Origin of the sequence: Mycobacterium sp. NPDC050041 (assembly GCF_049541695.1) — a bacterium.
Classification (GTDB): Bacteria; Actinomycetota; Actinomycetes; order Mycobacteriales; family Mycobacteriaceae; genus Mycobacterium.
Window position 1 is genome coordinate 1 of record NZ_JBMVDG010000011.1, and the last position, 57158, is coordinate 57158.

A 57158-nucleotide genomic window follows, 5' to 3' on the forward strand; every position below is an offset into this window, starting at 1 on the left:
CCACCGAAACACACACACCGGGCTCCGACGCGGCGCCCGCACCGAGGTTTGCGGCCGCCGCTTCATCCTGCCCACTTGACAAACTGATCCCCATATCAGCGATTTCGGCGTGACAACGCGCGCTCACCGCTCGAAATCACGCCGACATCACAGGACGGCGAGCGCCACCGCCGCGGCCGACGACGCGCACATCGCCGGACCGTGCGGCACCGTCGACCCTCGCCGCCGCAGCAGCGCGACCACCGCCCACACGGCGCTCAGCAGCGGGGCCGCCACGGCGGCCAGCAGCCAGACGTCAGGGCCGAAGGCACCGGTGAGTCCGCCGACGCCGAGCGCCAGCTTCACATCACCGGCGCCCATCGCGGCCGGTGAGATCAGGTGCACCGCGGCGTAGCCGGCGAACAGCGCGGCGGCGCCCAGCGCGGCGGCCCCACCGCGACCGGCGAGGGCGGCGGCCGTGAGCACCAGCACGGCGCCGGGCAGCGTCAGCGCGTTGGGCAGCCGGCGCTCCCGGATGTCGCAGACCGACAACGCCACCAGCCAGCAAGCCGCGACCGCCAGCACCCCCGCCCCCATCCGTCGAGGCTAAGGTCAGCGCAGCGCGGCCCTCATCACCTCTTTGGGCGCGGGCATCCCGGTGAACAACTCGACCTGCGCGAACGCCTGGTGCAGCAACATCTCCAGCCCGCTGACCACCCGCCCGCCTGCGGCCGCGACCGCCGATGCCAGCGGCGTCGGCCACGGGTCGTAGATGGCGTCCAGCAGCACCGGCGTGCCCGCCAGATCCACCGCGTACGGGCGGGCGGCCTCGGCCGGGATCGTGCTCACCAGCACGTCGGCGGGCGCGGCGGCGACCCGCTCGCCGATCAGCTGGCACCACTGCGCCGCCACGCCGCACCGGATGGCCAGTCGCACCAGCGGCGCGGCCCTGTCGTCGTTGCGCGCGGCCACGGTGATGCGCCGGACCCCGAGGCCGGCCAGTGCCACCACCGCGGCCGGGGCGGTGCCGCCGGATCCGAGCACCATGGCGTGGCCCGAGGCGCTGCCGAGTGCGCCGACGATCCCGTCGACGTCGGTGTTGTCGGCCCGCCAGCCGCGGCCGCTGCGGACCAGGGTGTTGGCGGAGCCGACCAGGTCGGCGCGCTCGGTGCGCTCGTCGGCGAACCGCAGCGCCGCGAACTTGTTCGGCATGGTCACCGAGAGGCCCACCCACTCGGGGCCGAGGCCACCCACCAGAGCGGGCAGTTGATCAGCGGTGCACTCGACCCTGTCGTAGGTCCAGCTGTGCAGCCCGAGCGCCCGGTAGGCGGCCAGGTGCACCTGCGGCGACCGCGAGTGCGCGATCGGCGAGCCCAGTACCGCGGCCCGGCGCACCTGGTCGGAGCTACCGTGCCGAGTCGAGCACACCGTTGCGCTGCGCCAGTTCGATGTTGGCCAGGTGCTGGTTGTAGTCGCGGGTGAACAGGGTGGTGCCCTGCATGTCGATCGTCACGAAGTACAGCCAGTCACCGGGGGCGGGTTGCTCGGCGGCCACCAGCGCAGGCCTGCTCGGTGAACAGATCGGCGTGGCGGGCAGCCCCGGCCGCACGTAGGTGTTCCACGGGTTGCCCTGTGCCCGGTCGCCGTCGGTGGTGGCCACCTCGATCCGGTCCAGCGGGTAGTTGACCGTCGAGTCGAACTCCAGCGTGCGGTTCTCGGCCAGCCGGTTGTAGATGACGCGGGCCACCTTCGCGAAATCCTCCGGCTTGGACTCGCGCTGCACCAGCGAGGCCACCGTCAGCACCTGGTAGGGCGACAGGTTCATCGCCGTCGCCGTCTCCTGGATGCCGGCCTGCGCATACTGCGTGGCGCTCGCACCGATCAGGGTCGACAGGATCTCGGTCGGTGTGGCCGACGGGTCGATGTTCCACGCCCCGGCCATGATCAGGCCCTCGATCCGGCGGTGGTCGGCACCCATCGCGGTGACCGGCTGGGCGGCCCACTCGGGCACGGCCAGCGCGGACAGCGGCGCCGAACCGGCGATCTGGCGCAGTTCGTCGGCGGCCACGCAGCGCTCGGCGCCGTCGAGGTCGACACAGGTGGCGCGGGAGATGAGGGTGAGGATGCCCTCGGTGACGGCGTTGGTCTTGACGTCGCGCACGTCGTCGAGCTGGCGACCTTCCGGGATGACCAGCTTGCCGACCCGGCTGCCGGGGTCGGCGAGGCGTTCGACAGCGCTGGCGCCCGAGATCTCGGTGCGCATCTTGTAGAAGCCGGGCTGGATCGCCGAGATGGCCGAATTGCCCGCCGCGGCGTTGACGAACGACTGCGCGGTGGCGACCACCTTGTTCTCGGCGAGCGTCTCGCCGATGGCCGTCGTCGAATCGCCGTCCTGAACCTGGATCACGATGTCGGCGACGCCGTCACCGGCGAAGTCCTCCCCGCCGCCGCCGAAGATGCCGTGCCACAGCTTGGAGCCGAGGAACACCGCGCCGACGATCACGACGACCAGCAGCGCCAGGGTCAGACCCCTCGTGAAGCGCCGCTTGCGCCGGATGCGGTCCGCGCGCATCCGGTCGGACCGGCTCATCCGGCGCCGCGGCGGTCCCACCGCCACCGGCTCCGCCCTGCCCCGGCCGTTCCAGTTCTCAGTCATCCACGCCCTCTCCGGGCGCCGCCAGGGCCGCGCGCCGCTGATCCAGCCAGCTCTGCAGAATTCCCACGGCGGCGGCCTGGTCGATGATGGCCCGCTGCCCCTTCGCCCGTACCCCGGCCTCACGCAGCGAGCGCTGCGCCGACACGGTGGTGAGTCGTTCGTCGGCCAGCCGCACCGGCACCGGCGCCACCCGCCGCGCCAGTTCTTCGGCGAGTGCGATGGCGTCCTGAGCGGCAGGACCCGTCCGGTCGGCGAGCGTACGCGGTAGGCCCACCACCACCTCGACCGCCGCCACCTCGCCGACCAGTTCGGTCAGCCGTCGCAGGTGGCGGTCCTTGCGCCGCCGGTCACGGGTCACCGTCTCGACGGGGGTGGCCAGGATCGCGTCGGGGTCACTGACGGCCACGCCGATCCGGACGCTCCCGACGTCGATGCCGATGCGTCGCCCGCGGCCCGGATCGGGGTCCCGGCCTGCTGCGCCGGGCCGATCCGGGAGCCGGTGATCGGTCTCGGCCACCAGGTCAGCTCCGGCCTATCTCGGCGCGCAACGCGGCCATCGCCGCGTCGATCCCCGCCGCCCCCTTACCGGAACCCTGCGCCAGATCGGCCTTGCCGCCCCCACGGCCGTTGACCGCCGCACCGAATGTCTTGACCAGGTCGTCGGCACGCAGGCCGAGATCCTGTGCGGCCGGGTTGACGGCCACCACGAACGGCACGGTGTCGTTGTCGCCCTCGGCGACCAGTGCGACGACGGCGGGCTCGGCGCCCAGCTTGCCGCGAATGTCGCCGACGAGGCTGCGCAGATCCGCCGCCGACATCCCGCCGGCCATCCGCTGCGCCACGACACGCACCTTACCGACAAGATCAGCGCCGGCGGCAGCGTTGGCCGCCGCGGCGCGCGCGTTGGCCAGCCGCATGCGGTCGAGTTCCTTCTCCGCGGCCCGCAGCCGCTCCACCAGCGTGGCGACCCTGGCGGGCACCTCCTCGGAGGGCACCTTCAGCGACGAGGCGAGGCCGGCCATCAGCGCCCGCTCCTTGGCGAGGTGACGGAACGAGTCGAGGCCGACGTACGCCTCGACGCGGCGCACCCCGGACCCGACGGACGATTCGCCGAGGATGGTGACCGGACCGATCTGCGCCGAATTCCGCACGTGGGTGCCGCCGCACAGCTCGATGGAGAACGGTCCGCCGATCTCGACGACGCGGACCTCCTCGGGGTAGTTCTCCCCGAACAGCGCCATCGCACCCATCGCCTTGGCCCGCTCGAGTTCGGTGGTGAAGCTGTGCACCTCGAAGTCGGCTTCGACCGCCTCGTTGGTGACCTCTTCGATCTCGCTGCGTTGTTCGTCGGTGAGCGCGCCCTGCCAGTTGAAGTCGAATCGCAGGTAGCCCGGCCGGTTGAGGGAACCGGCCTGCACGGCATTGGGTCCGAGCACCTGGCGCAGCGCGGCGTGCACCATGTGCGTGCCCGAGTGGCCCTGGGTGGCGCCGTGCCGCCAGCGCGGATCGACGGCGGCGACGACGGTGTCCCCCTCGACGAACTCGCCGGATTCGACGTTCACCCGGTGCGTCCACAACGTCTTGGCGATCTTCTGCACATCGGTGACCGCCGCCTTCGACGTCGCAGACGCGCCCGTCCCCGTCACGGATCCCTCGTCGGCGATCTGCCCACCCGACTCGGCGTAGAACGGGCTGCGGTCGAGCACCAGCTCGACGCGCCCCGGCGCGGCGTCGCCTCCGCCGTCGTGGGTGACCACCGGAACCCGGCGGCCGTCGACAAAGATCCCGAGAATCGTTGCCTCGGTCGACAACTCGTCGAAGCCGGTGAACTCGGTCGGCCCCGCGTCGACCAACTCCCGGTACGCCGACAGGTCGCTGTGCGCCTGCTTGCGCGCGGCGGCGTCGGCCTTGGCGCGCCGGCGCTGCTCGGCCATCAGTCCGCGGAAACCCTCCTCGTCGACGCTCAGGCCGGCCTCGGCGGCCATCTCGAGGGTCAGCTCGAGCGGGAACCCGTAGGTGTCGTGCAGGGCGAACGCGTCGGTGCCCGAGAGCACGGTGGCACCGGACGCCCTGGTGCTGCGGGCGGCCTCGTCGAACAGCCGCGAACCCGAGGCCAGCGTCCGGTTGAACGCGGTCTCCTCGGCGACGGCGATGCGCTGGATGCGGTCGAAGTCGGCGGCCAGTTCCGGGTAGGACGGGCCCATCGCGTCGCGCACCGTGGCCATCAGGTCGGCCATCACCGGCTGTTCGACGCCCAGCAGCTTCGCCGAGCGGATGATGCGGCGCAACAACCGCCGCAACACGTAGCCGCGGCCCTCGTTGCCGGGGCTGATGCCGTCGCCGATGATGATGGCCGCGGTGCGGCTGTGGTCGGCGATGATGCGGTACCGCACGTCGTCCTCGTGGCTGCCCGCCCCGTAGCCCCGCGGTGCGATGCCCGCGACGAGTTCGATCACCGGGCGCAGCAGGTCGGTCTCGTAGACGTTGTCGACGTCCTGCAGCAGGCACGCCACCCGCTCGACGCCCATGCCGGTGTCGATGTTCTTGCGCGGCAGCGGGCCGAGGATCTCGAAGTCGTCTTTCGACGTGCCCTCGCCGCGCTCGTTCTGCATGAACACGAGGTTCCAGATCTCGATGTAGCGGTCCTCGTTGGCCTCGGGGCCGCCCTCGACGCCGTACTGCGGTCCACGGTCGTAGTAGATCTCCGACGACGGCCCGCAGGGCCCGGGGATGCCCATCGACCAGTAGTTGTCCGCCATGCCGCGGCGCTGGATGCGCTCGATCGGCAGGCCTGCGACCTCCTGCCACAGCGCGATGGCCTCGTCGTCGTCGAGATAGACCGTGGCCCACAGTCTTTCAGGATCGAGACCGTAACCACCCCGATCCTGCGGGTTGGTCAGCAGCGTCCAGGCGAACTCGATGGCGCCCTTCTTGAAGTAGTCGCCGAACGAGAAGTTCCCGGCCATCTGGAAGAAGGTGTTGTGCCGGGTGGTGATGCCGACCTCGTCGATGTCGGGTGTGCGGATGCACTTCTGGATGCTCACCGCGCGGTCCCACGGCGCGGACCGCGCGCCGAGGAAGAACGGCACGAACTGCACCATGCCGGCGTTGACGAACAACAGGTTGGGGTCGTCGAGGATCACCGAGGCGCTGGGCACCTCGGTGTGACCTGCCTTCACGAAATGATCGAGGAAGCGCTTCCTGATCTCGTGTGTCTGCACGTTCCTGCTGTCCTTGCTGGTAGTGGTGGGCGCGAACAAATCGACCGCACCACAGTACCGGTCGACGGTGCCGGCCCACTTGCCCGCCGAACCGCGCGCCGACGCAGGTCGCCGGCCGGACCCGGGTCAGGCGCCGAGGAAGCTCAGCCGCACCGAGCGCTTCGGGTTGTCCCTGTTCAGGTCGACGAGCACCACGCTCTGCCAGGTGCCGAGCAGTGGCAGGCCGCCCTGCACCGGCACCGTGACCGACGGCGCCACCAGCGCAGGCAGCACATGGTCGGCACCGTGCCCGGGTGAGCCGTGGGCGTGGCGGTACCGGTCGTCGCGCGGCAGCAGCGCTTCCAGCGCGTCGATCAGGTCGTCGTCGGAGCCGGCGCCGGTCTCGATGATCGCCACGCCCGCGGTCGCGTGCGGCACGAAGACATTGCACAGGCCGTCACCGTGGTCGCGGCAGAACGCACGCACCTCGTCGGTCAGGTCGACGATGCGCCGGCGCGTGGTGTCGACGTCGAGTACATCGGTGTCCATGCCGTCGAGCCTACGAGGCGGCCGCCGCGGCCTCCACCAGCACCGCGCGGGGCCGTTTGACGCTCGCGTTTATTTTCGGCGGGCCAAGGGTAATTCAGCTCCAGCCACACGTCCCCTTGGAGGAGAAATGACACCCACCGGCATCATCACCGCAATCCTGATCGGCGTCGTGGTCGGCGTTCTCGGCCGCCTGGCGCTACCCGGCCGCCAGCCGATCGGATTCCTGATCACCGTGCTCGTCGGCATCGTGTCGGCGTTCATCGGCACCGCCATCGCTCGCGCGCTCGGCATCCCCACCGCAACGAATGGCATCGACTGGCTGGAACTCCTGGTCCAGGTCATCGTGGCCGCGCTCGGCGTGGCCCTGGTCGCCGCGCTGATGGGCCGCAGGCGCACCGGCGTCATGGGTGGCAGCCGGGGCGGCGCGCTTGGTGGCCGTCGCCGGACCATGTTCCGCTGACCTCTTCGCACTCGGTCCCGGCTGGCTACGGTCAGCCGGGACTTTTTTGTCGAGTGTGGGCCATCACGTCGACGTATCGCCTTTCGCTCGACGACACCCCGCACGGTCGCCCTCGTGCAGTCCGAGCCGGTCGTGCAACCGCACCAGCGGTGCGGGTGACCACCAGTTCCAGCGGCCGAGGACGCGCATGAAGGCGGGCACCAGGATCATCCGCACCAGCGTCGCGTCGGCCAGCACGGCCAGCGTGAGTCCGAGCCCGAACATCCGCATGAACGCCACGTTCGCCGCGATCAGCGCGGCGAACGAGATCGACATCACCGCAGCGGCCGCGGTGATGACGCGGCCGGTGTGCGCCAGACCGAGCGCGACGCTCTCGGTGACGTCGGCCGCCGTGCGCCCGGAGGCCAGCCAGAATTCGCGGATCCGCGACATCAGGAAGACCTCGTAGTCCATCGACAACCCGAACGCGATGCAGAACAGCAGTACGGGGATGTTGGCGACCAGGGTGCCCGTCGGGGTGGTGCCGAAGGCGCCGAGGTGGCCGTCCTGGAAGATCCACACCATCGCGCCGAACGCCGCGGTCAACGAGAGAATGTTCAGCGCAACGGCTTTCATCGGCAGCACCACGCTGCCGGTCAGCAGGAACAGCAGGCAGTAGGTGGACAGCGCGATCAGTCCGAGCACGATCGGCAATTGGGAGGTGATGGCGTCGACACTGTCGCGGTTCGACGCCGCGACCCCGGCGAGCTGGACCTGCCCGCCGGGAGCGGCGACCTCCTCGAGGCGGTCGAGCTGGTGTTCCGAGCGGTCGGAGAACAGCGGCGCATCGGTGGTCACGGTGAGGAACGCGCTGCCGTCGCGCTCACCGGCGGCCGCCCTGGGCGGGCCCGCCGGCCGGCCGTCGACGAAGGCGCCCACCGTCGCCGACACCGACGTGACGTCGTCGACGCGGGACAGTTCGGCGGCGTAGCGGCCCAATTCGTCGGGGGTGACGCCGCGGGTGTCCGGCAGCACGACGGTGACGTCGGTCGCAGAGTCGTTGGCGAAATCGTTGCGCAGCTGATCACCGACCTGATGCGCGGACGCGGTCGCGGGCAGCACGCGGTCGTCGGGCAGGCCCCACCGCACACCCAGGAACGGTGCGCCGAGCACCAGCAGCAGCGTGACGCCCGCCAGTCCGATCGGGACGGCGCGTCGCATCACGCCGTGCGTCGACCGATACCAGAACTGCCGCCGCACCGGACGCGGCGCCGGGTCGTCGCGGCGCAGGATGCGGCGCACAAGCCGGCGTACGTCCCACGCATCGATGCGGTCGCCGAGCAGCACGATCGCCGCGGGTGTCACGACCAGCGCCGCCACCGCCGCGAACACCACCGTGGCGACACCGGCGTAGCCGAACGACTTCAGGAAGTACATCGGGAACAACACCATCGTCGCCATCGGCAGCGCCACCGTCGTCGCCGAGAAGACGACGGTGCGGCCCGCGGTCGTCATCATGCGCAGCACGGCCTGGTCGCGGTCGGCGCCGTCCGCCAGTTCGTCGCGGTATCTGCTGATCATCAGCAGCGTGTAGTCGATGGCCAGGGCAAGACCCATCGCCATGCAGAGGTTCAGCGCGAAGATCGACACATCGGTGACGAACGTGATCGCGTGCAGCACCGCGAGTGCGCCGACGATCGCGATCACCCCGACGGCCACCGGGAGCGCAGCGACCAGCAGGCCGCCGAACACCCACACCAGCACCAGGAAGCTGAACGGGATCGCGATCGACTCCATCAGCAGCAGATCGCGTTGGGACTGCGCGGTCACCTGTTCGTTGACCATCGCGACACCACCGGCGCGCACGCTCACCCCGTCACGCTCGAAACTCTCCCCGCCGATCGCGTCGACGAGTGCCGAGGTGTTGCGGTCGGCCTGCTTCTCGCCACCGGTCACGCCCGCGATGACGAGCCCGGACCGGCCGTCCTCGCTGAACATCTGGGCCGCGGCGGGCCCCGCCGTCGTCCAGGCGGAGGTCACCGACGCGACGTCGGGTGAGCCGCGAAGTCGGGCCACGACGTCGTTGGCGACGGACGTCGCGGCAACGCTGCGGGCGCCGTCGGGCGAGGACACCGTGATGAGCAACTGCGCATCGCCCTGGTCGAACCGTTGGGTCAGCAGCGCCGCGGCCCTTGCGGATTCGGAACCGGGGTCCTGGAACCCCCCGGCCGCGAGCTTGCCCACGACGGGGACGCCGAAGATACCCGCGGCGACGAGGGTGAGCGCCGCGATCGCGAGGATTCGCCGCGGCGCAGCGATGGCCGCACGGGCCAGGCCCGCCACGACGCCCGGACGGCGGGCGTCCGAGGTCACACCGGCCCGGCGCCGGTCAGCGAAGCGATGCGCACCGGCACATCCTGCCCGTCGGCGGCACCGATCAGTGGGCTTTCCGCGGCCGCCTGCCGATTCGTCCGCGTCGTGGGGGTCATGCGTATCCGAGGGCGACGTTCTCGGCCCGAATCCGGACGGTCAGCACCAGCGCGTTGACGACCGTGAAGACGATCGCGGTCAGCCATGCCGAGTGCACGAGCGGCAGAGCCGCCACCTCAGCGGCGACCGCGGTGTAGTTCGGATGGTGCAGCCAGCGGTACGGGCCACGACGGACCAGCGGGGCGCCCGGGATGACGATGAGCCGTGGATTCCAGTGCCTGCCGAGCGTGGCCACACACCACCACCGGACGATGGTGCTCGCCACCACGACGGCCACCATCGGCCAGCCCAGCCAGGCGATGAACGGGCGGTGCCCGCCGTACACCTCGACGAGGCAGGACACCAGCAGAAGTGCGTGGCTCGCGACGATCACCGGGTAGTGCCCGCGGCCGAACTCTTTGCCGCCGTTGTCGATCGACCATCGGGCGTGCCGGCGGGCGACGACGAGCTCGACCAGCCGCTCGGCCGCGATCACGAGGATGAACACCAGATACGCCATGGCTCACCAGCTCAGCAGCAGCAGTTCGAAGCCGAAGCCGGGGCCCATGGCGAGCATCAGACCGAGGGATCCGTCGGGCGGTCGCGCCGCGATCGTGCGGCCCAGGACGTCGAGCACCGAGGCCGACGAGATGTTGCCGTTGTCCCGCATGGACTCCCAGCTGTGCCGCAGCGCCTCCGCCGGCACCCCGACGGCGTCCTGGATCGCCTCGAGCACCTTGGGGCCGCCCGGATGACAGACCCAGGTGGAGATGTCGGAGACGGCCAATCCGTGGTCGGCGAGGAACCGGGTCACCTCGTCGCCCAGATGGTCGGCGGCCATTCTCGGCACGTCGCGTGACATCACGAGCTGGAATCCGCTGGCGCTGACATTCCAGCCCATCACGTCGGTCGTGTCGGGGAACAGCCTGCTGCGGGTGTCGAGCACGCGGGGTCCGCGGTGGCCGGGGGCGCCCGTGCGGCCGGCGCCGGTGGCCACCACCGCGGCCGCTCCGTCGCCGAACAGACACACCCCGATCAGCGCCGGGATCGACACGTCGTCGCGTTGCAGCGTCAGCGAGCACAGCTCCACCGACAGCAGGACGGCGACGTGCGTCGGGTACCCGCGCAGGTAGTCGTGCACCCGCGCCATGCCTGCCGCACCGGCGACGCAACCGAGCCCGAACAGCGGGACGCGCTTGACGTCAGGCCGGAATCCGATGCGGGAACTGATCGTTGCGTCGATGGTCGGCACGGCCACGCCAGTGCTCGACACGCACACGATCAGATCGACCTCGTCGGGCCGGATCCCGGCGGTGTGGAGTGCCGACCGGACGGCCCGTGCACCGAGTTCGGTCGCCACCTCGACGTAGGCGGTGTTGGCCTCGGTGAACCCGGTCAGCTGCGGGTATCGCTCGATCGGCAGCGCGAGATTGCGGTGTTCGACGCCGCTGGTGCGCGCGAAGCGGGCGAAGCCGGTGTCGGTGAAGTCGGTGAGCTCGCGGGCCACCTCGTCCTGTGTGTAGCGGTACGGCGTGAAGGCCATCGCCGTGCCGGCGACATACGGTGCACCGAGGAGAGCGGTGGCGTTCACTGTTTCGGAAATTGCGGTATCGGTCATGCAACGTGTAACGCCGGAATTTCGCCGTTAGTCCATTTCCCGCAGCCGTCGTGAATTATCCGACAAATGATTCACAAGACCTTTTACGGGGGTATAAGCCCAGATGAGAGCGCTGTAGCTGGAAAAACCGCATCTGACTCACAGGCGATATCCGACAACTCACAGGAATGGCGCGCATTCTGCGCACGCCATTACCGTCCGGTGGTGAATTGCTGTGAGCACCCCGGGTCGGCGTGCGCCTCAGAGCGTGGGCAGCAGCGAGTCCAGCCGTTCGTAGCCCTCGGTCATGCCGCCTTCCATGCCCGAGGACAGCAGCGCGTCGCGCGCGTCGACGGACGGGCAGATCGACCGGCCACGCAGCCGGCTGCGGTTTCCGCCGAGATCCTCGAACCACAGGAATTCGATGTTGACGCTGTCGGGGAAGCCTTCGAACTCGAAGGTCTGGATGATCAGCTCGCCGTCACGCACTTTGTGGAAGACGCCGTTGAACCGGTACTCGCCGTCACCGTCGCTGTGCAGATACCGGTAGCCACCACCGGTGCGGAAGTCCCAGTGGTCGATGGTCATCTCCACTCCGTGCGGGCCGAGCCACTGCCGGACCAGGTCAGGCTCGGCGTGTGCGCGGAACAGCGCCTGAACCGGGGCGTCGAAGTCCCGGGTGAACTCCATGGCCAGCGTGTCGACCGGGGCGTTGAGTTCGAGTGCCTTCGTCATGATGTCTTCCCCTTCTTGGTGTGAGTGTTCTTCTCGGACAATGCCGCCAGCACGTTGTCCAACCGGCGGTAGCTGCGTTCGGCGTTGAGCCGGTAGGTGTCGATCCAGGCCGTCAGCTGCTCGAGTGCGCCGGCGTCCAGATGGACGGGGCGACGCTGAGCGTCGCGGGTCCGGGTGACCAGGCCCGCCAGCTCGAGCACCTGAATGTGCTTCGAGACAGCCTGTTTGGTGATGTCGAACGGTTCGGCCAGTTCGTTGACCGTGGCAGGTCCCCGGGAGAGGCGGGCCACGATCGCCCGCCGGACCGGATCGGCCAGCGCCATGAACGCCCGGTCCAGCCGGTCGTCGTCGGCACTCACCATAATCAACCTTGCACTTGATCAATGAATTGGTTGATTACAACGGTAGGCGTGCCGCCGACCGGTGTCAAGGGTGGGTTGCGCTCCAGGTGGGCGTGCGCTCAGCGCTTCTTGCGGATGATGGCGCGCAGCCGCTCCAGCCGTCCGGCGATCTCGCGTTCGGCCCCGCGCGCGGTCGGCCGGTAGTAGTCGGTGCCGACCAGTTCGTCCGGCGGATACTGCTGTGGCACAACACCGTCCGGGTGGTCGTGGGCGTAGCGATAGCCCACGGCGTTGCCGAGTTTCTGCGCGCCCGAGTAGTGGCCGTCGCGCAGATGCGGGGGCACCATCCCCGCCTTGCCTGCGCGGATGTCGCCCATCGCCGCACCCAGCGCGGTCGTCACCGCGTTCGACTTGGGCGCGGTCGCCAGGTGGACCGTGGCGTGGGCGAGTGTCAGCTGAGCCTCGGGCATGCCGATCAACTGCACAGTCTGCGCGGCGGCGACGGCCGTCAGCAGGGCCGTCGGGTCGGCCATCCCGATGTCCTCACTGGCCAGGATCATCAACCTGCGCGCCACGAACCGCGGGTCCTCCCCCGCCACCAGCATCCGGGACAGGTAGTGCAGCGCGGCGTCGACGTCGGACCCGCGCACCGACTTGATGAAGGCGCTGACGACGTCGTAGTGCTGATCGCCGTCGCGGTCGTAACGCACCGCCGCCTTGTCCAGCGACTGCTCGATGGTCTCGACGGTGACCCGCTCACCCGCCTCGGCCGCCACCTCGAGCGCGGTGAGCGCCCGGCGGGCATCGCCTGCCGACAACTGCACCAGCAGGTCGACGGCGTCGTCGGTGACCTCGACCGCGCCGCCGAGACCCCGCGGATCCTCGACGGCGCGGCGCACCACCATGCGGATGTCGTCGGGCGTCAGCGGTTGCAGCTGCAGGATCAGCGACCGGGACAGCAGCGGTGCCACCACCGAGAACGACGGATTCTCCGTGGTCGCCGCGACGAGCAGCACCACCCGGTTCTCGACCGCCGACAGCAGCGCGTCCTGCTGGGTCTTGGAGAACCGGTGCACCTCGTCGATGAAGAGCACGGTCTGGTCGCCGTGCGCGGCGGCGCGGCGCGCGACGTCGATGACGGCGCGCACCTCCTTGACGCCCGCCGACAGCGCCGACAGCGCCTCGAAGCGCCGGCCGGTGGACTGCGAGATCAGCGACGCGAGTGTGGTCTTGCCGGTGCCCGGCGGGCCGTAGAGGATGACCGACGCGGCGCCGGAGCCCTCGACGAGGCGGCGCATCGGCGAGCCGTGCTGCAGGAGATGCTGCTGGCCGACGACCTCGTCGAGGCTCGCCGGCCGCATCCGCACGGCCAGCGGCGACGCCGGCGCGGGCCTGCCGGATGGCCGGTCGACGGGCGCACCGCCGTCGGACACGTCGAACAGGCCGTCGGACACGCTTCAGGCATACCACGCTCCCCGGACACGGGAACCCGCGCCGCTAGCCTGCGGGCTGGGTGACGAAGTCGATCAGTTCCTCGACACGGCCGATCAGCGCCGGTTCGAGGTCGGTCCAGTCCCGCACCCGCCCGCGGATGCGGCGCCACGCCCCGGCGATGTCGGCCTGCGAGGCGTGCGGCCAGCCCAGTGCCTCGCACACGCCGTGTTTCCAGTCCACTCCGCGGGGCACGTCGGGCCACGCCGCCACTCCGAGGCGGGCCGGCTTCACCGCCTGCCAGATGTCGATGTAGGGATGGCCGACGACGAGGGTGTGCGCCCCGCCCGGGCCGCGCCGCACCGCGTCGGCGATGCGGGACTCCTTGGACCCCGCGACCAGGTGGTCGACCAGCACACCGAGGCGACGGCCGGGGCCGGGTGCGAAGTCGGCCACGATCGCGGCCAGATCGTCGACGCCGCCGAGGTGCTCGACGACCACGCCCTCGACGCGCAGGTCATGCCCCCACACCTGTTCGACGAGTTCGGCGTCGTGGCGGCCCTCCACGTAGATGCGGCTGGCCAGCGCGGTGCGCGCGCGGGCCTTCGGGACGGCCACCGAACCCGATGCGGTGCGGGCGGGCAGGGCCGCCGGGCCGCGTGGGGCGGTGAGGATGACCGGCTTGCCCTCCAGCAGGAAGCCTGGCCCGAACGGAAAGGACCGGACGCGGCCGTTGCGGTCCTCGAGATCCACCCGCCCCCTCTCGATCCGCACGACGGCGCCCACGAAGCCGCTCTGCGCGTCCTCGACCACCATGTCCCGCTCGACGGGACGTTCGGTGGATCGGACGCGTTCGGGGGTGTGCGGGTCACGGGCGAGGACGTCGGGGCCGTAGCGATCGTTCACCCGGCTGATCCTAGGAACGCAACGCCCCGATCTCCGGTTGCGACATACGATCACCGGCGTGCTGATCAACCAGGCCACCGCGCGCGGCATCGCCGACGGCACGGTCACGCTGGTGCTCCGGCGCTGGGATGCGCCGCGGGCGAAGGTGGGCGGCACCCAGCGCACACCGGCGGGCACCATCCGCATCGACGACGTCGTCGAACGCCCGGCCCGGTACCGGGTCACCGCGGCGCAGGCGCGGGCCGCCGGCTTCCCCGATGCGAGGAGCGCCCAGGCCGAGCTGGACCGCAGGCCGGCCGAGCACACCTACCTGATCTCGGTGTCCTACCTCGCGCCCGACGAACGGCCCGACCTGGCCGCCGACGACCGGCTGACCCCCGACGACGCGGCGGCGATCAGCGCGCGGCTGGCGCGCTGGGATGCGTCGGGCACACCGTGGACGCGACAGTATCTGGAGATGATCGGCGCCAACGAGGCTGTGCGCGCACCGGATCTCGCCGAGCGGGTCGGTCTGGACGTGCCGCGCTTCAAGCGGCGGGTGCGCCGGCTCAAGGGCCTCGGGCTGACGATCAGCCTCGACGTCGGTTATCGCCTGTCGCCGCGCGGGCGCGCCTTTCTCCGGCTCACCACCTGAAGGGCCCGCCGACCCGCCTCAGCCCTGGGTCTGCTGCTGGGTGGCGCTGACCGACTCGAGTTTGACGGGGTCACTGGTGATCTCGTCGATGACGGCGTGCACGAACCGCATCTTCTCCAGCACCGGCGGCGGCAGCACGAACGGGTACAGGTCCTCGCGGCCCATCGAGCGGTTCACCATGTTGAGCGACCAGGCCAACGGCAGCCACAGGTCGATGATCGTGTCGAACCCGCTGGGCCCCAACACCTTGCGTTCGAATGTCGCGCCTGCGGGCGCGAACCCGAATGCCGCCGCGGTGTCGAGGGTGTCGCGGATGTGCAGATAGTGCGCGAAGGTCTCTGCCCAGTCCTCGGCGGGGTGCATGGTGGCGTAGGAGGAGACGTAGTCCGCCTCCCAGCCCTTCGGCGCACCGTCGTTGTAGTGGCGGTCCAGTGCGGCCTGGTAGTCCAGGTCGGGGTCGCCGAACAAATCGTTGAACCGCGCCAGGTAGTCGGGCGACGGGCTGACCAGGCGGTAGAAGTAGTAGTGCCCGATCTCGTGGCGGAAGTGGCCGAGCAGTGTCCGGTACGGCTCGTCCATCGCGACCCGCAGCTGTTCGCGGTGCACGTCGTCGCCCTCGGCGAGGTCGAGGGTGATGACGCCGTCGGCGTGGCCGGTGAAGACCTTCTCGTACTCGCTCGACAGCAGGTCGAACGCCAGGCCGTAATCGGGATCGGCGTCGCGGCCGATGATCGGCAGCTTCAGCTCGTGCAGTTCGACGATCATCCGGCGCTTGGCCTTCTCGGCGGCAGCGAAGGCGGGGAGCGCCTTGGTGTCGGCATCGTTGGGCCGGGTGCGGGTCAACGCGCACGACGTGCAGAGCCGGCGCACCGGTGCCTTCTCCACCAGCCAGTTGCACTTGGCCAGATTGAGATTCGCGCACAACTGGTAGCGGCTCTCGTCCACCGCACCGGCGTGCTCGCTCTCCTCCTCCGGCGCGATCACCAGCAGTGCCATGTCCTCCAGCGAGAAGCCAAGCGCACTGCCACAGTTCAGGCACAGCGAGTTCTCGAACGCCAGGCGCTGACCGCAGTTGGGGCAGTTGAAGTCACGCATTCCCGGCACCTCCGGCCACCGGCGCGACGTCGACCGCCACCTCGATGACGCTGCTCTCGCTGTCGGTGTAGATGATGCCGCGCAGGGGCGGGACATCGGCGTAGTCGCGCCCGAAACCCACCACCACGTACCGTTCGTCGACCATCTGGTCGTTGGTCGGGTCCAGGCTCAGCCACTGGTCCTGCGGAGTCCACACCGATGCCCAGGCATGGGTCGCGTCAACGCCTATCATGCGTTCCTTTCCCGGAGGGGGGTCGGTCGCCAGGTATCCCGAGACGTAGCTGGCTGCCAGACCTTGTGTGCGCAGACAGGCAATCGCCAGGCGCGCGAAGTCCTGGCATACCCCTTCTCGCGCAACCAAAACTTCGTCGACCCTGGTCGAGACGGTCGTCGAACCCGAACGGTAGGTGAAGTCGGCATGGATCCGCGACGACAGTTCGTGCAGCACCTCGATCAGTGGCCGGCCGGGCGCGAAGCTGGGTGCGGCGTACTCGCGTACCGCCGCGGTGATCTCCGGTGGCCGCAGGTCGAGGGCGAACTCGGTGGCGAGCGCCGCGTCGTGGCCCACCGGACGGGAGAGTTCCCACGGCGCCCGTGCCGAGCCGCCGGTGTACAGCTCCGCGGGCGGTGGGTCGACCTCCACCAGCGAGGTGCTGGTCACGCTCAGTGTGTCGTGGTGCTCGGTGACGTGGAAGTACGAACTCAGGTTCCCGTACCCGTCGCGGCTGGTCGATCTGTCGGCGGGGCTCGGGTCGACGACGAGTTCGTGGGTCAGGCACCGCTGGCCCGCCAGATCGCGCGGGGTGAGGAATCCCCTGCCGTAGGAACTGGTCACCACGTCCGAATACCGGTACACCGTGCGGTGTTCGATGCGGTAGGCGCGGGTCGACGGTCCGGCGCTCACGGCAGCACCCGGCGCTCGCTGGGCCCCCACAGCGGCTGCATGTCACCGGGCAGCGACAGATGCGTCGCGGTGATCACCGCGGACAACTCGCGCAACCCCGAGTGCAGATCGGTCAGCAGCGCGACGAGTGCGGGGCGCATGCCGTCGGCGTCGACGTCCTCCAGGTCGGCTGGATCGAGCCGGCGCAACCGGATCGTCAGCTCCTCGGCCAGCCGCTCCGGCCGCGACGACCCGGACGACCCGGGCAGCACCCGCAGCCCGGACCGGAGCCGGTCGAACTGGTAGACCAGCGAGCGCGGATTCTCCGAGTCGAAGAGCAACAGGTCCGCCACGGCCGACACGCTCACCGCGCCGAGTGTGCGGCGCCGGTAGCTGATCGACGACTCGCACGCCACCAAGGCCGATTCGGTGATGGTCTGTTCGGCCGCCGCGTGACGCGCGGTGGTGAGCGTGGCACGCAGCAGCGCGGTCAGGCCGAGGCCGCGCTCGATGCGTTTGCCGACGTCCATCATCGTCCATCCGACGTCCTGGACCATCGACTCGGCGGCCACTCCTGCCAGCGCCAGCATTCCCGAGAGTGTCTGACGGTGTGCGGCAACCAGATACGCCTCGCCCTCGGTCTGCGACTCCGGTGGCGGTCCCGGCGGTCGCAGCACCGCGCGTTCGACGGTGGCCAGCACCATCCAGGTGTCGTTGCTCAGCTGGTCGCGCACCGAGCGCGCGGCCAGGCCGAGCCGTTCCACCGACTGGGCGAGCGAGCCCGGGCGGTGCCGGTCGGCCGTGACCGACCACAGCGTGGTCGGCGCGATGGCGATCATCTCGTGGTCGTCGCCGTCGGCGCCGGTGTCGGTCCCGGTGATGCGTCCGATCGCGGTGAGCAGCACCGGCACACACTCGCCGCCTGCGAGGTCGGGCCGGTACCGGAACTCGTGATAGCGCTCACGGGTCACCGCCAGCAGTCGCGCCGTGTGCTCGGCGCGTTCGGCGTAGCGGCCCAGCCAGAACAGGTCCGACAGCATGCGCGGCGAGCTCACCGCGCGGGACGGGCTCGGCGTCATCGCCGGCAGTCCGGCCGGCAGCCGCTCGGCTCGCACCCGGGTCGACGTCCGCACCCAGACGTCCTTGGCCGCAACGGTGTTCATCTCGTAGGCGGCCGCCCCAGGCGCAAGCAGGTACCCGAGCCCGCCGACCATCGGGGCGTACCCGCTGCGCTGGGCGACGGTGAACAGCCGCATCCCCACGGCGGCCGCCGACAGCCCGCCGCGGAGGTGGTTGGTGGGCGCCGAGGAGAACTGGGGCAGCTCCTGGCCCACCCACTGCCACGGCGCGGCCTCGATCCGCGCCGCCAGCTCTTCGCGGCCGCGTATCGACAGTCGCGGCCCGACGACGACCTCGTCGCCGGTCACCGACTTGATCAGCAGCGACGACAGCTTGGTCAGCAGGTGGGAGCGCTCGAGGTCGATGCCGCCCCAGTACAGCGGTGCGGTCTCCAGCAGCGGCGTCTCGTCGAGGAGCAGCCGGGCCAGCTCGGGCAGGAACCGTGACAGCCCAGGACTTTCCAGGATGCCGCTGCCCAGGGTGTTGACGACGGTGACGGCGCCGCGCCGCAGCACCTCGACCAGTCCGACCACGCCGAGGCGGGAGTCGGCGCGCAGGTCGAGCGGGTCGGCGTATTCGGCGTCGACGCGGCGCAGCACGACGTCGACCCGCTTGAGCGTGCCCAGCGAGCGCATCCACAGCTTGCCGTCACGGACCACCAGGTCGGCACTCTCCACCAGCGGGAAGCCCAGCACGCTGGCGAGGTAGGCCTGGTCGAACGCCGTCTCGGAGTGGCTGCCGGGGCTGAGAACGACCACGACGGGTTCCTCGGCGGACTCGGGCGCGGCGTCGATCAGCGCCAGGCGCAGTGCCTGAGCCCACGGCGACGCGGGCCGTGGCGCGATGCGCTCGTAGAGGTCGGGAATGGCGTGGGCGACGACGCGCCGGTCCGCCAGCGCATACCCGGCACCGGACGGCGCCTGGGTCCAGTCGGCGTTCACCACGAAGCGTCCGGCCGCGTTGCGGCTGACATCGCACCCGTGCAGGAACAGCTGGTGCCGGCCGGGCACCACGATTCCGTGCGCCGCACGGACGTATCCCGGATGGGCGAACACCAGCGGGCCGGGCAGCACGCCGCTGGTGATCGCGCGCCGGTCGCCGTAGAGGTCGGTCAGCACCGCGTCGAGCAGCCGGGAGCGTTGCACCAGACCGGCTTCGAGTTCGTCCCACTCGGCGGCCGCCACGATCAGCGGCAGCGCGTCGAGGTGCCACGGCCCGGGGGCCGACGCGCCGTCCGGCTGGTCCTGCTGGTCGTGCTGGACGTAGCTGATGCCGTCGTAGTCGACGAGTCCGCGGACGGTCGTCCGCAGCCCGTCCAGGCCGTCGCGGCCCCGCTCGCCGATGCCCTCGGCGAGTTCCCGCCAGGCCGGTCGGATGTCGCCGGTGTCGTCGACGAATTCGTCGTAGCGCGCTCCGGCGCCGCCTGCCACGTCGAACAGCGCCTGCTGCGCCCTGGCAGCGCGGTACCCCGCCAGCACGTCGTCGACGTCGTCGGCGGTGGGCACCGGGTCCGACGAACCGTTCGCGTGCAGCACCATCAACGCAGAACGGTACGCACCCGGCGCAGGTCGAGGATGCCCGGTGCGCCCACGTCGGTGGACTGGCGGGCCTGCTTCTCCCTGATGTCGGACATGTCGATGCGACCGGCGGTGAAGCCGGTCGCCTCGAACCGGCGGCCCCGGCGGGATTCCGCCTCGACGGCATTGACCGGCGGGGTGTCGTAGGAACGTCCGCCGGGGTGGGAGACGTGGTAGGTGCAGCCGCCGCGGGAGGTGCCGCTGGCGGTGTCGAGGAGCTCGAACCGCAGCGGACCGTCGACGGTGATCGTGGGGTGCAGCGCGCTGGGCGGCTGCCATGCCCGGTACCGCACTCCCCCGACCTGGATGTCGGGGTTGTCGGTGGCCAGCAGCGGGACGGGCTGCCCGTTGACAGTGACGATGTAGCGGTGCCGGTCGGCGCCGATCAGCCGCACCTGGATGCGCTCGACCGACGAGTCCACGTAGCGCGCGGTGCCGGTGGCGGTGGCCTCCTCGCCGAGGACGTTCCACGGTTCGATGGCTCCGCGCAGTTCGAGCTCGACACCGTCGAACACCGCGGTACCGATCCGCGGGAAGCGGAATTCGGTGAACGGATCGAGCCAGCTGGTGTCGAAGTCGACGCCGTGCGCGCGCAGATCGGCCGCGACGTCGGCGATGTCGTGGATCAGGAAGTGCGGCAGCAGGTAGCGGCCGTGCAGATTCGCGCCGTGGCGGATCAGCGGGGCACGCAGCGGCTCGTCCCAGAACCAGCACACCAGCGAGCGCACCAGCAGGGACTGCACCATCGCCATCTGGTGATGGGGCGGCATCTCGAATCCGCGCAGTTCGAGCAGGCCGAGCCGGCCGCGGGCGCCGTCGGGGCTGTAGAGCTTGTCGATGCAGAATTCGGCGCGGTGGGTGTTGCCGGTGATGTCGGTCAGCAGATGACGCAGTGCGCGGTCGGTGATCCACGGTTTGGCCACCCCGGGCGTTCCGCCGGAAGACGGTGCCAGACGGGCGATCTCGGCGAACGCGATCTCGAGTTCGTAGAGCGCTTCGGCGCGGCCCTCGTCGACCCGCGGGGCCTGTGAGGTGGTGCCGACGAACCTGCCGGCGAACAAGTACGACAGCGCCGGGTGGCGTTGCCAGTAGGTCAGCATCGACACCAGCAGGTCGGGGCGGCGCAGCAGCGGCGAGTCGGCCGGTGTACGGCCGCCGAGCGTGATGTGGTTGCCGCCACCGGTGCCGCCGTGGGTGCCGTCGACGGCGAACGACTCGGTGGACAGCCGGGCGAGCCGGGCCTGTTCGTAGAGCGTGTGCAGTTGCTCGCGCTGTTCGGCGAACGTCGCGGTGGGGGCCACGTTGACCTCGATCACCCCGGGGTCGGGGGTGACGGACATCGAGGTGATGCGGGGGTCCTGCGGCGGGCCGTAGCCCTCGATCACCACCGGCGTCTGGATCGCGGAGGCGGCCGCCTCGATCCGGGCGATCAGATCGACGAAGTGGTCGAGTTCGGAGGTGGGCGGCAGATAGATGTACAGCAGGCCGGACCGGATCTCGGCGACCAGCGCGGTGGTCGGGGCGGCATCGGCATCCTCGACGACGGCAGTCGCCTTGCTGTCGGAGCCGGTCCGCAGCTTGCCCCGTGGCTTCAGCGGATCGGCGTCGTGCGCCGCGGGCGGCGGCTGCCAACTGATCGCGTCGAGCGGCAGCCGCAGCCCGGCGGGCGAATTACCGTCGAGCAGCACGATCCGGCCGCGGCGCAGCCGCCAGTCGGCGCTGGCCCAGCCGGATTCGTCGTCGAGCCGGTGCAGCGGCAGCACATGGGCCGCGGGGGCGGCCACCGACTCGTCGAGCCGGGCCAGCAGGGCCGTCCTGGCGCCGGGCGAGTCCGCGGCGAGGTCGTCGTCGGCCGCCACGGGGTCGCCGTCGGGCTGCCGGACCGCACGGGCGAGGCGGCTCAGCGGGTCCTCGTAGGCCGCGCGGACCTGGGTGGCGGGCAGGCCGAGGCCGGCCGCGACGGCGCCGAGCAGCCGCTCACCGGCATCGGAGGCGACCTCGACATGGTCGGGCTCTTCGGGCCACGGGTCGGCCAGCAGCGCGTCGTCGTGCCACAGCGGTTCGCCGTCGGTGCGCCAGTGCAGCCCGATCTGCCAGCGCGGCAACGGTTCTGAGGGATACCACTTGCCCTGGCTGCGCTGTACCAGCCCCTGCGGCGCCCACACCTTCTTCAGCCGCGCCGCGAGCACCGAGGCCCGCAGGCGCTTGTCCGGTCCGTCCGCGGCGATGGTCCACTCCGGATCGACCTGGTTGTCGATCGAGACGAACGTGGGCTCGCCGCCGACGGTGAGGCGGACATCCCGCTCGGCGAGCCGCTCGTCGACCCGGGCGCCCAGCGCACTGATCGCGGCCCACGCCCCGTCGTCGTAGGGCTTCGTGACCCGCGGGTCCTCGTGCACGCGGGTGACGATGTTGGAGAAGTCGAGCGTGGTCTCACACGGCTCGGTGGCGCCGGTGATCGGCGCCGCGGACGCCGGGTGCGGCGTCGCCGACAGCGGGATGTGGCCTTCGCCGGCGAACAGACCGGAGGTGGGATCCAGTCCGATCCACCCCGCCCCGGGGATGTACACCTCGGTCCAGGCGTGCAGATCGGTGAAATCGGCCGCGGGCCCCGACGGTCCGTCGAGCGCCTTGACGTCGGACGTCAGCTGCACCAGGTAGCCGGACACGAAGCGGGCGGCGAGGCCCAGCTGCCGCAGCACCGACACCAGCAGCCACGCCGAGTCGCGGCACGAGCCGATCCCGTTGCGCAGCGTGTGATCCGGGGTGTGCACACCCGGTTCCAGGCGCACGCTGTAGCCGACGTCGGCATTCACCGCCCGGTTGATGGCCACGAGGAAGTTGATGATCGCCGTACCCGGCGCGACCGAGAAGTTCTGCGCCCAGTCGCGGGCCACCTCGCCGGGCCCCGTCCCCTCACCGTTCTCGTCGACCGGGCGCAGATACGGCTCGAGATCGTCGGCCAGTGTCCGGGGATAGCTGAAACCCTCTGCACCAGGCCATTTTTCGGCGTAGCTCTCGACGAAGAAGTCGAACGGGTTGATCACCTTGAGGTCGGCGATGAGTCCCACGGTGATGCTCAGCTCCCGGCTGCGGGTCGGGAAGACAAGGCGCGCAACGTAGTTGCCGAACGCATCCTGCTGCCAGTTCACGAAGTGGTCGTCGGGCTGCACCGTCAGCGAGTACGCCTCGATCGGCGTACGGGAGTGCGGCGCCGGGCGCAACCGCACCACGTGGGGGAACACCTCCACCAGTCGGTCGAACGTGTAGCTGGTGCGATGCTCCAGCGCCACCTTGATGCCCATCCGATGATCCCATCACACGCGGTCGCCCGGCGCATGGTGCGCACCTGGTGGAAGACGTCAGGTTGCGGTCGTGGCCCGGTCGTCGCCGGCCCGCCGGGCACGCCACGCGGCCAGCCGGCCGGCTACCGCCTCGGACGGCCACCAGTTCTTCTCACCGATGAGCACGGTGAGCGCGGGGACGGTGATGGTGCGCACCAGGAAGGTGTCCAGGAGCAGCCCGACACCGATGATGAAACCCGCCTGCACCATGGTGGCGATACCGCCGAAGAGCAGGCCGAACATCGACGCGGCGAAGATCACGCCTGCCGAGGTGATCACACCGCCGGTGGATCCCACGGTGCGGATGACGCCCGACCGGATGCCGTGCGGCGACTCGTCGCGGATGCGCGAGATCAGCAGCAGGTTGTAGTCGGCGCCGACCGCCACCAGCACGATGAAGGCCATCCCCGGCACACTCCAGGACAGTTCCTGTCCCAGCAGCACCTGGAAGAACAGCACACCGATGCCCAGTGCCGACAGGAACGAGACGATGACCGACCCCACCAGGTACAGCGGCGCGACGATGGCGCGCAGCAACACCGTCAGGATCAGGAGCACCACCAGGATGGTGAGGACGACGATCATGGCGATGTCGCGCTCGTAGTAGTCGCGGATGTCGCGCAGCGTCGCGGTGAAGCCTGCCGTCGAGATCGACGCGTCGGCCAGCGCCGTATTCGGTTGCGCGCTCGCGGCGGTGTCCTGGATCGCCTCCAGCTGATCCATCGCCTCGGTGGAGAACGGACTGAGCTCGGTCTGCACCAGGTAGCGGACCGCGTGGCCGTCAGGGGAGATGAACACCGCTGCGGCATCCTTGAATTCGCGTTGACCGAGTACCTGCGGCGGAATGTAGAAGCCGGACATCGACGGCTTGGCGGCATCCTGTTTCATCGCCAGCAGGAACGCCGACGCGTCGGTCAGGCCGGCGCCCATCTTCCTGGTCTGATCCACCAGTAACTGCACCCCGTCGGCGAGGCGTCGGCTGGCGTCGGCCAGGGTGTCGGCGCCCTGTTGCAGCTCGGTCAGCTTCGCCTGGACGCCTGCCGAGTCGTCGAGGCCCAGCCGCTGCAGCGACCTCGACGCGGTGTCGAGCACCCGCCGGAGGTCGCGGGCCGTCGCGCCGAGGGTCTGATCGCCCTGAGTGGACTGCAGTTGGCGCGCCAACTCCGCGACGTCGGTGAGCGTTCCGTCGTCGCGGGCGGTCACCAGCCGCTGTAGCTGCGCGCGGGAATCGCGGCAGGACGGGTCGGCGTCGCACAGCGGGCTCGCGTTGAGAGCCGTCAGCACGGGTCCGGCCCATCCGAAGGTGTCGGTCACCTGGCCGAGGTTCAGCCCGATGGAATTCCCGAGCGCCCGCATCCCGGCGACGAGCTTGTCGGCGGAGTCCAGCTGGCCGAGTGTTCGGTCTCCCCCGAATTCGTTCTCCATGTAGGACAGGGCGTCGACCAGTCCACGTACGGACGACAGCGCCTGGTTGACGCCGCCGCGGATGTCGCCGAGATTGGTGGCCATCTCGTTGGCGCCGTTGGTCAGCAGGTCGAGGTCGGCCCTGCGGTCGTCGATCAGCCCGGACGCATCGGAGAGCTTGCCGCCGACCTCGCCGGCCTGGTAACTCACGCGGGCCTGCTCCAGCGACTGACCGGTCGGCCGGGTGATGCCGCGCACCGCTTCGATGTTCGGCAGCTGACTGACGCGCTGAGCCATCTGTTCGAGATCGGCCAGCGCCTGGGGGGACCGCAGATCGTGCGGCGACTCGATGTAGATGTACTGCGGGATGGTCGAGTTGAGTGCGAAATGCCGGTCCATCGCGGCGTAGCCGAGATTGCTCTCGGAGTCGGCGGGCAGCGTCTTGCGGTCGTCGTAGTTGAAGCGCAGCAGGCCGGCGCAGCCCGCCAGGATCAGCAGCACCAACAGGCTGGCGACGAGCCGGGGGGCCGGGCGGCGCACCGTGTTGATCCCCGACCGGCGCCAGAATCGCGTGGTGAGGTCGCGTCGCGGCTTGATCCAGCCACGCCGTCCGGTGAGCACGAGCAGCGCCGGGAGCAGGGTGACCGCCGCCAGGAACGCCACCGCGATCGACAGCGCCAGGGCGGGGCCGGTCGTGGCGAACAGCCCCAGCCGGGTGAACGACATGCCGAGGAAGGTGACGGCCACCGTGGCTGCCGACGCCGCGATGACCTTGCCGATCGACTCGAGGGCCCGCACCACGGCCCGGTCCGAGTCGATGCCCGAGCGCAGGTACTCGTGATAGCGGCTGATCAGGAACACCGCGTAGTCGACGCCTGCGCCCACCATCATCGCCGTCATGAAGGTGATGGTCTGGTTCGAGATTCCCAGACCCAGCTTGGCCAGTCCCGCGACCATGTCCTGGGCGATGAGCAGGGACAGCCCGATGGTCGCCAGCGGCAGCGTCATCGTCACCGGGTTCCGGTAGACGAGCAGCAGGATCAGCAGCACCATCACCGCGGTCGCGATCTCGATCTGATGGAGGTCGCGCTCACCGACATCGGTGAGATCGGCGACGGTGGCGGCGGGACCGGTGAGGTTGGTGGTCAGTGCGGCGTCGGCGGTCGCCGCCTTCACCACGCCCGCGACGTGGGTGTAGGCGTCGTAGCCACGCGGTGTACCCAGTTCACCGGCCAGCACCACCGGCACGTACCAGGCCTTGCCGTCCTTACTGGCCAGCACGTCGCGAAGTGGAGGGGTGGCGAGGAAGTCCTGCACGCTGGTGACGTCGGCTGACTCACGGCGGAGCGTGTCCACCAGCGTGCGGTAGACCTGCTCGTCGTCGGGCGTGAGCCCGTCCTCGTCGGTGAGAACGACGAGCATGATGTTCTGCGAGCCGGTTTCGTCGAACGACGCCGTCATCTGTCTGGTGGTCTGCATGACAGGCGCGTCCGCGGGCAGCAGGTCGACCGGGCGCTCGCGCACCATCTGTTGCAGCGTCGGCAGCGTGGCCGTCAGCGCGGCGGCGACGGCGATCCACAAGGCGATCACGACCAGCGGCCTGCGCACCACGAACTCGCCGAACCGCTGGAATACGCCCACGGGGCGGCCGGCCGTCGCGACGTCGGAACCCTCGGACATTCCGCTGGACGATACACCGGACCCGAGGTATGTCCTGACAAGCCAATTTCGCTGCCCCACGGGCCGGGTTAGCTCATTCCGCGGCCATCCGAGTGACAACATCTGCAGTCAGCGCCGTGCGCTGGGGTTTTCCTTGCGGTTTCAACATCCGGCTTTATTAGCCACCACCGTCAAAAGTCGGAACACGGCAAACTAATGCACCGCATTTACCTGCACTTATGAATGTTTTAGACAACTTGTGATCTACGTCACCTACCCGCCTCGTAGGTGAATCTGGCGATCGAACCGGTGTTACTTTGGCCACCGTTCGAGGCACGCCAACGGCGGCGGGCGATTTCTCACGATGAGGACGTATGGTCGCTTTTGGCACAATTCACGATTGGTCTCCCGCGCCGGGAGCGGTAGTCACGTGGCACGTCACTGCCGCGTCGCAGGAAATGGCTCGTACGGCGCCGGTCAATAGTGCGCCGGCGAGCTATCAGCAGGAACAACACCTGCGCGAATTCCGGGCGCACAATGCACGCGGGCTCGATATGGCCCGGTTGCTGTTCGGCACCTGGGATCTTCCCGGCAACTGCGATGTCGCGGCCATGACCGACGCCGTGAATTTCCACATCCGGCGGCACAGCGCCTATCACAGCTGGTTCGAATTCACCGCCGCCGACGACGTGGTTCGCCGGTCGATCACCGACCCCGAACAGATCGAGTTGGCGCCCGCCGAGTACGGCGAGAAGACGACGGACGAACTGCGTGCCCACCTGCTCGACACCACTCCGGATCCGGACCGGTGGGGGTGCTTCACCTTCGGCATCATCCAGCGCGCCGACCACTTCACGGTGTACATGAGCGTCGATCACTCCGTGACCGACGGCATGTCGGCGGGCGTGGTGTTCATGGAGATCCAACTGCGTTACGCCGGCTTGCTGCAGGGCATGCCCGTGGAGTTCGGCGCCCCCGCCGACTACACCGACTACTGCACCCGCGAACGCAGCCACGCGATGTCGCTGGACATCGAGTCACCGCAGATTCGCGGCTGGCGCGCCTTCGCCGCCAACAACGGTGGAACGCTGCCTGATTTCCCGCTGCCCCTTGGGGATTCGACGGTACCGTGCCGGGGCGGGATGACCGTCGTGCCTCTGATGGACGCGGAGCAGGCCGAGCGATTCGACGCCGCCTGCGAGGCGGCCGGCGTCCGCTTCAGCGGTGGGGTGTTCGCCTGCGCGGCGTTGGCCGAACGCGATCTGACCGGTGTGGCGACCTACTGCGGTCTCACCCCCTACGACATGCGCAGCACTCCGGCGGAGTTCATCTCCGCGGGCTGGTACGCGACCGTCATGCCGGTCACGGTGCCGGTCGACGGGGTGCCGTTCGCAGAGGCCGCGCGCAGCGCGCAGGAGTCGTTCGACCGGGGCAAGGAGCTGGCGAGCGTGCCGTTCGCGCGGGCGGTGGAGTTGGCGAACGCGGAATCGGCAGGCCTGCGCCTGCCCACCCGCGCGGTGCCGTTGCTGTCGATCATCGACGCCCGCAAGATCCCGATGACCGACCAATGGGATGCCCTCAATGTCGGCATATACGGCGACAGCCGGTTGTCCGATCAGGTGTGTATGTGGGTCAATCGATTCGCCACCGAGACCACGCTCACTCTTTCCTTTCCCGACAATGCGGTGGCGCGCAATTCGGTCGCGCGATACATCGACGCCATTCGAGCCGTATACACCCGCATCGCTGCCGGTGTCGAAGTCCCCGTCTAGCTCTTTTCACGACCGTCCATATCAGGTAGTCGACCCGAGGTCTCTCGGGCCGACTGCAACAATTCGCCTTGTGGAGACCCATGACCGTCATGGCCGATGTCCGTATCAATGGAAAATGCAACACACAATTTGACCAGGTCCATGATGCGTTCGACCGGAATTTCACCGACAATGACGAGGTCGGCGCCGCGGTGGCGGTCTGGGTCGACGGTGATCTGGTGGTCAACCTGTGGGCCGGATGGGCCGATGAGGAGCGGACACGGCCATGGCGCGAGGACACTCTGGCGGCGGTCTATTCCGGTACCAAAGGTCTCACCAGTACCTGCATTCATTTGCTGGCCGACCGCGGTGAACTCCGGCTGGACAAGCCGGTCGCGGATTACTGGCCGGAATTCGGACAGGCGGGAAAAGAAGCGATCACGCTCGGCATGGTGCTCGGTCACCGTTCCGGAGTGATCGGCCCGCGTAGGCGACTCTCGCCGTCGGAGGCCGCGGACTGGGAAGCCGTGTGTGAGCAGCTGGCCGCCGCCGAGCCGTGGTGGGAGCCGGGCACCGCGCAGGGCTATCACATGGTCAGCTTCGGGTTCATCCTCGGCGAAGTGGTCCGCCGGGTCACCGGCCGCACCATCGGCCAGTATCTGCGCACGGAGATCGCCGAGCCGTTGGGCGCCGACGTGCACATCGGCCTGCCGGCCGCCGAGCACCACCGGTGCGCGGAGATGGTCAACAAGCCGTACGTGAGCCAGATCTTCGCGTCGCTACCCCGCGAGGCCAGCACCCTGGCCGACCATCCGATGACGGCCGCATCCGTCGCGGCCGACTTCGTGCCCGACGACGAGATCGCCCGCACCGACATCGACCTGTGGCGGACCCTGGAGTTCCCCGGGACCAACGGCCACGTCTCGGCGCTGGGGATGGCGACGTTCTACAACGCGCTCGCGCAGGAGAAGTTGTTGTCGCGCGAGCACATGAACCTGGCCCGGGTGTCCCAGGGCGGCTTCGATCCTGACCTGTGCCTGGGCCCGCGGGTGGCCGAGCACGGCTGGGGCCTGGGGTACATGCTCAATCAGCGGTGCGTGGCCGGACCGAACCCGAACATCTTCGGCCACGGCGGGTCGGGCGGATCCTATGCATTCGTCGACCTGGAGCACCGCATCGGGTATTCCTACGTGATGAACCAATTCGACGCGACCAAGGCCAGTGCCGACCCGCGCAGCGTCTCGCTGATCAATGCGGTATACGAGACACTCGGAATTCCGCTGCCCTGAGACTTTTTATTGGACGACGGCCGTCAATTCGAATTCGGCGAGCGTTTCGAGGACCGTGTCGCGCAATATCTCCTCGGAATTCTGCCGACCGCTGGAGTAGGCGACCACCGCGAGGAAGACCCTGCCTGCGGCGCGTCCAGAGGCAAGGAACAGCTGGCCGCCCATCGCGTCGAGCGTGCGCCGGGTGATGCCCGGCTCGACCAACCGGACGGACATGAAGTCGGCGTCGGTGCCGTCGGGCCGATTGACCGCAGGCTCCATCTCGCCCATGTTCGAACAGCCGATCGGCAGGTCGGCGTTGCCCAGCGCCACCCCGGCCAGCCGCCGGGCCAGTCGTCGCGGAACGAGTGGCGTCAGTGGCAGCGGCCCGAGCAGTTCGTTGGGCGTCGCCGCAAGGTCGACGAGCGCCGCCTTGATCGCAGCACGGACCGTGCCGAGGTGCTGCGCGGCGCCGGACGGGTCGACCGACACCACAGCGGACGTGAGGGCGTTGGCGCGGGTGTCGCCCTCGGTTCGCTCACTGACGGGGAAGGACAGGGTGACCGCGCGGTCGGGCCGCACCCGCCCGAGGCGGACCCCGAGCCTGCATGCCACGCCGCTGAAGAGCGAGTTGCTGGTGCCGCCCAATTGTGCTGCCCGCGAATCCCATTCGTGCTGATCGACGAACACCGTCACGGTGGGGACGTCGACGACGTCGTCGCCCCTGCCGCCCGACCGTCGCGGCGCGGGCGGCGCCGCGGCGACCGACGACTTGAGGCCTGCGCCGTTGGCGCGTCCGGCGCGCACCGCGGCGGCCACCGCCCGCGCCATCTCGGGCACTTCCCGCGCGGTGAGCCGGGCGTCTTCGCCGACCGCCTTTCGACGCACGCGCGCATGCGGTGGCGGGTAGCCGAGGTCGCGGACTCTTCCCTCGACCGCATCCGCGACCGCCAGGCAGATTCCGAGACCGTCGGCGAGGCTGTGGGACACCACCAGGCTGACCGCCGCTCCCCCCTCGACCAGGGGCAGCACGCCGAGATGCCAACCGCCCGGTCCGCACTCCGGGTCGAGGGGGTGTCGCGCGCGCTCGTTCGCCCAGGCGCTGACATCTGCGCGGGGCCGCGGTGCGGCGACATCGAGACCGGGACCGGGCCAGCGCACCCACCGGTGCCGCGCGAATCGCAGCGGCGAACGCTCGATTCGTCGGCCCAGCAATCCGGTTCCGAGGTTGCGGTGGAATTCCTGGATCGCCGCCATGTCAATGGCACGCTCATAAATCCACGTACACTGTCCGAGCGGTGCGTGACCGAGTGCTCGCAAACCGAGAAATGACGCCTGATCGATGTACGCGAGGCGATTGTCCACCGGGGTATGGTAGTCCATTCGGTGCCGGCGCCACATTCTCCGTGAATTGCGCATTGCCCCGCAATTGTGTGGCAAAAGGAAAGGACGTCTTCGGCGGATGTGGGCGACGGTGCTGCTGATGGGCGTCCTGGCCGGTGCCGACCCGGTGCGCGTCGGCATGGTCGCCTTCATGCTGAGCCGCCCGCGACCGGTGCCTCTGCTCGTGCCGTTCGCCGCGGTCGGCGTCACGGTCAACGTCGCCGTCGGCACGGTGGTCCTCTTCGCGCTCGGCCGGGTGGACACCGGTGCGGATCCGGCTCTTCCTGGCCAGTTCGAGATCGCGATCGGCGTGGTCGCATTGCTGATCGCGGTGATCGTGATGGCACGCAGGCCCACGCCGGTGCGAACGACGGTGCCGCAGGGCCCCGATCGAGCGCCGGCGTCGGCGATCGAGCGCCTTCCGGGATTCGCCCGGTTGCCGCACCGGATCCGGGCCGGCCTGCGCAGCGATGCGGCGTGGCTGGGCTGGTTCCTCGGAATCTGCATGGGATTCCCGACGCCCTACTACCTCGCAGCCTTGGCCGCCGTGCTGTCCTCAGGCGCGACGACGCCGGTCAAGGCCGCCGCCCTGATCGTGTTCAACGTGCTCGGGTTCGCCGCGGCACTGCTTCCCGTCGTCAGCTTCTCCGTGGCGCCGACCGCCACGCGACGACGCGTGAGCCAGGTGTACGACTGGATGGGCGCCCACCGGCGGGCGGTGTTGGCCACCCTCGCGGTCGTTGTCGGCCTCTACTTCGTCATAGCCGGCGTGCGCCACCTCTAGTCACACGGAATCGGACTGGGTCTGCCGCGCGGCTGCGCGACGGCGGTGCAGATGCTGGTGCAGCCAGAGCACCAGGATGCCCGCGACCACGATCCCCACCAGGTTCAGCAGCAGCTGCAGAGCCGATTTCGCGGCGACGTCCCACTCCCCGACCGTCGCGGCGACCACCGCGAACCCCGCGGCGGGCACGGTGGTGACCGAGATGAACACCCCGACCAGGGCCGCAGACTTCGAGGACACCAGTGACAGCATCCCGGCCGCCCCGGCGAGCAGCGCCACCACCAGGGACAGCGGCCCCACCCGGAAGATGTAGTCGACCTCCTGGAGCTGACGGGTGGTCTCCAGGGGAATCCAGCCGATCGCCTCTCCCGCCAGCACGGCCGCGCCGGTGATGAGCATGGCCAACGGAAATCCGACCGCCAGCGCGATCGAGGCCCGGATCGCCATGTTGCGCCTGCGCCGCACGGTGGCCACGGCCAGCGCCGCCAGCGGCCCGAACTCGGGGCCGACCACCATGCCGCCGAGCAGGGTCACCGTGGAATCGGTCACCACACCCACAGCCACGAGCAGGCACGCCAGGCACAGGAAGGCGAGGAAGGTGACGTTGAGCCGGGATTCGTCGCGGGTGCGCTCGGCGAGCTCGTCCCAGACGATGGCGTCGGCCGGGTCGCCGTCGGCGTCCTTCTCGGCCCGGTAGGCAGCGGTCGAGACGACGGTGTCGACGACGTCGAGCGTGATCGCACCGTCGCGCTGCAGGCACAGGTCCTTGAGCCGGTCCACCACGTCGTTGGCGCATTCACGGGCGATGTCGGCGGTGATCTCGTCCCCTGGCGGTTCGACCGCCGCGTCGACGTGGAGCACCACGTGGGTCGCACCGGGCTCGCTGCGCAGCACCTCCAGCACAGCATCACGCCGCTCGGCCGGTGAGATCACCCGCAAATGCAGCACGGCGGTGAGACTAGCCACTTTCGGCGGTGCGCAATCACCAGATGGCCGGTTGGGCAGCCGGGCCGGGTCCCGATGGCTAGTCGCGTCGGCGCAGCTGTACGGCCAGTTCGTCGGCCGGCACGTCATGGCCGTCGGCACAGCGCACCGCCACGGTCGCCTCGGCGCCGCAGCCGTCGTGCACCAACCGCACCCGCGAGCGCTGCGGCAGGTGGCGCCTGCCCCACTCGAACATCGACCAGACCACCGGCATGAAATCGGTGCCGGCGTCGGTCAGCACGTACTCGTCACGGCTGCGCTGGCCCGGCACCTGGTAGGGGCGGCGGGTGAGCAGGCCGGCGTCGACGAGTTCGGACAGCCGCGCCGACGTGGCGGCCTTGGTGATGCCGACCCGGCGGGAGAAATCGTCGAAACGTGTGGTGCCGTAATAAGCCTCGCGCATGATCAGCATCGCCGACTTGGTGCCCAGCAGGGCCATGGTCTTCTCGATCGGGCACTCGCCCACCGCCGACCAGGCGTCGCGATCGGCGAGCGGCCCCTGCAGCACTGCCATGGAATCAAACCCCATCCCTGAGTTGTTCTAACTATACCCAGGTGGTATATCTGGGTCCACATCAGAATACTCAGCGCGGAGCATCAGGAGGCCATTCACATGACTGGATTCGCAGGACGGGACGCCGTCATCGTCGGAGCCGTGCGCACCCCGGTAGGCAAGGGCAAGGCCAGCGGCGCCCTGCACGACGTGCTGCCCGTCGACCTGCTCGCCCACAGCCTCAAGGAACTGATCGCCCGCACCGGCGTCGACCCCGCCGAGATCGACGACGTGATCGCAGGCGCGGTGACGCAGGTCGGCGACCAGGCGGTCAACATCGCCCGCAACGCGGTGCTCGGCGCGGGCCTCCCCGAGACCGTGCCCGGCACCACCATCGACCGGCAGTGCGGCAGCAGCCAGCAGGCCATCCACTTCGCCGCCCAGGGCGTCATCTCCGGCGCCTACGACATCGTCGTCGCGGCAGGTGTGGAGTCGATGTCACGCGCCCCGATGGGCTCGAGCGTGCTGCCCGGCAGCGACCCGTTCGGGGCCGGCTTCGCCGCGCGCTACCCCGAGGGGCTGGTCCCCCAGGGCATCAGCGCGGAGCTGATCGCCGCGAAGTGGGGTCTCTCGCGTACCGAACTCGACGAGTTCTCCGCAGGCAGCCACGAAAAGGCAGCGACCGCCACCAAGGAGGGCCGGTTCGACGCCGAACTGGCGCCGATCGCCGGTCTGAGCACCGACGAGATCATCCGCCCGGGCACCACTGTGGAGACACTTGCCGGCCTCAAGCCCGCGTTCTACAACCCGGCGTACGAGGCCCGCTTCCCGCAGATCGGGTGGTCGATCACGCCGGGCAACTCCTCGCCGCTGTCCGACGGCAGCGCCGCGCTGCTGATCACCACCACCGAGGCGGCCAACCGGCTGGGCCTGCGGCCACTGGCCCGCATCCACTCGATGACGGTGGTGGGTTCCGACCCGCTCTACATGCTCACCGGTGTCATCCCGGCCACCGAGAAGGTGTTGGCCCGCGCCGGCCTGACGCTCGCCGACATCGACCTGTTCGAGGTGAACGAGGCGTTCGCGCCGGTGGTTCTGGCGTGGGCCCGCGACACCGGCGCCGACCTGTCGAAGACGAACGTCAACGGCGGCGCCATCGCGATCGGGCATCCGCTCGGGGCCAGCGGTGCCCGGATCATGACCACGATGGTCAACGCGCTGGAGCAGCGCGGCGGCCGCTACGCCCTGCAGACGATGTGTGAGGGCGGCGGCATGGCCAACGCGACGATCATCGAGCGGTTGTAGCGATTTCGGCGCGGTTTCGTTCCCAGAGCGAACGAAACCGCGCCCGAATCACGCCCGGACGAGCTCGAAGAGCGGGATGATCCGTTCGGTCTTGGCCTGATACTCGCCGAACTGCGGAGCCAGTTCGACGACGCGGGGGTACAGCGCGTTGCGCTCGTCCAGCGGCAGCTCGTGGGCGTCGGCGTCGAAGGCCTCGGTGCCGATTTCCACGTGCACCCGCGGATTCGCCCGCAAGTTGTGCACCCAGGCGGGCGCCTTCGGTGCGCCGCCGAAGGAGCCGGCGATCAGGATCCGGCCGTCGACGTCGAAGTACACCAGCGGCGACACCCGCGGCTTCCCGGAATTGGCGCCGACGTTGGTCATCAGCACGATGTCGGAACCCTCGAACGGCCCGCCGACCTTGCCGCCGTTGGCGCGGAACTCCTCGACCACCTTGCGGTTGACGTCGTCGAGCACGTCGCGGTCGGTTGCCATGTTCTCTGTGTTGATCTCAGTCACGAACAAGTCGACCGTGGCGACGGAGGATCTATTCCCGGCGGGTCAGCTCGAACAGCGGGATGACCCGGTCGGTCTTGGCCTGGTAGTCGGCGAACACCGGTGCCAGCTCGACGATCTTCGGGTACGCCGCGTCGCGTTCGCCTGCGGGCAACTCGCGTACGTCGACGTCATAGGCCTCGGTGCCCACCTCGATGTGCGCCTGCGGATGGGCCCGCAGGTTGTGCACCCACGCCGGGTCCTTCGGCGCACCGGCGTAGGAGCCGATGATCAGCATCCTGCCGTCGACCGTCAGGTAGGCCAGCGGCGAGAGCCGGGGCTTTCCGCTCTTGGCGCCGGTGGTGTGCAGCAACAGCAGGGTGCCGCCCTCGAAGGGGCCGCCGACCTTGCCGCCGTTGGCACGGAACTCCTCGACGATGGCCTTGTTGAAGTCGTCGAGCGCCGCAGTGTCCGCGACGAGCTTGTCCTTATCGATGTCGCTCATGGTTGATCAGACTTCTTGGGCTTGGCGTCTATTCCCGACTCTCTGCGCTGCTGGGCGGTGATCGGCGCCGGAGCACCGGTCAGCGGGTCGGCGCCGCCGCCGGACTTCGGGAACGCGATCACCTCGCGGATCGAGTCCGTGCCCGCCAGCAGTGCGACGATGCGGTCCCAGCCGAACGCGATGCCGCCGTGCGGCGGCGCGCCGAAGGTGAACGCCTCCAGAAGGAATCCGAACTTCTCCTGCGCCTCGTCGTGGTCGATGCCCATCATCGCGAACACCCGCTCCTGGACGTCGCGGCGGTGGATACGGATCGATCCGCCGCCGATCTCGTTGCCGTTGCAGACGATGTCGTAGGCGTTGGCCTTGGCGGCGCCGGGATCGGTGTCGAAGGTGGCCTCGGACTCCGGCTTGGGCGCCGTGAAGGCATGGTGCACGGCGGTCCACGCCCCTGAGCCGACCGCGACATCGCCTGCGGCCGTTGCCTCTTCGGCCATCTCGAACAACGGCCAGTCCACCACCCAGGTGAACGCCCAGGCGGTCGGGTCGATCATCTCGAGCCGCTTGGCGATCTCGATGCGCGCGGCGCCGAGCAGGGCGCGCGCCGAGCGGGCAGTTCCGGCGGCGAAGAACACGCAGTCCCCCGGAGCCGCGCCGACGTGCGCGGCCAGGCCGTCGCGCTCGGCGTCGGTGAGGTTCTTGGCGACCGGACCGCCGAGCGTGCCGTCCTCGGCGACCAGCACGTAGGCCAGGCCCTTTGCGCCGCGCTGCTTGGCCCACTCCTGCCAGCCGTCGAGGGTCCGCCGTGGCTGCGAGGCACCGCCCGGCATCACCACCGCACCGACGTAGGGCGACTGGAAGACCCGGAACGGGGTGTCGGCGAAGTACTCCGTGCACTCGACGAGTTCCAGGTCGAACCGCAGGTCGGGCTTGTCGGAGCCGAAGCGGCGCATCGCGTCGTCGTAGGTGATGCGCGGGAGCGGCAGCGGCAGGTCGTAGCCGATCAACGCCCACAGCGCGCGCAGCACCTGCTCGGAGATCGCGATGACGTCCTCGGCGTCGACGAAGCTCATCTCCATGTCGAGCTGGGTGAACTCCGGCTGCCGGTCCGCCCGGAAGTCCTCGTCGCGGTAGCAGCGGGCGATCTGGTAGTAGCGCTCCATGCCCGCCACCATCAGCAGCTGCTTGAACAGCTGCGGGCTCTGCGGCAGCGCGTAGAACGAGCCGGGCTGCAGCCGGGCGGGCACCAGGAAGTCGCGCGCGCCCTCCGGGGTCGACCGCGTCATCGTCGGCGTCTCGATCTCGATGAAGTCGTGTTCGGCGAGCACGCCGCGCGCGGCGGCGTTGACTCGCGACCGCAGCCGGATCGCCTGGCCCGGCCCCTCGCGGCGCAGGTCGAGATACCGGTACCGCAGCCGGGCCTCTTCGCCCGCGACCTCGTCGAGCTGGAACGGCAGCGGTGCGCTCTCGCTCAGCACTGTCAGCGAGGTGGCGTTCACCTCGATCTCACCGGTCGCGATCTCGGCGTTCGCGTTTCCCTCGGGCCGGGTCTCCACCACGCCCTCGACCGCGACGCAGAACTCGGCTCGCAGCCGGTGCGCCGCCTCGAGCACCCCCGCCTCGCGGAACACCACCTGGGTCACCCCGGTGCCACTTCCCGGGTCGGTGCCCTCCTGCCCTCCGGCCCCGTCGCGCAGATCGATGAAGATGACGCCGCCGTGGTCGCGCCGGCGCGCCACCCAGCCGGCCAGCGTCACCGTCTGACCGGTGTCGGCGGGCCGCAACGAACCGGCGGCATGACTGCGCAGCACGAAATCTCCTGGGGGTTGCCTGACAAGACGACCGCCACAGTCTAGTGGTGGCGTTCGCGTCGGTAGCTTGGCGCGTATGGGCACACGCGTCGCGGTCATCGGTCCCGGGGCCATCGGCGCCACCGTCGCCTCCTACCTGCACGCCGCGGGCCAGCCGGTGCTGCTGTGCGGCCGCAGCCCCCGTGACGGCGTCGAGGTGCGCCGCGACGACCGGGACCCGATCGTCGTGCCGGGGCCGGTGCACACCGATCCCACTGCCGTCGAGGGGGCGGTCGACGTCGTGCTGCTGGCCGTCAAGGACACCCAGAACGAACAGGCCGGCCACTGGCTGGCCCGGCTGGCCGACGAGAACACCGTGGTCTGCGCGCTGCAGAACGGGGTCGAGCAGACCGAGCGGGTGGGCCGGTACTGCCCGGCGGCGACGGTGGTGCCCGCCGCGGTGTGGATCTCGGCCGAGGTGCAGCCGCAGGGCTGGGTTCGACTGCGCACCGACGCGCGGCTGGTGCTGTCCGACACCCAGGCGGCGGGGACGCTGGCCGACCTGCTGCGGCCCACCGGGATGACCGTCGAGCTCGATCCGGACTTCATCTCCGCCGCCTGGCACAAGCTGCTGGTCAACGCCGTCATCGGGTTGATGGTGCTCACCGGCCGGCGGACCGGGATGTTCCGCCGCGACGACGTCGACGCGCTGGCGCGGCGCTACCTCGACGAGTGCCTCGCGGTGGCACGCGCGGACGGCGCGACCCTCGGCGACGGCGTTGCCGACGAGATCCTCGGGATGCTGCGGCAGTCGCCTCCGGACATCACCACCTCGATGCTGACCGACCGCGAGGCACACCGGCCGCTGGAGTGGGACATCCGCAACGGCGTGATCGCCCGCAAGGCGCTGGGCTACGGGGTGGCGACGCCGGTCAGCGACGTGCTGGTGCCCCTGCTGGCCGCGGCCAGCGACGGTCCCGGCTAGACACCGTGCCCTAGGGTGTATGCCCATGTTCCCCTGCGAGCGCGTTCCTCTGACGTTCGTCGACACGGCGCCGTACCGCTTCGTCAGCACCGTCGACCTCGCGATCACCCCGGAGCAGGTGTTCGAGGTGCTCGCCGACGAGACGTCCTGGCCGCAGTGGGCGACGGTGATCACCAACGTGACGTGGACCAGTCCTGAACCCCGCGCCGTGGGCACCACCCGCCGGGTCGAGATGCGCGGCGGCATCGTCGGCGACGAGGAGTTCCTGGCTTGGACGCCGTTCAGCCACCTGGCCTTCCGCTTCAACGAGGCCTCGACCCGCAGCATCGCGGCGTTTGCCGAGGAGTACCGCGTGGTGCCTACGCCCGGCGGCAGCCACCTCACCTGGGTGATGGCGATGAAACCGAACGGCGCCGCCGCGCGGCTCGGCATGACGCTCGGCAAGCCCGTCATGGGTTGGCTGTTCCAGCGGTTCCTGCACAACCTGCGCCGCTACACCGACGAGCGCTATCCGGCGGCCGGTTAGTACATCCCCGTCCAGGCGCTGCGCCGGACCTCGTCCGGATCGTCGACCGAGACGTCGCGGGTGGACCGGATCACCCGCGTGCGACGCTGCTCGGCGTCGTATCGCGGCCAGTCCTCGCGCCACACCTGCCCCGGCGCCCAGCCGCGGGTGGCGAAGTCCAGCCAGGTGCGCTGCATCCGCCGCCCCACCGCCGGCTGCACCCGCCTGCCCAGGGGATGGATCTTGCGACCCAGGTACGACGCGTAGCTGTGCTGGATGTGCACGATCTCGCTGCCATGGGTGGCGCCGAGCCGCAGTGCCCGCAGCGTCCAGGTGGTGTGGTCGAAGCGGTAGACGTAGGTCGGCGCGTGCGCACTGTAGGCGTCGGCGAAGGCCCACGTCGGCGCGCCGAACATGACGTCGGACCCGAAGGCGATGAGCGCGCGGCGGCGGGGGAACTCCGGGTAGGCGGCCAGCAGCCGGTCCCGCGCGTCCGGCGGCCTGCGACGCAGGTAGGCCTCGACGCCGGCCACCGTCGTGGGCAGCATCGGCGGCTTGCCCCACGCGAACATCGACGCCTCGTGGCTGTTGGTGCCGATGATCAGCGGCACCGGGGCGACGGCGCCTGCCCGTGCCGCGTCGATCGGGTGCTGCGGCAGCAGGTCGACACCGTGGGTGAGCCCGTAGGCGAGCGTCGGGCTCTCGGCGGCGCTCTCCAGCTGCAGCTGTCCCGCCGCGCGGCGTAACTGTCGCTGCGGCAACGCTTTCAGCGAATCCGGAGCGACGCCGGCCAGCTGCAGGAACCGCTCGGACCGGCGGGCCCTGATCTCCCGGTCGGCGATGAGTGGCAGTGCGGGGCTCTGTGCGATCGCGCGATGGAACAACCCACGGGCGGCCGGGCTGGCCAGCAGCGCGAGCACCGAGGTGGCGCCCGCGGATTCGCCGAACACCGTCACATGGTCGGGGTCGCCGCCGAACGCGGCGATGTTCTCGCGGACCCAGCGCAGCGCGGCGATCTGGTCGCGCAGACACAGGTTGTCGTCGAAGCCGTGCCCCAGGTCGCCCAGCTCGAAGCCGCCGAAGACGCCGAGCCGGTAGGTCACGTTGACCACGACGACGTTGCCGTTGGCGGCCAGCCGCGACCCGTTGTAGAGCTGCAGCTGGCCGGCGCCGTAGACGAACGCGCCACCCGGGATCCACACCATCACCGGCAGCCGGCCACCGGTGGCCGGCGACCACACCGTCAGCGTCAGGCAGGCCTCGTCGCGGATCTTCGGGTCGTCGCGGCCGCCGCCGACGAAGGACCTGCCCTGCGGCGGCAACGGTCCGTGCTCGACGGCGTCGCGCACCCCCGTCCACGGCTGCGGCGGCAGCGGCGCGGTGAACCGGCGCTCACCGACCGGCTGGCGGGCGTACTCGATCCCGCGCCAGACGGCGACGCCGCCCTCGGTGGTGCCGCGCAGCCTGCCGAGCGTCGTGTGCGCGACGGTGGGCACTTCGGCGACGACGGACACGCCTGAATCGTAGTGTGGCAAGCTGAACGCGGCGTATCGCCGAGCATTTCGGCCAGTACAGATGAGGTGTGCGATGACCTTCAACGAAGGTATGCAGATCGACACGAGCACCACATCCACCGGCGGAGGGGGTCGCGGCCCGGGCCGCGGCATCGCGGTCGGTGGCGGTGGACTCGGCTTGATCGTGCTCGTCGTCGCGCTGTTCCTCGGCGTCGACCCGAGCACGGTGATGCCGCAGCAGGGCGCACCCGGCGCCGAGGCGGAGGGCTTCGACACGAGCCAGTGCCGCACCGGCGCCGACGCCAACCGCATCGCCGAGTGCCGGGTGATCGCGACGGCGAACTCCCTCGACGGCATCTGGCCGCAGCTGCTGCCGGACTACACCCGGCCGCGGGTCAAGCTGTTCACCGGCCAGGTCAACACCGCCTGCGGAGCGGCATCGAGCGAGGTCGGACCGTTCTACTGCCCCGGCGACCAGACGGCGTACTTCGACGTCGGGTTCTTCGACGTGCTGAAGGACCAGTTCGGTTCCAGCGGTGGGCCGTTGGCGCAGGAGTATGTCGTCGCCCACGAGTTCGGCCACCACGTCCAGCAGTTGCAGGGCTCGCTGGTGCGGGCCCAGCAGGATCCCGAGGGTGCGACGGGCGGCGGTGTGCGCACGGAACTGCAGGCCGACTGCTATGCCGGCGTGTGGGCGCACTACGCCGCCATCACCAAGCAGCCGGGCACCGATGTGACGTACCTGCAACCGCTCACGGACAAGGACATCGCCGACGCCCTGTCGGCGGCGTCGGCCGTCGGCGACGACCGCATCCAGGAGGCCGCCACCGGCCGGGTGAACCCCGAGGCGTGGACGCACGGGTCGTCCGAGCAGCGGCAGAAGTGGTTCACCGAGGGCTACCGGACCGGCGATCCGGCGTCCTGCGATACCTTCGCCGCAACCGACCTTGGGTAGGGCGGCCACGGCCGTCGACGCCGTCGCGGAACGCTACCTCGACACCGTTGCGGCGCTGGATCCCTGCGCCGCAACAGAAATGGGCATCGTCGGTCACGACGACGACATCACCGACTACTCCCCCGACGGGGTGAGCGCCCGCGCCGAGGCCGCGCGGGCCGCGCTGCGCGAGCTCGACGGGGTGAGGCCGGTCGACGAGACCGACCGGGTGACCGTTGCCGCCATGCGGGAGCGCCTCGGCGTGCTGGTCGACCTGAACGACGCCGGCCTCGACCTCGGCGAGCTCAATGTGATCGCCTCGCCGCTGCAGTCCATGCGCGACGTGTTCGACCTGATGGCCACCGACACCGAGGACGACTGGGTGCTGATCGCCCGGCGCCTGGCCCGGCTGCCCGACCGGGTGGCCGGTTACGCGCAGGCCCTGCGCACCGCCGCCGAGGGCGGTCACGCGCCCGCGGTGCGCCAGGTCGCGCGGGGCATCGAACAGGCCGCGGGAATCCAGCACCTGTTGGTCGACATGGTCGCGGGCGCGGCGCCGCAGAGCGCCGCGCTGCACGAGGACCTGCAGCAGGCGGCCGCCAACGCCGCGAACGCCTACCACGAGCTGGCCCGGGCGCTCGGCGACGACATCGCCCCGCAGGCCGAGCCGGACGACGCGGTCGGCCGCGACCGGTACCGGCTGTGGTCGCGGAGCTTCCTGGGCGCAGCGGTCGACTTCGACGAGACCTACGAGTGGGGACTGAAGCTCCTCGACAGCATTGTGGCCGAACAGAAGTCGATCGCCGACCGGCTCTATCCGGGGTCGTCGGTGGCCGGCGCACTGAGGCAGCTCGAACATGAGCCGCGGTACGTGGTGCACGGCACCGACGCGCTGCAGGCGTGGATGCAGGACCTCTCGGACCGGGCGGTCGAGTCGCTGGCGGGCACCCACTTCGAAATCGACCCGGCGCTGCGCAACCTGGAATGCCGGATCGCACCGACGCACACCGGCGGCATCTACTACACCGGGCCCTCGGAGGATCTGAGCAGGCCCGGCCGGATGTGGTGGTCCGTCCCGCACGGGGTGGACGTCTTCCACACCTGGCAGGAGACGACGACCGTCTTCCACGAGGGCGTCCCGGGGCACCACCTGCAGATCGGACGCGCGGTGGTGCTGGCCGACAGGCTCAACCGCTGGCGCAGGCTGGGCTGCTTCGTCTCGGGCCACGGCGAGGGCTGGGCGCTCTACGCCGAGCGGTTGATGGCCGAACTCGGCTGGCTCGACGACGACGGCAACCGGATGGGCATGCTCGACGCGCAGCGGTTCCGCGCCGCCCGCGTCGTCATCGACATCGGCGTGCACTGCGGGATGACCGCTCCCGACGGCGGCACCTGGGACGCCGAGCGGGCATGGAATTTCCTGCAGTCCCACAGCGCGATGGCCGAGGAGAACCTGCGCTTCGAACTCGACCGCTACCTTGGCTGGCCCGGGCAGGCGCCGTCGTATGCGATCGGTCAGCGGATCTGGCAGCGGCTGCGGGACACCACGCTGGAGCGCGGAGTCGACCTCAAGGAATTCCACCGTCGCGCACTGGATTTCGGCGGGCTGCCGCTGGACGTCCTGAGCGCCGCGGTGTCAGGCGGTTTCGCCGATGGCTGACGGCGCGCTCGAACCCGACACCAAGGACTGGACCTGGGTGCTGTCGCGGCCCTGCCCGGAATGCGGATTCGACGCCGGTGCTGTATCGCATCTCGACGTCGCCGACCGCATCCGCTCGGATGCCGACGAGTGGCTGCGCCGGCTGGGGACGGCCGACGCGGCGATCCGGCGCAGGCCGGCGGTGTGGTCCACCCTCGAGTACGGCTGTCACGTGCGCGACGTCCACCGGATCTTCTACACCCGCGTGCAGTCGATGCTGACCCAGACCGAACCACTGTTCCCCAACTGGGACCAGGACCGGACCGCACGCGACGACGACTACGCGGCGCAGAGCCCGGCCGTGGTGGCGGGCGAACTCTTCGACGCCGCGGTCATCGTCGCCGACACCTACGCCGCGGTCCCGCCGGACGGCTGGTCGCGTCGCGGTCTGCGCAGCAACGGAAGCGAATTCACCGTCGCCTCGATCGCCGTGTACCACCTGCACGACGTCGTGCACCACGCGTACGACGTCGACGTCGCGGGACGCTGAGGCCGGCCGCCTCAGCGGTAGCGCAGGCCGTGCCCGAACCGGAACACCGGGTCGGCCGTGTCGAAGGCGACGTCCGTCCGGCTCCCCGCCACCGCGGCGTCCGAACGCGGCAGGTCGAAGGGCAGCGATCCGCGGGGCGCCGACTCCCCGAACAGCACCTCGACCAGGGCGTCGGCGGCGACGCCGAAGTTCGCGATGATCGCGTCCGCGGAATCGACGATCGGCGTGAGCACGGCGGGCCGCTCGAGGTAGACGTCGACGACGGTGGGGACCGCGGCGCACACGTCGTCGACCTGCTGCAGCACCTCGGCGGCGAACTCCAGTGAGCCGTGGTGTAACATCGCCGCGATGCCGGCGCCGGCCGGCTCGTACGGCGTGGCCAGCCGCAGCAGCGCGACGTCGGCCTGCCCCGGGTCGTCGACCAGGGTGGCGCGGCCCGCGACGTCGTCGGGCGACAGCTCCGGGGCGTAGAGCCGGATGCCGGGTGTCAACGGCAGCAACGGTTTTCCCACCGCGCCGTTGGTCAGCAGGGTCAGCGCGTCCTGCTGCGCACGGCGCCCGGCGGCGACGAAGTCGGCACGCCCGACCGTGACGGCGGCGTGTTCGGTGTCGGCGAGCGGCTCGTCGAAGAGGCCGAGCGCGACCTTCACCCGCAGCAGCCGCCGCGCCGACCGGTCGATCCGTGCTTCGCTGACACGGCCGTCGGCGACTAGGTCCAGCAGGACGTCGGTGCAGTGCTCGCCGCCGAACTGGTCGACGCCGGCATCGAGCACCGTGAGCATCCGCTCGTGCCGGTCGAGGTGCTCGACGCCCCAGGCCCGCGCCGTGCCGAGGTCGCCGAGTCGGGGGTTGTCGGTGATCAGACCCCAGTCGGTGCACACCACGCCGTCGAACCCGAGCTCTTCCCGCAGCACACCGGTGATCACCGACCGGTTGAAGCCGAATCCCACTTCGTCCCAGTCGGTTCCGACTGGCATGCCGTAGTACGGCATCACCTCTGCCGCGCCGGCCGCCAGCGCGGACCGGAACGGCCGCAGGTGGTACTCCCGCGCCCCGCCGGGGTAGACCTGTTCCCGGCCCCATGCGAAGTGCGGGTCCCTGCCGTCGCGTTGCGGCCCGCCGCCGGGAAAGTGCTTGACCATCGCGGCCACCGACGCGGTGCTCAGCGAATCACCCTGCAGTCCGGCGACATAGGCTGCGGCCAGGAGTGACGTCAGGTCGGCGTCCTCGCCGAACGTCGCGTTGATGCGCGGCCAGCGGGCCTCGGTGGCCAGGTCGATCTGCGGGTGCAGCGCGACGCGCAGCCCGACCGCCAGGTACTCCTGCCGGGCGATGTCGGCGAACTCGCGCACACGCTCCGCCGACCCGATCGCCGCCAGCCCCAACGGTTCCGGCCACCGGGAGTACGCCCCGGACATCATCTGTGCCAGCGGGTTGTCCGTGAAGTGGTGCCGTGGATCGGTCGAGAAGGTCACCGGTATCCGGTGCGGCCGCTGCAGAGCGCGGCGTTGCACGCCGTTGGTCCAGTCGGCGAACTCGCGGCCGTCCGGGCTGGGGCCGAGCAGGTTGAGGTGCGGAGCCCCAGGTCGAGCAGCGTCTGCAGGGACGGCAGCGGCATCCCCTCGAAGCCGTCGCCCGGATCACCGATCACGGCCATGGTGTGGAACATCAGCGCGACCTTCTCGCCGATCGGCAGCCGGGCGAGCAGGTCGTCGACGCGCTGTTCGAGGTCTGCTGCGTCGGTCACCGAATCCAGCGTGCCGGAAGTCCGGCAGCGGTGCCAGCGGCTACAGCCTGGAGTGCTCGGCGATGCCGGTGTCGGTGGTCCGCAGCGGTCGGATCAGCGCGTCCTGGCTGAAGGAGGCCAGCAGTTCGCCCGCCTCGGTGTGCACGGCCCCGCGGACGTAGGACATGCCCGCGCCCACCTGGGTGCTCTCGTGGGAGTAGAGCAGCCATCCGTCCCAGTGCACCGGCTCGTGGAAGCTGACGGTGGCGGTCATCGGCGCGGTGGACACCGTCAGGTGCGCCTGCGCGGTGCCGATCCCTTCGTGGGCCCGCATGGTCGTCGAAATGCCCAGGTGGCCGGTGAAATACGCGATGAGCGCCTTGGCCAGCTCGTCGCGGGCGGGGACGGGGTCGTAGTGCAACCAGGCGTAGAGCTCCGGCGGGCCGACCTCGTCGGGGCTGTTCACGTCCACCACGTCGACCAGCCGCACCTGGCGGCCGGTCATCGGCATCGAGGCCTCGTTGGCGTCGTCGGGGCCTGCCACCTCGGGACGCGGCAGGTGGTGGCGGATGACGTCACCTGACGGCACGTCGGTGAACACCGTCACCGTGATGGCGCGCTTGCCGTTCTGCGACGCCGACACCACGGCGGTGGCCGTCGACCGGCCTTCGGCCACCACGTCGATCTCGAGTTCCACCGGCGGGCCGACGAGCACCGCGCGGGCGAAGACCGCGTGCACCGAGCGCACCGACTTCTCCGGAAAGCGTTTGGCCGCCGCGACGATCGCGGCGCCGAGGATCTGCGTGCCCTCCACGACCTGGCGTTCGTCGACTCCGGCGATGCCGGTCTGCACGGTGAATCGGTTGTCTGCGGCCGGTTCGGCGTCGAACAGGTCGAGCAGCATCCCGATCGTCCACTGCGCCTGCGCGGACTCCGTCGATTCCGTCGTCATAGGTCTTGACCCCTCGTTCCGTGATGTCGCGTCGGTGCGCCGTCGGCCTTGTGCGAGGAACACAGTAACCGGAAGGCGCACGAGCCTCTACAAAAGCGGTAACGTCATTCTCGCAGCTGCAGCCGGACGGGAAGGGTGCTCCCATGGCGAACGCGAACGGCCGGGCGGCGACCCCGGGCCGGGTCGACTCCGAAGCGCGCGCCGCGCGGTTCATGAAGTCGGCGCTGACCATCCTCGGCGAGACGGGCCGCACCGACTTCACCGTGCTGGAGGTGGTGGAACGGTCCAAGACCTCGCTGCGGTCGTTCTACCAGCACTTCTCCACCAAGGACGAACTCCTGCTGGCGCTCATCGAGCGGATCATGGCCGAGTCGACCCAGCACTGGCGGGCCCAGACCGACGGCCTGGGCGGTGTCGAGGCGCTGCGCGTGCTGATCGACCGGATCTGCACGCCCGCCGAGAGCAGCATGCAGGACCGGGTGAACCGCGGCCTGACCTTCTACAACGACCATCTCTCCGAGAGCCTGCCGCAGGACTACGCCCGCGTGCTGTCGCCCCTGCACCGGCTGATCGGCGACATCATCGGCCGCGGGATCGCCGAAGGTACGTTCCGCGACGACGTCGACGTCGAGAGCACCGCGGCGCTGATCATGCAGAACGTGCTGGGCGCCATGCGTTTGCGGGTGCTGGGCGCCGAACTGAACGGCGTGCCGATCGAAGGCAGGCACATCTTCGACTTCTGCTCGCGCAGCCTGCTCGCGCAGTCAGGTCGAGCCACCTGACGGCGTTACACCTGAGGCCGGTTTCGTCACCCGCACGAAAGTGGTAACTTCATTACCACTTGCAGCCAACAAGACTTCCAGGAGGCGGACATGCCGTCACGCGATCTGTCATATCCCGTGTTCGACGCTGACAACCACTTCTACGAGCCGCAGGAAGCACTGACGCAATTCCTGCCGGACAAGCGCAAGGGCATCATCGACTACATCGACGTCAAGGGCCGCACCAAGATCGTCGTGCGCAACCACATCAGCGACTACATCCCGAACCCCACGTTCGAGGTGGTCGCCAAGCCCGGTGCCCAGGAGGAGTACTTCCGCCACGGCAGCGGCGGCAAGAGCTTCCGCGAGATCATGGGCAAGCCGATGAAGGCCATCCCGGCGTTCCGCAATCCCGAGGCCCGCCTCGAGGTACTCGACGGCCTCGGCCTGGACTACACGATCATGTTCCCGACCCTGGCCAGCCTGGTCGAGGAGCGACTCAAGGACGACCCCGACGCGATCCTCGACATCATCCACGCCCTCAACCAGTGGATGTACGAGACCTGGCAGTTCAACTACGAGGACCGGATCTTCTCCACCCCGGTCATCAACCTGAGCGTCGTCGACCGGGCCCTCGAGGAACTCGAGTGGTGTCTGGAGCGCGGCGCCAAGACCGTGCTGGTGCGCCCGGCGCCGGTACCCGGCTACCGCGGCACCCGGTCGATGGGCCTGCCCGAGTTCGACCCGTTCTGGGACGCCTGCGTCAAGGCCGGCATCCCGGTCTGCATGCACGCCTCCGACAGCGGCTACGCGGAGTACCTCAACGACTGGGAGCCCGCCGACGAGTACCTGCCGTTCAAGCCGACCGCGTTCCGCATGGTCTCGATGGGCAAGCGGCCCATCGAGGACACCATGGCGGCGATGGTCTGCCACGGCGCACTGACCCGCAACCCCGATCTGCGCATCCTCTCCGTGGAGAACGGCGCGTCGTGGGTGCCGTACCTGTTCTACCAGTTCAAGGACGTCTACTCGAAGATGCCGCAGGAGTTCCCCGAGGACCCGATCCAGGCGTTCCGGCGCGGCGTGTACGTGGCGCCGTTCTGGGAGGACGACTTCAAGAAGATGGGCGAACTGTGCGGTATCGACCGCGTCATCTTCGGCTCCGACTGGCCGCACCCCGAGGGCCTCGCCGACCCGATCAACCTGGTCGGCGACCTGGAGGCGCAGGGCCTCGACGAAGAGGGCATCCGAAAGGTGATGGGCGGCAACCTGGTCGACCTGTTCAAGGTGCCGAACAAGAAGGTGTTCAAGCCCGACGTGCCCGCGCTCGTCATCGCCTGACCTGTGCGCTGAGCACCGCCACCCCCACCCCCACGAAGGCTGAACGGATCTCATGACCGAAGTGGCAAATCCAGAACAGATGCTGTTCGCCTCCACTGCGCAGGCCTTCCTGGAGAAGGAGGCGTCGCTGACCCGGGTGCGGGAACTGCACGCCGAGGGCGCCTCCTTCGACCCGGGGTGGTGGCGTCGCGCCGCCGAACTCGGTTGGACCAGCCTGCTGGTCCCCGAGGAACTCGGCGGAGGAAGCGTGTCGGGCGACGGCGTCGCGGACCTCGCACTGGTCGCCGAACAGATCGGCCGCACCGTCGCCCCGGGGCCGCTGCATCCGGTCAGCACGGTGCTGGCCGGGTTGGTCGACGCATCCGACTCCGAACGCCACGCCGAGTTGATCGAAGCGCTGGTCGCCGGTGAGACGGTCGCGTCGTGGGCGGTCTGTGAGCCCGGTACATCCTGGAATCCGTTGCACGCCAAGGTGACGGCGACGCCGACCGATGACGGCTACCGCATCGACGGCGTCAAGGACCGAGTGGAGGCGGGCGCGCAGAGCGCCGTGCTGCTGGTCACGGCGTGCGTCGGCGACGATCTGCGGCAGTTCCTGGTACCGACCGACGCGGCCGGTGTCTCGATCACCGAGCAACGTTCGGTCGACCTGGTGAAGCGCTACGCGCGGGTCGAGTTCGACGGCGTCACCGTCGGCGAGTCGGCGACCGTGGGGACGCCGGCCGACACCGCTGCGCTGATCGACCGGCAGGCTCAGGTCGCGCAGATCCTGCAGTGCGCCGAGGTGGTCGGAATCCTGGACACCGTGGTCGGTTTCACCATCCAGTGGGCCTTCGACCGGCACTCCTTCGGCCGGCCGCTGGCGTCCTACCAGGCGCTCAAACACCGCTTCGCGGACCTGAAGATCTGGCTGGAGGCCTGCCGGGCCGCCACCCGCGCCGCCGTCGCGGCGGTGGCGGGCCGCTCCCCCGACGCGGCGTTCGCTGTCAGCGTGGCGAAATCCTATGTCGGAGAACACGCCGCACCGATGATCCAGCACGCCGTCCAGTTGCACGGCGGCATCGGCGTCACCTGGGAACACGACCTGCACCTGTACCTGCGCCGCGCCACGCTCTACCGGTCGATGCTCGGCACGCCCGAAGACCACAACTTGCGCGTGTATGCGCTGTCCGAGGAACTGGAGTCCGCGTCATGACCGAGACCGCATCGCAGGATCAGGCGACTCCGGCGGTCGGCGAGTCCGTCGATGAGTTCAGGGCGAGGGCGAAGGCCTGGCTGGCCGACAACATGCCCCGTATCGACCCGGCGAACCCGCCGGACTCCGACCGCGGCGAGGAGGCCCCGTGGCTGCGGGCCCGGGAACTCCAGAAGAAGTTGCACGCAGGCGGATTCGCCGGAATCTGCTTCCCGCGCGAGTACGGCGGCCTGGGTTACCCGATCGCCTACCAGCGGGCGTTCGACGCGGTGTCCAAGGACTACGAGCTGCCGATCATCCTCAACACGCCGACGTTCACGATCTGCGCGGCGACGATCCTCGACACCGGTACCGAGGAGCAGAAACGCGCGCACATCGCCGGGGTGATCCGTGGCGACGAGATCCTGGTGCAGCTGCTGTCCGAACCCAGCGGCGGATCCGACCTCGCCGGGGTGATCACCCGGGCCGACCGCAAGGGCGACACGTGGGTGATCAACGGCGCCAAGACATGGAGCACCAGTGCCTTCGCCGCGGACTACGGCCTGCTGCTGGCCCGCACCGACTGGAACGTGCCCAAACACGAAGGGCTGACGATGTTCATGGTGCCGCTCGACGCACCGGGCATCACGATGCGGCGCATCAAGCAGGTCGACGGCGGCGACGAGTTCTGCGAGGAGTTCTTCGACAACCTCGAGCTCGGTGACGACGCGGTGGTCGGCGAGGTGAACAAGGGCTGGGAGGTCGCCTCCCGGCAGCTCTACCACGAGCGGCGCGCGGTGGGCGGTGGCTCGGAGTTCGCCAGCGGCATCGGCCCGGAGGGTGTGACCGATCAGCCCGTCGACTACCGGGCACTGCTGGCGGAGACCGGCCAGTCCGACAGCGAACGCGCTCGCGAGATGGCCGGCCGAGCGCTGGTGCGGCGGGCGGTGCAGGAGCAGCTGATCGACCACGTCTATCACGGTGTGCTGGACGGGTCGCTGCCACCGGCAGCCGGATCGATCATCCGGATCACCCACGCCGAGTCCATTCAGTTCGAGATCGACACGGCGGTCGCGCTGTCCGGCGCGGCCGGCGTGGTGGACGCCGGCGACCGGCTGATCCGCTACGGCGACCGCTACCTGTCGCGGCAGACCGCGTCGCTGGGCGGCGGGACCACCGAGATCGCCCGCAACATCATCGGCGAACGGGTGCTCGGCTTCCCCCGCGAACAGGCCGCCGACCGCGGTGTGCCGTTCAAGGACGTCAAGCGCAACAAGGCCTGACTCCTAGAACAGGGTCGCCTGTACCGGCGCCGCCGCGGCGACCGCAGGGACGATGTCCGGCGTCGTGATCCGCCGGTCCCTCGCCAGACCGTGCCGGGCGATCAGCGGCGCCGCTCGCTCGTGCAGCGACCGGCGGTAGTCCTCGGGCAGATACGCACCGCGGCGGTACAACTCGCGATAGCGCCCGACCAGATGCGGGTGTGAGCGCGCCAGCCACGACATGAACCAGCCGCGGGTGGAACCACGCAGGTGCAGCCCGAACACCGTGACACTGTCGGCGCCTGCGGCCGCAATCTGTCCGAGCAGGCCGTCGAGGTGCTCGGTGGAGTCGGTCAGATGCGGCAGCACCGGCGCCACCATCACATGGCACGGCAGCCCGGCGTCGCGGATCGCGGCGATGAGACCGAGCCGGGCCTGAGGCGACGGCGTCCCGGGTTCGACGTCGCGGTGCAGGTCCGGGTCGCCGACCGCGAGCGACACCGCGACGCTCACCGGCACCCGCCGCGCCGCCTCGGCCAGCTGCGGCAGGTCACGCCGGAGCAGCGTCCCCTTGGTGAGGATGGACATCGGTGTTCCCGAATCCGTCAGCGCGGCAATGATTCCCGGCATGAGTTCATAGCGTCCCTCGGCTCGCTGGTAAGGGTCGGTGTTGGTGCCGAGCGCCACCGTGTCCCTGGTCCACGACGGCCTGCGCAGTTCGCGCCGCAGCACGTCGACGACGTTGGTCTTGACCACCACCTGGGAGTCGAAGTCGGCGCCGTTGTCGAAGTCGAGGTACTCATGGGTGGGGCGGGCGAAACAGTACCGGCAGGCGTGCGAGCACCCGCGGTACCCGTTGACCGTGTACTGGAACGGCAGCATGGTGGAGTTCGGCACCTTGTTCAGCGCCGACTTGCACAGCACCTCGTGGAAGGTGATGCCGTCGAACTGCGGGGTGCGGACGCTGCGGACGAAGCCGATGCGCTGCAGGCCCGGCAGCGCTCCGTCATCGACGCCGACACCCTGCCTGTCCCACCGCACCTGTCCATTCGAACTTGTGTTCGATCAGATGTCAAGTAGCGCGTCGCACGTCACCGGCAGATCGCGGACCCGGACGCCGGTCGCGTGATACACGGCGTTGACGACGGCGGCGGCCGCGCCGACGATGCCGATCTCGCCCGCACCCCGGGAGCCCATCGGATTCGCGTGCTCGTCGACCTCGTCGAGCCACCGCGCCTCGATCGCCGGGACGTCGGCGTGGGCGCTGATGTGGTAGGTCGCCAGGTCCTGGGTGACCACATGACCGAAGCGGTGATCGCGCACGCTCTCTTCGTGCAGCGCCATCGACAGCCCCATGGTCATGCCGCCGATCAGCTGGGAGCGCAACGTCGCCGGGTTGATCGCCCGCCCGATCGAGAACACCCCGAGCATCCTCGACACCCGGATCTCGCCGGTGAACCGGTTGACCCGGACCTCCACGAAGTGCGCACCGAAGGAGTACATGCTGTAGTCCTCGGATTCCGGGTTGTCCGGCGCCTCGGCGGTGACCTCTGCGCCGGCCGGGGGCGCGTCGCCGTGCCGCTCGCGGAACGCGCGCACGGCGTGGACGATCGCACGTCCCCAGGAGTTGATGCCCGACGAACCGCCGGCCACCGACGCCTCGGGGAGGTCGGTGTCGCCGATCTGCAACTCGACTGAGGTCATCGGGCAACCGAGGGCGTCCGCGGCGATCTGGGTCAGGGTGGTCCAGGTGCCCGTGCCGATGTCGGCGGCGCCGATCGCCACGACGTAGCGGTCCGGCCCGGTGCAGGAGATCCGGGCCGAGTTGCCGGGCATCATCATCGCGGGGTACACCGCCGCGGCCACCCCGGTGCCCACCCACCACTCCCCCGACAGGGTCGCTCGTGGAGCCGGATCGCGCCGCGCCCAACCGAATTCGTCGGCGCCGCGCCTCAGGCACTCGACCAGGTGGCGGCCCGACCACGGTCTCCCGTCCTCCGGGTCGACGTCGGGTTCGTTGCGGACACGCAGTTCGATGGGATCCATGCCGACGGCCGCCGCCAGTTCGTCGATGGCGACCTCCGCCGCGAACATGCCCGGGCACTCACCCGGTGCCCTCATCCAGAACGGCACCGGAACGTCGAGCGCGGCCAGCCGGTGCGACGTGCTGCGGTTCGGCGAGGCGTACATCATCCGCGAGACGATGGCGGTCTGCTCGGCGTACTCCTTGACCGCCGAGGTCAGCTCGACCGCATCGTGGGAGACGGCGGTGAGCCGGCCGTCCCGGTCGGCGGCGAGGCGGATCCGCTGGTGTGTCGGTGTGCGGTACCCGACGAGGGAGAACATCTGCTGACGGGTGAGCGCCAGCTTCACGGGGCGGCCGTCCGTGCGCTGGGCGGCCAGCAGCGCCAGCACCTCGTGCGCATGGGGCGACCCCTTGGAGCCGAAGCCGCCGCCCACGTGCGGTGAGATCACCCGAAGCTGTTCGGGTTCCAGCCCGAAGATCGGCGCCAGGCTCTTGCGCGCAGCGTGCGTGCCCTGGATCGAGTCGTAGAGCGTCACCCGCGGGCCGATTTCCCACACCGCGATGCAGGCGTGCGGTTCCATCGGGTTGTTGTGCTCGATCGGCGTCGAGTACCACTCATCGACCACATGGTCGGCCGCTGCCAGCGCAGCCGCCACGTCGCCCTCCGCGGTGTCCGGCGGGTGGGACGGATTGACCTTCTCGGGTGTGTACAGCTTCGGATCGCCGACGCGCAGTTCGGTGTCATGGCCGTCGACGTCGTACTCGACGCCGATCAGACCGGCGGCCTGCCGCGCCGTCTCGGCTGACTCCGCGACGACCCCGCCGATCAGCTGCCCTCGGAAGTGCACCTCGGCGTCCTGCAGTATCGACAGTTCCCCGTCGGAGTCGTCGGCCAGCGCGGGCGCGTCGAACACGGTCAGCACGTCCACCACGCCGGGCAGGTCGCGGGCCGCGGCGACGTCCATGGCCGTCACCCGGCCGCGGGCCACCGTCGCCTGCACCGGATGCACATACAGCGGCTGCGTCGCCGGATGTTCGAATGCATAAGGCGCGGTGCCGGTGACTTTCGCACGCCCGTCGAGCCGGCGCACCGGTGTGCCGATCTCGTTGATCCGCACGGCGGTCATGCGCCGTCACCCCCCAGCGCCAGCAGTGTCGCGGTGATCGCCCCGCGCGTGAGTCCGATCTTGAACTCGTTGCCCTGCAGAGGATTCGCCTGCTCCATCTCGGCTGCTGCTGCGCGGGCGTAGTTCGCCTCGGTGGCCGCCGCGCCGATCAGGGAGCGTTCGGCGACCCTGGCGCGCCACGGGCCGTGCGCCACTCCGCCCAGTGCGATCCGCGCCGAGCTGACGACTCCGTCTTCGACCACCAACTCCGCGGCCACCGACGTCAACGCGAACGCGTAGGACGCCCGGTCACGCACCTTGCGGTACTCCGACCGCGCCCCCGCGGGCGGCGGCGGCAGTTCCACAGCAGTGATCAGCGCTCCGTCGGGCAGTACGGTGTCGCGCTCGGGGTGGTCGCCAGGCATCCGGTAGAAGTCGGTGACCGGGATGCGGTGCTCACCGTCTCCGTCGAGCGCTACGACCACGGCGTCCAGCGCTGCCAGCGCCACCGCCATGTCGGACGGGTGCACCGCCACGCAGTGTTCGGATGCGCCGAGGATCGCGTGATAGCGCACGTAACCGCCGATCGCGGAGCAGCCGGTGCCCGGCTCCCTCTTGTTGCACGGCGTCGTGACGTCCTGGAAGTACACACACCGGGTGCGCTGCAACAGATTTCCGCCAGTGGTGGCGAGGTTGCGCAACTGACCGGACGCACCGGACAGCGTCGCGCGTGCCAGCGCCGGGTAGCGGCTGCGGACGACGGGGTCCACGGCCACCTCGGTGTTGCGCTCGTTCGCGCCGATACGCAGCCCGCCGTCGGCGGTCGGGGTGATGCCGGTCAGCGGAAGGCGGCTGATGTCGACCACCAGCTTCGGCTCCACCACACCGAGTTTCATGTGGTCGACGAGATTGGTTCCGCCGCCGAGGAAGACCGCGTCGCTGCGCCCGGCGAGAGTGCGCACGGCGTCTTCGGCGCTGTCGGCGAGCTGGTAGGTGAACGGGATCACGGGTTCGCCGCCTGCCGGATCGCGGCGACGATGTTCGGATACGCCGCGCAGCGGCACAGGTTCCCGCTCATCCGCTCACGGATCTCGTCGTCGGTGAGTTCGGGGTCGGCCTCCAGGTCCTCGGTGACGAAACTGGGTTGGCCGGCTTTCACCTCGTCGAGCATGGCCACCGCCGAACAGATCTGACCCGGGGTGCAGTACCCGCACTGGAACGCGTCCTGTTCGACGAACGCCTCCTGCATCTCGTGCAGGGCGTCCCCCTCCGGCAGCCCCGCGGCGGTGGTCACCCGCGCGCCGTCCTGCGCGACGGCGAACGTCAGGCAGCTGATCGCCCGCCGGCCGTCGAGCAGCACGGTGCACGATCCGCACTGCCCGTGGTCGCACCCCTTCTTCGGCGACGTGACGTGCAGGTGCTCGCGCAGCAGGTCGAGAAGCGTGACTCGGTTGTCGATGCGCACCGTGTGGTGACGACCGTCGACCTCGATCGTGACGTCGGTGGTGGGGACGGGAACGGTCATCGGCCCGGGGTACCCGGGGCCCGGTGTCCGAAACGGTGACCGCCGGCCCGACCCGGCCTCATGTCGACGCGGGCTGAGCCGCTACCGCGCTACCACTGCGACCCGAAGCACTGCGGGCTGTAGGGATGGTCCTGCGCGACGATGACCTGGCCGCCGGCGGTGACCTCGCAGTGCGCGTTGGGCGCCGCCACACCGCCGCGGGTGGCGCTGCTCACTTGGAGGAACGCCCACTGCGGATCCTCCAGCGACGTCTCGAACACCCACGGCGCGCCCGGCGCGATCGTCAGCTTGTCGCGCTTGATGTAGGCGTACGCGTCGGCGTTGTAGGCGTCCATGCTCGGCGGTTGAGCGGTCAGGTAGGTCAACGTGAAGTCTGCGGGCCCGGCCACGGCGAGGGTGTAGGTGACCTTCTGCCCGGCCGGCTGGGCGACCGACGTCGCCTGGCTCACCGCACATCCCGCGGCCGCCACCACCAGTGCCGCCCCGATCCGCATCGTCGCTGTTCGCATGTCCGTCACATCGACCCAAGCTACCCGACCGTTACAGCCGCGCGCGGTACCCGGTGTCGGACAGGACAACACACGCTGACCAACAGGTTAACCGGTTCGTCACACGGTGACATTTCGAAGAAACACCAGCGCTCTAACGTGCCGATTCGACACCGCCACGGTGCCCCACCTGCGTGTTCCCCGGCAGAGATATTTCGGAGAGACCGCAGTTGACATGACGAAAGGCTGTTCATGCGACTACCTCGACGTGCTGCGTTCACCCGGTCCGCTCTGGCGACGGGAAGCATCGCGCTGGCCACCGCGATGGTGCTTGCGGGCTGCGGCACCCGTGCCGGCGACACCGAGGCCGCCGGCGCCGAATCGTGCGCGGACACCTCGGGTCCCACCATCAAGGTGGGGTCGCTGAACTCGCTGTCCGGCACGATGGCCATCTCCGAGGTCACCGTCCGCGACGCCATCAAACTCGCGGTAGACGAGATCAACGCCGCCGGTGGCGTGTCCGGCAAGCAGATCCAGCTCATCGGCGAGGACGGCGCGTCGGAACCGACCGTCTTCGCCGAGAAGGCCGAGAAGCTCATCAGCAGTGACTGTGTTGCCGCGGTGTTCGGCGGCTGGACGTCGTCGAGCCGCAAGGCGATGCTGCCGGTCTTCGAGAGCGCCAACTCGCTGCTGTACTACCCGGTGCAGTACGAGGGCCTCGAGTCGAGCAAGAACATCTTCTACACCGGCGCCACCACCAATCAGCAGATCGTGCCCGCGCTGGACTACCTCAAGCAGCGCGGCGTCAAGTCGCTCTACCTCGTCGGCAGCGATTACGTGTTCCCGCAGACCGCCAACCGGATCATCAAGGCATACGCCGGCGCCAACGGCATCGAGATCAAGGGCGAGGACTACACCCCGCTCGGCTCGACGGACTTCTCGACGATCGTCAACAAGGTGCGCACCGCCGACGCGGACGCCGTCTTCAACACCCTCAACGGCGATTCCAACGTGGCGTTCTTCCGGGAGTACAAGAACGTCGGGCTCACCCCTCAGGCGATGCCGGTGGTGTCGGTGTCGATCGCCGAGGAGGAGGTCGGCGGCATCGGTGTGCAGAACGTCACCGGCCAGCTCACCGCGTGGAACTACTACCAGACCATCGACACCCCGGTGAACAAGGCGTTCGTGGCGGCCTACAAGAAGGCCTACGGCGCGAACAAGCCCACCTCGGACCCGATGGAGGCCGCCTACGTGTCGGTCTACTTGTGGAAGAACACCGTCGAGAAGGCGAAGTCGTTCGACGTCAAGGCCATTCAGGACAACGCAGGCGGTGTCTCGTTCGACGCACCGGAGGGCAAGGTCACCATCGACGGGGAGAACCACCACATCACCAAGACCGCCCGCATCGGCGAGATCCGGCCCGACGGGCTGATCTACACGATCTGGGAGTCGCCCGGCCCGATCGAGCCGGACCCGTATCTGAAGTCCTACCCGTGGGCCGCCGGCCTGTCCAGCTGATTCCGGGCGAACGAAGCGACGGGGAAAGTACACCGTATGGACGTCCTGATCGGGCAGCTGGCAACGGGATTGAGCCTCGGCTCGATCCTGTTGCTGGCCGCACTCGGACTCTCGCTGACCTTCGGTCAGATGGGGGTCATCAACATGGCCCACGGTGAGTTCATCATGGCCGGCTGCTACACCGCGTACGTGGTGCAGCAGCTCGTCACCAGTGCCGGTGCTTCGCTGCTGATCTCGCTGGCGGTCGGATTCGTCGTGGGTGGCGCGATGGGCGCGCTGCTCGAGGTGACGCTGATCCAGCGGATGTACCACCGGCCGCTGGACACCCTGCTGGTCACGTTCGGCGTGGGGCTGGTCCTGCAGCAGGTGGCCCGCGACATCTTCGGCGCCCCCGCGGTCAA

50 protein-coding genes (1 of these 50 running past the window's edge) are annotated in these 57158 nt (G+C 69.7%); 17 read left to right on the forward strand and 33 right to left on the reverse strand.

Annotated features, from left to right (window positions below; genetic code table 11):
- Positions 1-147: 147 nt before the first annotated feature.
- From ACPCHZ_RS25375 to ACPCHZ_RS25400, 6 genes are all read right to left on the reverse strand, one after another.
- A complete protein-coding gene (locus ACPCHZ_RS25375; protein WP_423487290.1) occupies positions 148-576 on the reverse strand; it encodes a prepilin peptidase in 429 nt (142 codons plus the stop codon).
- Between the two features lie 15 nt (positions 577-591).
- The gene (locus tag ACPCHZ_RS25380; protein ID WP_423487291.1) at positions 592-1374 is read right to left on the reverse strand and encodes a shikimate dehydrogenase; all 783 of its coding nucleotides are present in this window, start codon (positions 1372-1374) and stop codon (positions 592-594) included.
- A gap of 10 nt (positions 1375-1384) precedes the next feature.
- Complete coding sequence (locus tag ACPCHZ_RS25385) at positions 1385-2635, reverse strand: endolytic transglycosylase MltG (RefSeq protein WP_423487292.1); 1251 nt, start codon at positions 2633-2635, stop codon at positions 1385-1387.
- On the reverse strand, positions 2628-3152 hold the full coding sequence (ruvX, locus tag ACPCHZ_RS25390; RefSeq protein WP_423487293.1) for a Holliday junction resolvase RuvX: 525 nt from the start codon (positions 3150-3152) through the stop codon (positions 2628-2630). Before ruvX ends, ACPCHZ_RS25385 begins: the two co-directional genes overlap by 8 nt.
- Positions 3153-3156: 4 nt before the next feature.
- Complete coding sequence (gene alaS, locus ACPCHZ_RS25395; protein WP_423487294.1) at positions 3157-5856, reverse strand: alanine--tRNA ligase; 2700 nt, start codon at positions 5854-5856, stop codon at positions 3157-3159.
- A 126-nt stretch (positions 5857-5982) separates the two neighbouring features.
- Complete coding sequence (locus tag ACPCHZ_RS25400; RefSeq protein ID WP_423487295.1) at positions 5983-6384, reverse strand: secondary thiamine-phosphate synthase enzyme YjbQ; 402 nt, start codon at positions 6382-6384, stop codon at positions 5983-5985.
- A 127-nt stretch (positions 6385-6511) separates the two neighbouring features.
- Here ACPCHZ_RS25400 and ACPCHZ_RS25405 point away from each other — a divergent pair, with 127 nt between their 5' ends.
- Positions 6512-6844, forward strand: coding sequence for a GlsB/YeaQ/YmgE family stress response membrane protein (locus ACPCHZ_RS25405; RefSeq protein WP_423487296.1), 333 nt, complete (start codon positions 6512-6514; stop codon positions 6842-6844).
- Between the two features lie 63 nt (positions 6845-6907).
- Here the strand turns inward: ACPCHZ_RS25405 and ACPCHZ_RS25410 are convergent, their stop codons facing one another.
- The 7 genes from ACPCHZ_RS25410 to ACPCHZ_RS25440 form a co-directional block, all read right to left on the reverse strand.
- Complete coding sequence (locus tag ACPCHZ_RS25410) at positions 6908-9196, reverse strand: MMPL family transporter (RefSeq protein ID WP_423487297.1); 2289 nt, start codon at positions 9194-9196, stop codon at positions 6908-6910.
- A gap of 112 nt (positions 9197-9308) precedes the next feature.
- Entirely contained in the window at positions 9309-9812 is a 504-nt protein-coding gene (locus tag ACPCHZ_RS25415; protein WP_423487298.1) for an isoprenylcysteine carboxyl methyltransferase family protein, read from the reverse strand.
- 3 nt (positions 9813-9815) lie between these two features.
- Positions 9816-10910, reverse strand: coding sequence for a type III polyketide synthase (locus ACPCHZ_RS25420; RefSeq protein ID WP_423487299.1), 1095 nt, complete (start codon positions 10908-10910; stop codon positions 9816-9818).
- Between the two features lie 240 nt (positions 10911-11150).
- Positions 11151-11624, reverse strand: coding sequence for an SRPBCC family protein (locus tag ACPCHZ_RS25425; RefSeq protein WP_423487300.1), 474 nt, complete (start codon positions 11622-11624; stop codon positions 11151-11153).
- The gene (locus ACPCHZ_RS25430; protein WP_423487301.1) at positions 11621-11986 is read right to left on the reverse strand and encodes an ArsR/SmtB family transcription factor; all 366 of its coding nucleotides are present in this window, start codon (positions 11984-11986) and stop codon (positions 11621-11623) included. The genes ACPCHZ_RS25425 and ACPCHZ_RS25430 overlap by 4 nt, the downstream gene beginning before the upstream one ends.
- Positions 11987-12084: 98 nt before the next feature.
- Positions 12085-13419 (reverse strand): replication-associated recombination protein A, encoded by a 1335-nt coding sequence (locus tag ACPCHZ_RS25435; RefSeq protein ID WP_423487302.1) that lies wholly within the window; start codon positions 13417-13419, stop codon positions 12085-12087.
- A gap of 43 nt (positions 13420-13462) precedes the next feature.
- Positions 13463-14302, reverse strand: coding sequence for a DUF3097 domain-containing protein (locus ACPCHZ_RS25440; RefSeq protein ID WP_423487303.1), 840 nt, complete (start codon positions 14300-14302; stop codon positions 13463-13465).
- Between the two features lie 58 nt (positions 14303-14360).
- Here ACPCHZ_RS25440 and ACPCHZ_RS25445 point away from each other — a divergent pair, with 58 nt between their 5' ends.
- Positions 14361-14936 carry a hypothetical protein gene (locus tag ACPCHZ_RS25445; RefSeq protein ID WP_423487304.1) on the forward strand — a complete coding sequence of 192 codons (576 nt, stop codon included), beginning with the start codon at positions 14361-14363 and terminating at the stop codon, positions 14934-14936.
- 18 nt (positions 14937-14954) lie between these two features.
- Here ACPCHZ_RS25445 and ACPCHZ_RS25450 read toward each other — a convergent pair whose 3' ends face one another.
- From ACPCHZ_RS25450 to ACPCHZ_RS25470, 5 genes are read right to left on the reverse strand one after another with little or no spacing between them, the layout of a single operon-like run.
- Entirely contained in the window at positions 14955-16031 is a 1077-nt protein-coding gene (locus tag ACPCHZ_RS25450; protein WP_423487305.1) for a zinc-binding metallopeptidase family protein, read from the reverse strand.
- Complete coding sequence (locus ACPCHZ_RS25455; RefSeq protein ID WP_423487306.1) at positions 16024-16935, reverse strand: transglutaminase family protein; 912 nt, start codon at positions 16933-16935, stop codon at positions 16024-16026. The genes ACPCHZ_RS25450 and ACPCHZ_RS25455 overlap by 8 nt, the downstream gene beginning before the upstream one ends.
- Positions 16932-19571, reverse strand: coding sequence for a circularly permuted type 2 ATP-grasp protein (locus tag ACPCHZ_RS25460; RefSeq protein WP_423487307.1), 2640 nt, complete (start codon positions 19569-19571; stop codon positions 16932-16934). Before ACPCHZ_RS25460 ends, ACPCHZ_RS25455 begins: the two co-directional genes overlap by 4 nt.
- The gene (locus tag ACPCHZ_RS25465; protein WP_423487308.1) at positions 19571-22915 is read right to left on the reverse strand and encodes a DUF2126 domain-containing protein; all 3345 of its coding nucleotides are present in this window, start codon (positions 22913-22915) and stop codon (positions 19571-19573) included. Before ACPCHZ_RS25465 ends, ACPCHZ_RS25460 begins: the two co-directional genes overlap by 1 nt.
- A gap of 57 nt (positions 22916-22972) precedes the next feature.
- On the reverse strand, positions 22973-26038 hold the full coding sequence (locus ACPCHZ_RS25470) for an RND family transporter (protein ID WP_423487309.1): 3066 nt from the start codon (positions 26036-26038) through the stop codon (positions 22973-22975).
- 353 nt (positions 26039-26391) lie between these two features.
- Between ACPCHZ_RS25470 and ACPCHZ_RS25475 the strand changes: the two genes are divergently transcribed.
- Positions 26392-27789 (forward strand): condensation domain-containing protein, encoded by a 1398-nt coding sequence (locus ACPCHZ_RS25475; protein WP_423487310.1) that lies wholly within the window; start codon positions 26392-26394, stop codon positions 27787-27789.
- Positions 27790-27878: 89 nt separating this feature from the next.
- Positions 27879-29057, forward strand: coding sequence for a serine hydrolase domain-containing protein (locus ACPCHZ_RS25480; protein WP_423487422.1), 1179 nt, complete (start codon positions 27879-27881; stop codon positions 29055-29057).
- Between the two features lie 6 nt (positions 29058-29063).
- Here ACPCHZ_RS25480 and ACPCHZ_RS25485 read toward each other — a convergent pair whose 3' ends face one another.
- The gene (locus tag ACPCHZ_RS25485) at positions 29064-30293 is read right to left on the reverse strand and encodes a hypothetical protein (RefSeq protein WP_423487311.1); all 1230 of its coding nucleotides are present in this window, start codon (positions 30291-30293) and stop codon (positions 29064-29066) included.
- Between the two features lie 205 nt (positions 30294-30498).
- On the opposite strand from ACPCHZ_RS25485, the gene ACPCHZ_RS25490 reads away from it, so the two are divergent.
- A complete protein-coding gene (locus tag ACPCHZ_RS25490; protein WP_423487312.1) occupies positions 30499-31203 on the forward strand; it encodes a GAP family protein in 705 nt (234 codons plus the stop codon).
- On the opposite strand, the gene ACPCHZ_RS25495 is transcribed toward ACPCHZ_RS25490, so the two are convergent.
- Positions 31204-32151 carry a DUF389 domain-containing protein gene (locus tag ACPCHZ_RS25495; RefSeq protein ID WP_423487313.1) on the reverse strand — a complete coding sequence of 316 codons (948 nt, stop codon included), beginning with the start codon at positions 32149-32151 and terminating at the stop codon, positions 31204-31206.
- Positions 32152-32227: 76 nt separating this feature from the next.
- Positions 32228-32701, reverse strand: coding sequence for a winged helix-turn-helix transcriptional regulator (locus ACPCHZ_RS25500; protein ID WP_364979543.1), 474 nt, complete (start codon positions 32699-32701; stop codon positions 32228-32230).
- A gap of 99 nt (positions 32702-32800) precedes the next feature.
- Between ACPCHZ_RS25500 and ACPCHZ_RS25505 the strand changes: the two genes are divergently transcribed.
- A complete protein-coding gene (locus tag ACPCHZ_RS25505) occupies positions 32801-33985 on the forward strand; it encodes a thiolase family protein (protein WP_423487314.1) in 1185 nt (394 codons plus the stop codon).
- A 48-nt stretch (positions 33986-34033) separates the two neighbouring features.
- Here ACPCHZ_RS25505 and ACPCHZ_RS25510 read toward each other — a convergent pair whose 3' ends face one another.
- From ACPCHZ_RS25510 to aspS, 3 genes are read right to left on the reverse strand one after another with little or no spacing between them, the layout of a single operon-like run.
- Complete coding sequence (locus ACPCHZ_RS25510) at positions 34034-34459, reverse strand: nitroreductase family deazaflavin-dependent oxidoreductase (RefSeq protein ID WP_423487315.1); 426 nt, start codon at positions 34457-34459, stop codon at positions 34034-34036.
- A 52-nt stretch (positions 34460-34511) separates the two neighbouring features.
- A complete protein-coding gene (locus tag ACPCHZ_RS25515) occupies positions 34512-34964 on the reverse strand; it encodes a nitroreductase family deazaflavin-dependent oxidoreductase (protein WP_423487316.1) in 453 nt (150 codons plus the stop codon).
- Entirely contained in the window at positions 34961-36772 is a 1812-nt protein-coding gene (gene aspS / locus ACPCHZ_RS25520) for an aspartate--tRNA ligase (RefSeq protein WP_423487317.1), read from the reverse strand. Before aspS ends, ACPCHZ_RS25515 begins: the two co-directional genes overlap by 4 nt.
- Before the next feature lie 76 nt (positions 36773-36848).
- On the opposite strand from aspS, the gene ACPCHZ_RS25525 reads away from it, so the two are divergent.
- Together ACPCHZ_RS25525 and ACPCHZ_RS25530 are read left to right on the forward strand one after the other, a co-directional pair.
- Positions 36849-37736 carry an oxidoreductase gene (locus ACPCHZ_RS25525; RefSeq protein ID WP_423487318.1) on the forward strand — a complete coding sequence of 296 codons (888 nt, stop codon included), beginning with the start codon at positions 36849-36851 and terminating at the stop codon, positions 37734-37736.
- Between the two features lie 19 nt (positions 37737-37755).
- Positions 37756-38262 (forward strand): SRPBCC family protein, encoded by a 507-nt coding sequence (locus ACPCHZ_RS25530; protein ID WP_423487319.1) that lies wholly within the window; start codon positions 37756-37758, stop codon positions 38260-38262.
- On the opposite strand, the gene ACPCHZ_RS25535 is transcribed toward ACPCHZ_RS25530, so the two are convergent.
- Positions 38259-39755, reverse strand: coding sequence for a carboxylesterase/lipase family protein (locus ACPCHZ_RS25535; RefSeq protein WP_423487320.1), 1497 nt, complete (start codon positions 39753-39755; stop codon positions 38259-38261). The two genes, ACPCHZ_RS25530 and ACPCHZ_RS25535, sit on opposite strands and share 4 nt — an antisense overlap.
- A 73-nt stretch (positions 39756-39828) precedes the next feature.
- Between ACPCHZ_RS25535 and ypfJ the strand changes: the two genes are divergently transcribed.
- From ypfJ to ACPCHZ_RS25550, 3 genes are read left to right on the forward strand one after another with little or no spacing between them, the layout of a single operon-like run.
- A complete protein-coding gene (gene ypfJ, locus ACPCHZ_RS25540; RefSeq protein ID WP_423487321.1) occupies positions 39829-40710 on the forward strand; it encodes a KPN_02809 family neutral zinc metallopeptidase in 882 nt (293 codons plus the stop codon).
- Positions 40703-42349: a DUF885 domain-containing protein gene (locus ACPCHZ_RS25545; protein ID WP_423487322.1), complete on the forward strand. Its 1647-nt coding sequence runs from the start codon at positions 40703-40705 to the stop codon at positions 42347-42349. Before ypfJ ends, ACPCHZ_RS25545 begins: the two co-directional genes overlap by 8 nt.
- Entirely contained in the window at positions 42342-42878 is a 537-nt protein-coding gene (locus ACPCHZ_RS25550) for a DinB family protein (protein WP_423487323.1), read from the forward strand. Before ACPCHZ_RS25545 ends, ACPCHZ_RS25550 begins: the two co-directional genes overlap by 8 nt.
- A gap of 11 nt (positions 42879-42889) precedes the next feature.
- Here the strand turns inward: ACPCHZ_RS25550 and ACPCHZ_RS25555 are convergent, their stop codons facing one another.
- The 3 genes from ACPCHZ_RS25555 to ACPCHZ_RS25565 are packed head-to-tail and all read right to left on the reverse strand — an operon-like array spanning position 42890 to position 45556.
- A complete protein-coding gene (locus tag ACPCHZ_RS25555; protein ID WP_423487324.1) occupies positions 42890-44353 on the reverse strand; it encodes a glycoside hydrolase family 3 protein in 1464 nt (487 codons plus the stop codon).
- Positions 44350-44625 (reverse strand): hypothetical protein, encoded by a 276-nt coding sequence (locus ACPCHZ_RS25560; RefSeq protein WP_423487325.1) that lies wholly within the window; start codon positions 44623-44625, stop codon positions 44350-44352. Before ACPCHZ_RS25560 ends, ACPCHZ_RS25555 begins: the two co-directional genes overlap by 4 nt.
- 40 nt (positions 44626-44665) lie before the next feature.
- Positions 44666-45556, reverse strand: a complete 891-nt coding sequence (locus ACPCHZ_RS25565; RefSeq protein WP_423487326.1) for an acyl-CoA thioesterase — start codon at positions 45554-45556, stop codon at positions 44666-44668.
- A 143-nt stretch (positions 45557-45699) separates the two neighbouring features.
- Between ACPCHZ_RS25565 and ACPCHZ_RS25570 the strand changes: the two genes are divergently transcribed.
- The 4 genes from ACPCHZ_RS25570 to ACPCHZ_RS25585 all read left to right on the forward strand — a co-directional run bounded on the left by ACPCHZ_RS25570 (position 45700) and on the right by ACPCHZ_RS25585 (position 50115).
- On the forward strand, positions 45700-46338 hold the full coding sequence (locus ACPCHZ_RS25570) for a TetR/AcrR family transcriptional regulator (protein ID WP_423487327.1): 639 nt from the start codon (positions 45700-45702) through the stop codon (positions 46336-46338).
- Positions 46339-46428: 90 nt separating this feature from the next.
- Positions 46429-47658, forward strand: a complete 1230-nt coding sequence (locus tag ACPCHZ_RS25575) for an amidohydrolase family protein (RefSeq protein WP_423487328.1) — start codon at positions 46429-46431, stop codon at positions 47656-47658.
- A 52-nt stretch (positions 47659-47710) separates the two neighbouring features.
- Complete coding sequence (locus ACPCHZ_RS25580; RefSeq protein ID WP_423487329.1) at positions 47711-48853, forward strand: acyl-CoA dehydrogenase family protein; 1143 nt, start codon at positions 47711-47713, stop codon at positions 48851-48853.
- Positions 48850-50115 carry an acyl-CoA dehydrogenase family protein gene (locus tag ACPCHZ_RS25585; RefSeq protein WP_423487330.1) on the forward strand — a complete coding sequence of 422 codons (1266 nt, stop codon included), beginning with the start codon at positions 48850-48852 and terminating at the stop codon, positions 50113-50115. The genes ACPCHZ_RS25580 and ACPCHZ_RS25585 overlap by 4 nt, the downstream gene beginning before the upstream one ends.
- 3 nt (positions 50116-50118) lie before the next feature.
- On the opposite strand, the gene ACPCHZ_RS25590 is transcribed toward ACPCHZ_RS25585, so the two are convergent.
- The 5 genes from ACPCHZ_RS25590 to ACPCHZ_RS25610 all read right to left on the reverse strand — a co-directional run bounded on the left by ACPCHZ_RS25590 (position 50119) and on the right by ACPCHZ_RS25610 (position 55260).
- Positions 50119-51135 (reverse strand): Rv2578c family radical SAM protein, encoded by a 1017-nt coding sequence (locus ACPCHZ_RS25590; RefSeq protein WP_423487331.1) that lies wholly within the window; start codon positions 51133-51135, stop codon positions 50119-50121.
- Positions 51136-51159: 24 nt separating this feature from the next.
- Positions 51160-53247 carry a xanthine dehydrogenase family protein molybdopterin-binding subunit gene (locus ACPCHZ_RS25595; protein ID WP_423487332.1) on the reverse strand — a complete coding sequence of 696 codons (2088 nt, stop codon included), beginning with the start codon at positions 53245-53247 and terminating at the stop codon, positions 51160-51162.
- A complete protein-coding gene (locus ACPCHZ_RS25600; RefSeq protein WP_423487333.1) occupies positions 53244-54233 on the reverse strand; it encodes an FAD binding domain-containing protein in 990 nt (329 codons plus the stop codon). The genes ACPCHZ_RS25595 and ACPCHZ_RS25600 overlap by 4 nt, the downstream gene beginning before the upstream one ends.
- Positions 54230-54751 carry a 2Fe-2S iron-sulfur cluster-binding protein gene (locus tag ACPCHZ_RS25605; RefSeq protein WP_423487334.1) on the reverse strand — a complete coding sequence of 174 codons (522 nt, stop codon included), beginning with the start codon at positions 54749-54751 and terminating at the stop codon, positions 54230-54232. The genes ACPCHZ_RS25600 and ACPCHZ_RS25605 overlap by 4 nt, the downstream gene beginning before the upstream one ends.
- Positions 54752-54840: 89 nt before the next feature.
- Positions 54841-55260, reverse strand: a complete 420-nt coding sequence (locus ACPCHZ_RS25610) for a hypothetical protein (RefSeq protein WP_423487335.1) — start codon at positions 55258-55260, stop codon at positions 54841-54843.
- Between the two features lie 231 nt (positions 55261-55491).
- Between ACPCHZ_RS25610 and urtA the strand changes: the two genes are divergently transcribed.
- Positions 55492-56757, forward strand: a complete 1266-nt coding sequence (urtA, locus tag ACPCHZ_RS25615) for an urea ABC transporter substrate-binding protein (RefSeq protein WP_423487336.1) — start codon at positions 55492-55494, stop codon at positions 56755-56757.
- Between the two features lie 36 nt (positions 56758-56793).
- A protein-coding gene (urtB, locus tag ACPCHZ_RS25620) for an urea ABC transporter permease subunit UrtB (protein ID WP_302913948.1) crosses the window boundary here: on the forward strand, positions 56794-57158 show its beginning. It continues 520 nt past the right edge of the window; only the first 365 of its 885 coding nucleotides appear in the window; its start codon is at positions 56794-56796; its stop codon lies beyond the right edge, outside the window.

What these genes read in the sequence shown, in the direction of transcription:
- ACPCHZ_RS25375 (WP_423487290.1), bottom strand. Translation starts at nt 576, where the DNA reads ATGGGGGCGGGGGTGCTGGCGGTCGCGGCTTGCTGGCTGGTGGCGTTG.
- ACPCHZ_RS25385 (WP_423487292.1), bottom strand. Translation starts at nt 2,635, where the DNA reads ATGACTGAGAACTGGAACGGCCGGGGCAGGGCGGAGCCGGTGGCGGTG.
- ACPCHZ_RS25400 (WP_423487295.1), bottom strand. Translation starts at nt 6,384, where the DNA reads ATGGACACCGATGTACTCGACGTCGACACCACGCGCCGGCGCATCGTC.
- ACPCHZ_RS25405 (WP_423487296.1), top strand. Translation starts at nt 6,512, where the DNA reads ATGACACCCACCGGCATCATCACCGCAATCCTGATCGGCGTCGTGGTC.
- ACPCHZ_RS25415 (WP_423487298.1), bottom strand. Translation starts at nt 9,812, where the DNA reads ATGGCGTATCTGGTGTTCATCCTCGTGATCGCGGCCGAGCGGCTGGTC.
- ACPCHZ_RS25420 (WP_423487299.1), bottom strand. Translation starts at nt 10,910, where the DNA reads ATGACCGATACCGCAATTTCCGAAACAGTGAACGCCACCGCTCTCCTC.
- ACPCHZ_RS25425 (WP_423487300.1), bottom strand. Translation starts at nt 11,624, where the DNA reads ATGACGAAGGCACTCGAACTCAACGCCCCGGTCGACACGCTGGCCATG.
- ACPCHZ_RS25430 (WP_423487301.1), bottom strand. Translation starts at nt 11,986, where the DNA reads ATGGTGAGTGCCGACGACGACCGGCTGGACCGGGCGTTCATGGCGCTG.
- ACPCHZ_RS25450 (WP_423487305.1), bottom strand. Translation starts at nt 16,031, where the DNA reads ATGCGTGACTTCAACTGCCCCAACTGCGGTCAGCGCCTGGCGTTCGAG.
- ACPCHZ_RS25460 (WP_423487307.1), bottom strand. Translation starts at nt 19,571, where the DNA reads ATGGTGCTGCACGCGAACGGTTCGTCGGACCCGGTGCCCACCGCCGAC.
- ACPCHZ_RS25465 (WP_423487308.1), bottom strand. Translation starts at nt 22,915, where the DNA reads ATGGGCATCAAGGTGGCGCTGGAGCATCGCACCAGCTACACGTTCGAC.
- ACPCHZ_RS25470 (WP_423487309.1), bottom strand. Translation starts at nt 26,038, where the DNA reads ATGTCCGAGGGTTCCGACGTCGCGACGGCCGGCCGCCCCGTGGGCGTA.
- ACPCHZ_RS25475 (WP_423487310.1), top strand. Translation starts at nt 26,392, where the DNA reads ATGGTCGCTTTTGGCACAATTCACGATTGGTCTCCCGCGCCGGGAGCG.
- ACPCHZ_RS25480 (WP_423487422.1), top strand. Translation starts at nt 27,879, where the DNA reads ATGGCCGATGTCCGTATCAATGGAAAATGCAACACACAATTTGACCAG.
- ACPCHZ_RS25485 (WP_423487311.1), bottom strand. Translation starts at nt 30,293, where the DNA reads ATGGCGGCGATCCAGGAATTCCACCGCAACCTCGGAACCGGATTGCTG.
- ACPCHZ_RS25490 (WP_423487312.1), top strand. Translation starts at nt 30,499, where the DNA reads ATGTGGGCGACGGTGCTGCTGATGGGCGTCCTGGCCGGTGCCGACCCG.
- ACPCHZ_RS25500 (WP_364979543.1), bottom strand. Translation starts at nt 32,701, where the DNA reads ATGGCAGTGCTGCAGGGGCCGCTCGCCGATCGCGACGCCTGGTCGGCG.
- ACPCHZ_RS25505 (WP_423487314.1), top strand. Translation starts at nt 32,801, where the DNA reads ATGACTGGATTCGCAGGACGGGACGCCGTCATCGTCGGAGCCGTGCGC.
- ACPCHZ_RS25510 (WP_423487315.1), bottom strand. Translation starts at nt 34,459, where the DNA reads ATGGCAACCGACCGCGACGTGCTCGACGACGTCAACCGCAAGGTGGTC.
- ACPCHZ_RS25515 (WP_423487316.1), bottom strand. Translation starts at nt 34,964, where the DNA reads ATGAGCGACATCGATAAGGACAAGCTCGTCGCGGACACTGCGGCGCTC.
- ACPCHZ_RS25525 (WP_423487318.1), top strand. Translation starts at nt 36,849, where the DNA reads ATGGGCACACGCGTCGCGGTCATCGGTCCCGGGGCCATCGGCGCCACC.
- ACPCHZ_RS25530 (WP_423487319.1), top strand. Translation starts at nt 37,756, where the DNA reads ATGCCCATGTTCCCCTGCGAGCGCGTTCCTCTGACGTTCGTCGACACG.
- ypfJ (WP_423487321.1), top strand. Translation starts at nt 39,829, where the DNA reads ATGACCTTCAACGAAGGTATGCAGATCGACACGAGCACCACATCCACC.
- ACPCHZ_RS25550 (WP_423487323.1), top strand. Translation starts at nt 42,342, where the DNA reads ATGGCTGACGGCGCGCTCGAACCCGACACCAAGGACTGGACCTGGGTG.
- ACPCHZ_RS25565 (WP_423487326.1), bottom strand. Translation starts at nt 45,556, where the DNA reads ATGACGACGGAATCGACGGAGTCCGCGCAGGCGCAGTGGACGATCGGG.
- ACPCHZ_RS25570 (WP_423487327.1), top strand. Translation starts at nt 45,700, where the DNA reads ATGGCGAACGCGAACGGCCGGGCGGCGACCCCGGGCCGGGTCGACTCC.
- ACPCHZ_RS25575 (WP_423487328.1), top strand. Translation starts at nt 46,429, where the DNA reads ATGCCGTCACGCGATCTGTCATATCCCGTGTTCGACGCTGACAACCAC.
- ACPCHZ_RS25580 (WP_423487329.1), top strand. Translation starts at nt 47,711, where the DNA reads ATGACCGAAGTGGCAAATCCAGAACAGATGCTGTTCGCCTCCACTGCG.
- ACPCHZ_RS25585 (WP_423487330.1), top strand. Translation starts at nt 48,850, where the DNA reads ATGACCGAGACCGCATCGCAGGATCAGGCGACTCCGGCGGTCGGCGAG.
- ACPCHZ_RS25595 (WP_423487332.1), bottom strand. Translation starts at nt 53,247, where the DNA reads ATGACCGCCGTGCGGATCAACGAGATCGGCACACCGGTGCGCCGGCTC.
- ACPCHZ_RS25605 (WP_423487334.1), bottom strand. Translation starts at nt 54,751, where the DNA reads ATGACCGTTCCCGTCCCCACCACCGACGTCACGATCGAGGTCGACGGT.
- ACPCHZ_RS25610 (WP_423487335.1), bottom strand. Translation starts at nt 55,260, where the DNA reads ATGCGAACAGCGACGATGCGGATCGGGGCGGCACTGGTGGTGGCGGCC.
- urtA (WP_423487336.1), top strand. Translation starts at nt 55,492, where the DNA reads ATGCGACTACCTCGACGTGCTGCGTTCACCCGGTCCGCTCTGGCGACG.